52 protein-coding genes and 10 pseudogenes (1 of these 62 only partly in view) are annotated in these 56940 nt (G+C 61.9%); 23 read left to right on the top strand and 39 right to left on the bottom strand.

The features are described from left to right. Both F4827_RS31950 and F4827_RS31945 read right to left on the bottom strand, forming a co-directional pair. Positions 1-648: the 5' portion of a hypothetical protein gene (locus tag F4827_RS31950; RefSeq protein WP_183732283.1), read on the bottom strand. The gene continues 195 nt to the left of window position 1, outside the view; only the first 648 of its 843 coding nucleotides appear in the window; it begins with the start codon at positions 646-648; the stop codon falls past the left edge of the window. After that, on the bottom strand, positions 635-1804 hold the full coding sequence (locus F4827_RS31945; RefSeq protein WP_183732280.1) for a hypothetical protein: 1170 nt from the start codon (positions 1802-1804) through the stop codon (positions 635-637). The genes F4827_RS31950 and F4827_RS31945 overlap by 14 nt, the downstream gene beginning before the upstream one ends. 571 nt (positions 1805-2375) lie before the next feature. Here F4827_RS31945 and F4827_RS31940 point away from each other — a divergent pair. From F4827_RS31940 to F4827_RS31930, 3 genes and pseudogenes are all read left to right on the top strand, one after another. Continuing rightward, complete coding sequence (locus F4827_RS31940; protein WP_183732277.1) at positions 2376-3008, top strand: hypothetical protein; 633 nt, start codon at positions 2376-2378, stop codon at positions 3006-3008. Next, positions 3005-4039, top strand: a pseudogene (locus F4827_RS31935) (helix-turn-helix domain-containing protein); the annotation flags it as partial. The gene F4827_RS31940 and the pseudogene F4827_RS31935, both read left to right, overlap by 4 nt. Positions 4040-4047: 8 nt before the next feature. After that, entirely contained in the window at positions 4048-4524 is a 477-nt protein-coding gene (locus F4827_RS31930) for a hypothetical protein (protein ID WP_183732271.1), read from the top strand. A gap of 216 nt (positions 4525-4740) precedes the next feature. Here the strand turns inward: F4827_RS31930 and F4827_RS35670 are convergent, their stop codons facing one another. The 4 genes and pseudogenes from F4827_RS35670 to F4827_RS31910 form a co-directional block, all read right to left on the bottom strand. Further along, positions 4741-5667: an ATP-binding protein gene (locus F4827_RS35670; protein ID WP_409258880.1), complete on the bottom strand. Its 927-nt coding sequence runs from the start codon at positions 5665-5667 to the stop codon at positions 4741-4743. 15 nt (positions 5668-5682) lie between these two features. Continuing rightward, positions 5683-6897: pseudogene (locus F4827_RS36065) on the bottom strand (PAS domain S-box protein); the annotation flags it as partial. Positions 6898-7175: 278 nt separating this feature from the next. Further along, positions 7176-7682 (bottom strand): response regulator, encoded by a 507-nt coding sequence (locus F4827_RS31915; protein WP_183732262.1) that lies wholly within the window; start codon positions 7680-7682, stop codon positions 7176-7178. A gap of 476 nt (positions 7683-8158) precedes the next feature. Next, positions 8159-9985: an FUSC family protein gene (locus F4827_RS31910; protein WP_260175513.1), complete on the bottom strand. Its 1827-nt coding sequence runs from the start codon at positions 9983-9985 to the stop codon at positions 8159-8161. Positions 9986-10026: 41 nt separating this feature from the next. Here F4827_RS31910 and F4827_RS31905 point away from each other — a divergent pair. Both F4827_RS31905 and F4827_RS31900 read left to right on the top strand, forming a co-directional pair. After that, positions 10027-10812, top strand: a pseudogene (locus tag F4827_RS31905) (tyrosine-type recombinase/integrase); the annotation flags it as partial. 15 nt (positions 10813-10827) lie between these two features. After that, positions 10828-11349: pseudogene (locus tag F4827_RS31900) on the top strand (transposase zinc-binding domain-containing protein); the annotation flags it as partial. Here F4827_RS31900 and F4827_RS31895 read toward each other — a convergent pair. Then, positions 11289-11963: pseudogene (locus F4827_RS31895) on the bottom strand (transposase); the annotation flags it as partial. The pseudogenes F4827_RS31900 and F4827_RS31895 overlap by 61 nt on opposite strands. Positions 11964-12495: 532 nt before the next feature. Here F4827_RS31895 and F4827_RS31890 point away from each other — a divergent pair. Then, complete coding sequence (locus F4827_RS31890; protein ID WP_183732253.1) at positions 12496-13296, top strand: phosphodiesterase; 801 nt, start codon at positions 12496-12498, stop codon at positions 13294-13296. A 306-nt stretch (positions 13297-13602) separates the two neighbouring features. On the opposite strand, the gene arsN2 is transcribed toward F4827_RS31890, so the two are convergent. The 6 genes and pseudogenes from arsN2 to F4827_RS31860 form a co-directional block, all read right to left on the bottom strand. Further along, entirely contained in the window at positions 13603-14040 is a 438-nt protein-coding gene (gene arsN2 / locus F4827_RS31885) for an arsenic resistance N-acetyltransferase ArsN2 (RefSeq protein WP_183732250.1), read from the bottom strand. Between the two features lie 104 nt (positions 14041-14144). Next, positions 14145-14867 (bottom strand): arsenical resistance protein ArsH, encoded by a 723-nt coding sequence (gene arsH / locus F4827_RS31880; RefSeq protein WP_183732247.1) that lies wholly within the window; start codon positions 14865-14867, stop codon positions 14145-14147. Positions 14868-14897: 30 nt separating this feature from the next. Beyond that, complete coding sequence (gene arsB / locus F4827_RS31875; protein WP_183732244.1) at positions 14898-15968, bottom strand: ACR3 family arsenite efflux transporter; 1071 nt, start codon at positions 15966-15968, stop codon at positions 14898-14900. A gap of 22 nt (positions 15969-15990) precedes the next feature. Next, the gene (locus tag F4827_RS31870) at positions 15991-16485 is read right to left on the bottom strand and encodes an arsenate reductase ArsC (RefSeq protein ID WP_183732240.1); all 495 of its coding nucleotides are present in this window, start codon (positions 16483-16485) and stop codon (positions 15991-15993) included. Between the two features lie 82 nt (positions 16486-16567). Continuing rightward, on the bottom strand, positions 16568-16891 hold the full coding sequence (locus F4827_RS31865) for a helix-turn-helix transcriptional regulator (RefSeq protein ID WP_183732237.1): 324 nt from the start codon (positions 16889-16891) through the stop codon (positions 16568-16570). Positions 16892-17020: 129 nt separating this feature from the next. Then, positions 17021-17137 (bottom strand): annotated as a pseudogene (locus tag F4827_RS31860) (IS3 family transposase); the annotation flags it as partial. Positions 17138-17292: 155 nt separating this feature from the next. Between F4827_RS31860 and F4827_RS35660 the strand changes: the two are divergent. Continuing rightward, positions 17293-18217 (top strand): annotated as a pseudogene (locus F4827_RS35660) (tyrosine-type recombinase/integrase); the annotation flags it as partial. Between the two features lie 51 nt (positions 18218-18268). On the opposite strand, the gene F4827_RS31850 reads toward F4827_RS35660, so the two are convergent. After that, positions 18269-19339 carry a lactonase family protein gene (locus F4827_RS31850; RefSeq protein WP_409258879.1) on the bottom strand — a complete coding sequence of 357 codons (1071 nt, stop codon included), beginning with the start codon at positions 19337-19339 and terminating at the stop codon, positions 18269-18271. Between the two features lie 315 nt (positions 19340-19654). On the opposite strand from F4827_RS31850, the gene F4827_RS31845 reads away from it, so the two are divergent. Continuing rightward, positions 19655-21007, top strand: a complete 1353-nt coding sequence (locus F4827_RS31845) for an MFS transporter (RefSeq protein ID WP_183732232.1) — start codon at positions 19655-19657, stop codon at positions 21005-21007. Then, positions 20992-21129: pseudogene (locus tag F4827_RS31840) on the top strand (IS5/IS1182 family transposase); the annotation flags it as partial. The gene F4827_RS31845 and the pseudogene F4827_RS31840, both read left to right, overlap by 16 nt. A gap of 46 nt (positions 21130-21175) precedes the next feature. Here F4827_RS31840 and F4827_RS31835 read toward each other — a convergent pair. The 3 genes and pseudogenes from F4827_RS31835 to F4827_RS31825 all read right to left on the bottom strand — a co-directional run. Beyond that, positions 21176-21664 (bottom strand): annotated as a pseudogene (locus F4827_RS31835) (IS110 family transposase); the annotation flags it as partial. Between the two features lie 510 nt (positions 21665-22174). Beyond that, positions 22175-23527: a Na+/H+ antiporter NhaA gene (gene nhaA, locus F4827_RS31830; RefSeq protein ID WP_183732228.1), complete on the bottom strand. Its 1353-nt coding sequence runs from the start codon at positions 23525-23527 to the stop codon at positions 22175-22177. A gap of 171 nt (positions 23528-23698) precedes the next feature. After that, entirely contained in the window at positions 23699-24115 is a 417-nt protein-coding gene (locus F4827_RS31825; RefSeq protein WP_183732226.1) for a universal stress protein, read from the bottom strand. A gap of 320 nt (positions 24116-24435) precedes the next feature. Here F4827_RS31825 and F4827_RS31820 point away from each other — a divergent pair, with 320 nt between their 5' ends. Beyond that, complete coding sequence (locus F4827_RS31820; RefSeq protein ID WP_183732224.1) at positions 24436-24636, top strand: hypothetical protein; 201 nt, start codon at positions 24436-24438, stop codon at positions 24634-24636. 135 nt (positions 24637-24771) lie between these two features. Then, positions 24772-25320, top strand: coding sequence for a lipocalin family protein (locus F4827_RS31815; protein WP_183732222.1), 549 nt, complete (start codon positions 24772-24774; stop codon positions 25318-25320). A 139-nt stretch (positions 25321-25459) separates the two neighbouring features. Here the strand turns inward: F4827_RS31815 and F4827_RS31810 are convergent, their stop codons facing one another. Both F4827_RS31810 and F4827_RS31805 read right to left on the bottom strand, forming a co-directional pair. After that, positions 25460-25807: a hypothetical protein gene (locus F4827_RS31810; RefSeq protein ID WP_183732218.1), complete on the bottom strand. Its 348-nt coding sequence runs from the start codon at positions 25805-25807 to the stop codon at positions 25460-25462. A gap of 67 nt (positions 25808-25874) precedes the next feature. After that, the gene (locus F4827_RS31805; protein ID WP_183732306.1) at positions 25875-26189 is read right to left on the bottom strand and encodes an H-NS family nucleoid-associated regulatory protein; all 315 of its coding nucleotides are present in this window, start codon (positions 26187-26189) and stop codon (positions 25875-25877) included. A 777-nt stretch (positions 26190-26966) separates the two neighbouring features. Here F4827_RS31805 and F4827_RS31800 point away from each other — a divergent pair. After that, positions 26967-27821 carry an H-NS family nucleoid-associated regulatory protein gene (locus F4827_RS31800; protein ID WP_183732213.1) on the top strand — a complete coding sequence of 285 codons (855 nt, stop codon included), beginning with the start codon at positions 26967-26969 and terminating at the stop codon, positions 27819-27821. Positions 27822-28320: 499 nt separating this feature from the next. Here the strand turns inward: F4827_RS31800 and F4827_RS31795 are convergent, their stop codons facing one another. Both F4827_RS31795 and F4827_RS31790 read right to left on the bottom strand, forming a co-directional pair. After that, positions 28321-28602, bottom strand: a complete 282-nt coding sequence (locus F4827_RS31795; RefSeq protein ID WP_183732209.1) for a PAAR domain-containing protein — start codon at positions 28600-28602, stop codon at positions 28321-28323. A 166-nt stretch (positions 28603-28768) separates the two neighbouring features. Beyond that, positions 28769-29464, bottom strand: a complete 696-nt coding sequence (locus F4827_RS31790) for a DUF4123 domain-containing protein (protein WP_260175512.1) — start codon at positions 29462-29464, stop codon at positions 28769-28771. 75 nt (positions 29465-29539) lie between these two features. Here F4827_RS31790 and F4827_RS31785 point away from each other — a divergent pair, with 75 nt between their 5' ends. Further along, the gene (locus F4827_RS31785) at positions 29540-30241 is read left to right on the top strand and encodes an IS6 family transposase (protein ID WP_183732206.1); all 702 of its coding nucleotides are present in this window, start codon (positions 29540-29542) and stop codon (positions 30239-30241) included. 159 nt (positions 30242-30400) lie between these two features. On the opposite strand, the gene F4827_RS31780 is transcribed toward F4827_RS31785, so the two are convergent. Then, complete coding sequence (locus F4827_RS31780) at positions 30401-31483, bottom strand: tartrate dehydrogenase (RefSeq protein ID WP_183732203.1); 1083 nt, start codon at positions 31481-31483, stop codon at positions 30401-30403. 282 nt (positions 31484-31765) lie between these two features. Here F4827_RS31780 and F4827_RS31775 point away from each other — a divergent pair, with 282 nt between their 5' ends. Together F4827_RS31775 and F4827_RS31770 are read left to right on the top strand one after the other, a co-directional pair. Further along, positions 31766-33154, top strand: coding sequence for an aspartate aminotransferase family protein (locus F4827_RS31775; protein WP_183732200.1), 1389 nt, complete (start codon positions 31766-31768; stop codon positions 33152-33154). 130 nt (positions 33155-33284) lie between these two features. Then, positions 33285-33797: an Lrp/AsnC family transcriptional regulator gene (locus F4827_RS31770; RefSeq protein WP_183732303.1), complete on the top strand. Its 513-nt coding sequence runs from the start codon at positions 33285-33287 to the stop codon at positions 33795-33797. Here F4827_RS31770 and F4827_RS31765 read toward each other — a convergent pair. The 11 genes from F4827_RS31765 to F4827_RS31715 form a co-directional block, all read right to left on the bottom strand. Beyond that, positions 33786-34181 carry a helix-turn-helix domain-containing protein gene (locus tag F4827_RS31765; protein ID WP_260175515.1) on the bottom strand — a complete coding sequence of 132 codons (396 nt, stop codon included), beginning with the start codon at positions 34179-34181 and terminating at the stop codon, positions 33786-33788. The genes F4827_RS31770 and F4827_RS31765 overlap by 12 nt on opposite strands. 12 nt (positions 34182-34193) lie before the next feature. Continuing rightward, positions 34194-35375: an FAD-binding oxidoreductase gene (locus F4827_RS31760; protein WP_183732194.1), complete on the bottom strand. Its 1182-nt coding sequence runs from the start codon at positions 35373-35375 to the stop codon at positions 34194-34196. Then, entirely contained in the window at positions 35372-36748 is a 1377-nt protein-coding gene (locus tag F4827_RS31755) for an NAD(P)/FAD-dependent oxidoreductase (protein ID WP_183732191.1), read from the bottom strand. Before F4827_RS31755 ends, F4827_RS31760 begins: the two co-directional genes overlap by 4 nt. Then, complete coding sequence (locus F4827_RS31750; RefSeq protein ID WP_183732188.1) at positions 36727-37038, bottom strand: (2Fe-2S)-binding protein; 312 nt, start codon at positions 37036-37038, stop codon at positions 36727-36729. The genes F4827_RS31755 and F4827_RS31750 overlap by 22 nt, the downstream gene beginning before the upstream one ends. Next, positions 37035-37820, bottom strand: coding sequence for an amino acid ABC transporter ATP-binding protein (locus tag F4827_RS31745; protein ID WP_183732185.1), 786 nt, complete (start codon positions 37818-37820; stop codon positions 37035-37037). The genes F4827_RS31750 and F4827_RS31745 overlap by 4 nt, the downstream gene beginning before the upstream one ends. Positions 37821-37827: 7 nt before the next feature. After that, positions 37828-38487, bottom strand: a complete 660-nt coding sequence (locus F4827_RS31740) for an amino acid ABC transporter permease (RefSeq protein ID WP_183732182.1) — start codon at positions 38485-38487, stop codon at positions 37828-37830. Between the two features lie 142 nt (positions 38488-38629). Next, positions 38630-39403, bottom strand: a complete 774-nt coding sequence (locus F4827_RS31735) for a transporter substrate-binding domain-containing protein (protein ID WP_183732179.1) — start codon at positions 39401-39403, stop codon at positions 38630-38632. An 86-nt stretch (positions 39404-39489) separates the two neighbouring features. Beyond that, on the bottom strand, positions 39490-40767 hold the full coding sequence (locus tag F4827_RS31730; RefSeq protein ID WP_183732176.1) for an FAD-binding oxidoreductase: 1278 nt from the start codon (positions 40765-40767) through the stop codon (positions 39490-39492). A gap of 61 nt (positions 40768-40828) precedes the next feature. Further along, positions 40829-41497: a haloacid dehalogenase type II gene (locus F4827_RS31725; protein WP_183732172.1), complete on the bottom strand. Its 669-nt coding sequence runs from the start codon at positions 41495-41497 to the stop codon at positions 40829-40831. Positions 41498-41712: 215 nt separating this feature from the next. Further along, on the bottom strand, positions 41713-43212 hold the full coding sequence (locus tag F4827_RS31720) for an aldehyde dehydrogenase (protein ID WP_183732169.1): 1500 nt from the start codon (positions 43210-43212) through the stop codon (positions 41713-41715). A gap of 451 nt (positions 43213-43663) precedes the next feature. After that, positions 43664-44275, bottom strand: coding sequence for a helix-turn-helix domain-containing protein (locus F4827_RS31715; RefSeq protein WP_183732166.1), 612 nt, complete (start codon positions 44273-44275; stop codon positions 43664-43666). Positions 44276-44566: 291 nt separating this feature from the next. Here F4827_RS31715 and F4827_RS31710 point away from each other — a divergent pair, with 291 nt between their 5' ends. The 5 genes from F4827_RS31710 to F4827_RS31690 all read left to right on the top strand — a co-directional run bounded on the left by F4827_RS31710 (position 44567) and on the right by F4827_RS31690 (position 49279). After that, a complete protein-coding gene (locus tag F4827_RS31710; RefSeq protein WP_183732163.1) occupies positions 44567-45463 on the top strand; it encodes a GNAT family N-acetyltransferase in 897 nt (298 codons plus the stop codon). 6 nt (positions 45464-45469) lie between these two features. Beyond that, complete coding sequence (locus F4827_RS31705) at positions 45470-46393, top strand: glyoxylate/hydroxypyruvate reductase A (protein ID WP_183732160.1); 924 nt, start codon at positions 45470-45472, stop codon at positions 46391-46393. 71 nt (positions 46394-46464) lie between these two features. Next, positions 46465-47943, top strand: a complete 1479-nt coding sequence (locus F4827_RS31700) for an NAD-dependent succinate-semialdehyde dehydrogenase (RefSeq protein ID WP_183732157.1) — start codon at positions 46465-46467, stop codon at positions 47941-47943. 2 nt (positions 47944-47945) lie between these two features. Next, entirely contained in the window at positions 47946-48938 is a 993-nt protein-coding gene (locus F4827_RS31695) for a M14 family metallopeptidase (RefSeq protein WP_183732300.1), read from the top strand. Then, a complete protein-coding gene (locus tag F4827_RS31690) occupies positions 48935-49279 on the top strand; it encodes a cupin domain-containing protein (protein ID WP_183732154.1) in 345 nt (114 codons plus the stop codon). Before F4827_RS31695 ends, F4827_RS31690 begins: the two co-directional genes overlap by 4 nt. A gap of 174 nt (positions 49280-49453) precedes the next feature. Here the strand turns inward: F4827_RS31690 and F4827_RS31685 are convergent, their stop codons facing one another. From F4827_RS31685 to F4827_RS31670, 6 genes and pseudogenes are all read right to left on the bottom strand, one after another. Then, positions 49454-50044, bottom strand: a complete 591-nt coding sequence (locus F4827_RS31685; RefSeq protein ID WP_311675012.1) for a DUF3304 domain-containing protein — start codon at positions 50042-50044, stop codon at positions 49454-49456. 47 nt (positions 50045-50091) lie between these two features. Continuing rightward, positions 50092-50579 (bottom strand): annotated as a pseudogene (locus F4827_RS31680) (DUF2345 domain-containing protein). 162 nt (positions 50580-50741) lie between these two features. Continuing rightward, complete coding sequence (locus tag F4827_RS35655; protein WP_260175511.1) at positions 50742-50831, bottom strand: hypothetical protein; 90 nt, start codon at positions 50829-50831, stop codon at positions 50742-50744. A 257-nt stretch (positions 50832-51088) separates the two neighbouring features. Continuing rightward, positions 51089-51583 (bottom strand): ATP-binding protein, encoded by a 495-nt coding sequence (locus F4827_RS35000; protein ID WP_311675033.1) that lies wholly within the window; start codon positions 51581-51583, stop codon positions 51089-51091. Continuing rightward, positions 51541-52068: a hypothetical protein gene (locus F4827_RS34995; protein WP_221303891.1), complete on the bottom strand. Its 528-nt coding sequence runs from the start codon at positions 52066-52068 to the stop codon at positions 51541-51543. Before F4827_RS34995 ends, F4827_RS35000 begins: the two co-directional genes overlap by 43 nt. 511 nt (positions 52069-52579) lie before the next feature. Then, positions 52580-52999, bottom strand: coding sequence for a winged helix-turn-helix domain-containing protein (locus F4827_RS31670; protein WP_183732149.1), 420 nt, complete (start codon positions 52997-52999; stop codon positions 52580-52582). Between the two features lie 1661 nt (positions 53000-54660). Here F4827_RS31670 and F4827_RS35650 point away from each other — a divergent pair. From F4827_RS35650 to F4827_RS35640, 3 genes are all read left to right on the top strand, one after another. Further along, on the top strand, positions 54661-55068 hold the full coding sequence (locus F4827_RS35650; protein ID WP_260175510.1) for a hypothetical protein: 408 nt from the start codon (positions 54661-54663) through the stop codon (positions 55066-55068). Between the two features lie 446 nt (positions 55069-55514). Then, on the top strand, positions 55515-55682 hold the full coding sequence (locus tag F4827_RS35645; protein WP_260175509.1) for a hypothetical protein: 168 nt from the start codon (positions 55515-55517) through the stop codon (positions 55680-55682). A gap of 15 nt (positions 55683-55697) precedes the next feature. Further along, positions 55698-56246 (top strand): hypothetical protein, encoded by a 549-nt coding sequence (locus F4827_RS35640; protein ID WP_260175508.1) that lies wholly within the window; start codon positions 55698-55700, stop codon positions 56244-56246. The last annotated feature ends 694 nt before the right edge of the window (positions 56247-56940 follow it).

The raw sequence follows: 56940 nt of genomic DNA, 5'->3' as shown, positions 1-56940 counted from the left end.
GAATATCCCGGATAGTTGCGGCGTACGATCCCGCGAGTACTCGTTGCTGCATACAACGACACCGAATCCCTTTGCGGCAGCCCGTGCCAGCTGCTTCTTTTGCTGCGTCAGCTTCACTTCCTCATGATCAGTGAGGTGCAGGAGGAAAACTTCATCAGCGATTTCGAGTGGGAAGTGCGTGGAGTTTGCTTGAATCGGCAGGCACTTCACGATGTGGGTGATTGTTCCCTGCTGAAACTTTGGAAAGGGAATCTTTTCAGCCGTGGCCGGTGGCCCGGCACGAAGTGCTTTCTTGTTGACTTTTACCACCGGGTGCACCGCGGAGCAAACCGTCTCTGCGGGTGTCGGGGCATTCGTCACTGGCCTTGGGCTACCGACTGCGCGGTTCGCACCACCAAGTTCATCGAGCTTGCTGCGCATACGCGCGAGTATCGCTGTCCGGTCGGCCTTCAGTCTGGCGAGGGCTTCGGAACGTTCCGTCGGAATGTCAACGCGACTGCGCGCCCCGTCCACACGATCCAGCAGACTGGCTTGTGCCTGCAGATCTTTGAACTCCACATTGGCAAAGTGGGCACGGGTCAGCACTCGCGCACCGGGAACGCCGGGCGACAGCTGGATGATCTTGCTGATCAGTTCATTCCGGTCCATTTATCTCACCTGACAGCGTAGCGATAGTGTGCAGCAGGTTCTCGGCAAGCTGGTAGGCCACTTCAACCAAAGATGCGACCCCAATATCTGGGAAATCTGGCAAAGGACGACTAGCAGCGAAGCTGGCGAGCACGGAGCGATCCGTATCTTCTGGCATTCTATCAAGAAGTTTCGCGACTTCTGTGGCCCGGTACCCACAGATGATCTGCTGCGTCAACGCCTCATTCAGAAGGTCAACGACAAGCTCCCATTCTTCAGTGCAGTCAATGACAAGTAACAGGGACATGAGACGCTTGAGCGCCTTGAATATACAGCGGGCCCGTTCTTCGACACTGGCCGCCTCGGAGGCGGACACAAAATAGCTGATGGCCTCGCCACGCAGCCATGCGAGGTAGCGGCCAAGTTCACTAGGCAGGACGAGTGGACGCTTGGGGGTCGTATCGTTTTCGTGAATGACCGCTTCCTGAAACTGGAAACTCTGACTGAGTCTCGGATCGTCGTCCCCGTAAAAAGGGATTACTACGTTGGTAACCGCAAGCGGACCATAGTTCCGGGTTGTAGATATATAGTCAAACTTAATTCGACCAATTTTTCGATAGTATTCATCGCTCTCCAGATCTGAAGCGAACTGCTTCAAACACGGCTCGAACGGACGGTTATGATCAGACTTTTCAATCGCGAGCGTTACGAGCACGCAGGGCAATTGCAGCATTTCTTTTTTTTGCGCGCTATCGAGCAGGTCAGCTGCGCTGCCGCCAAAGTACTCACAGAAGTCAATGTCGCTGATGGCCTGGACACGGCCAAGTGCGGTCGAACTACCGCTCAGGCAGAAACTGTTGCCAGTGCCTAGGCGAACCTGGTCGACGAGTTCATCGAGGAAGCCGAGTTGTGCATCGTCAGGAAATACAGGAGTCAGGTAATACGGTATGTTGTAGATGCGCTTGCCAAGCGTTCGGGCCAGATAGCCGGGCGCGTCAATGCGGGCGCGGACGTCAGGGTCTGCAAGGAAGCGTTCGACATGAAGGCTTCGAGCGAGGATAAGGTCGTGCACCAGTGCGACGTCCGGCAAATTGGTGCCCAGTTCGTTCGACATCATGCAGCGGACCAGCAACTGCGAATCAGCCCCCCCCTTTTCGAATCCTGCTTCCCCGATCATCCAGTCAGTCCCGTGAAGTAATTGTCCGCGTGACCTGCAACACCCGGTCACCACAATCCACATCGGGCAGATTGCAGACAGCCTTCCATTTTAATCTGGAATCATCATGCGTGCGGGTGCAACCATGCGTCGTGGCATTCAAGCGTCGGATGTGGCTCGATAAGACCCACTCATATCGAGCCTGACTCGCCTACGTTTGCAACGCGAAGCGACATTACGCTCGGAATGTCAGTTCCTGAAGACGCGCGCCAGCGTGCCGATGCAACCGCTGCGATGAAGACCGGAACCGCTGATTAACGGTAGCCGCCAGGCGGACAACGTCGGCGCAGCGGGCACGAGCGTCAGCAGCGTGCGCCTGTGGATGGCGCTGCGCCGGTTCTTCTTGCTGACCACGCGTAGAACAAAGCAAAGATGTCAATTCGAAATCCCTGAAGCGTAAGGATTCCGCACATCGAATTGACGACTTTATTTGCGGTCTCAACGAAATAAAGTCGTCAATTCGCATAAGTCCGCATTAAATTCGTCAATTCGCGTTCTAGACTTCGAATCCCGCTCCTAAGGTCTTGATCTTATGGACGTTCCTGCACACCTGACGCAGCCGGTCGCGTTCGCGCGTGCGCGCGGCGCACACCGCTTCGAAGTCTTCAGCCCGAAACTCAAACGCCGGCTGACGCTCGACCGACGCTGCGCCGTCGATCAATGGTTCCTGCTCGAATCCGATCCGACCGTGCGCGTCTTTTGCGAGCGTCCAGGCTTTGCCCAGTTCGAGGGCCGGCGATATCTCATCGATTTCCACGTCCGCTACGCTGACCGTCAAGAACTGCTGCTCCTACCCGATCCGGTCATCGTGGAAGACGGCAATCCTCGTCCGGTCGTTGATGCCAGCGCGATGACTGTGCGCCACGTCGAGCACGCAGAGCTGGTGGCCTCGCGTATCTGGGTCGACAACTGGCAGCGCATGCTGCCGTGTCTGATCGCCACACGCGATCTCGTGCCGGCTTCGCTGCTCAACTCGATCGAGTGCTTCGTCGCAACGTCTCAGTCATTGCTCGACATCGAGCGAGAATTCTCAACGGGCGACCCCGTCGTCGTGCGCGCGGCCCTGTTCGGCCTGTTGCACACGGGCCGCGTGACAGCGCCCGAATTGCGCACCGAGCCACTCTCGTGGCTCACGCGCTTTGCTGCTGCCGAGGTTCGCTCATGAGTCGCCGCAAACCCGAACTGCAAGCACTTGACCTGACGATCTGGCCGACCGTGGCGTGGACCGAGTTCGATGCACCTGCGCGCACGCGCATCAAGCTTCGGATGCAGGCAATCGAACGTTACGCGCGCGGCGAGCCTGTCAAGGACATCGAACATGCGACCGGTGTGAATCGCCGGCAGCTCTATCGCTTGCTCGACCGGGCGCTCGAACTGCATCACGACGGGCGCATCTATGGGTTTCGCGCGCTGATTGCGCATGTCCGCGTAGCGGAGTACGTCCGTGTGCGCCCCGTCACCGTACAAGGCGAGCGGGGCAGCCGTGGCGCCGTAGGCGCCCTTTCACTACTGTTTGAGCGTTACCCTACCCTCGCCGGCTGGCTCCGGCTGCAGCTCAAGCAGCGCCGCGTCAAGCTTGATCAGCGCCATACAGACGGCGCTCTGCATACGCGCCTGCGCGGCCTGCAAGCATTGCACACTGAATTCCTGCAGCAGTGCCGGCAAGTGGGCGTGACTGCGGCGGACTATCCATTCAATACGGCAGGCCACGCGATTCGCTCCCTATCGGCGTGCGTGAAGGCGGAGCTGCTACGCAGCTTCGGTACTGCTGCGCGCGCGGCCGGCGCCTCGCACCTCAAAGGCTTGCCCCGCCCCGATGATGAGGCAGGCGCGCCAGCGGCAAGCCGCCCCTATCAGGTCGTCGAATTCGATGGCCACAAGCTCGACATCCGGCTCAAGGTAGTCGTGTCCGATCCGCTGGGCTTGAAGCACGAGTTCGAAATCGAGCGGGTTTGGCTGCTTGTCATCATCGACGTCTGCACGCGCGCGGTGCTCGGCTACCACCTTGTGCTCGCTCGCGAGTACAGCCGCTACGACGTCATCAAGACCATCGAGAAAGCGCTTGAACCCCACCCCGCGCGCATCTTCAGCATTCCCGGTCTCGCATACGGAACACACGACGGGTATCCCTCCCAGCGTCTGCCCGAGCTGGCCTACGTGGCGTGGGAGTGGATAAAGCTCGATAACGCGAAGGCGTAGCGCCGGTGCGCGACGACATCGACCTCATGCGCCTGCGCCGCATCCTCCGCCTGCCCGAGCACATCTTGCGCGTCTCGTTGCTCGATGCGGCACGCTCAGGTCGGTATCACGCGACGTTCCGGTATTGCCGACCGTGCGTGGCGCACGGTTACCACAGTGTGCTGCATCAGTTCGAGGATGAAGATCGCTGCCCGGCGCATCATCAATTTCTCGAAACGCGCTGTCCGCACTGCCGGCGCGAGACGCCCTACCTCGTCAACACCAGCGTGATCGATGCGCCGTTTCGATGCATCTGGCGCGGTTCACACTTCTGTTATGGGCACCTTTCGCTCCTCTCGACCACGCCTGCGATGCGCAGGCAGGACCGCCTCGCCCTGACTCGCCGATTGCGTCTGCGCTTGGGCAACGGCATGGGCACAGCGGTCGCTCAAGGGCCGATCGCTGCCCCCTTTGTTGACACCTGTACGACGCCAAGCCGGTGACAACTTTAATTCGCTTTCCGTAAATGCTTGAATTTACGGCGATTTTTCGACCGCCTTCGCGATGAATTCGCGAAGTGACATCTTTATTAGCGAAGTTGTGACATCTTTAATTTGGTCTACGTCAAGACATACCCGATCACAGCCCAGATGATTAGTTATCCGTATCAGATCAAGCCTGCGCTACGCATTACGGCACCGCAATGCCGCGGCACACAGTCAGCACGGCGCTTCGCCTGCTAACGCGTCGCGCACCGCCTTGGCCAGATCGATCCGCAGCACAGGTTTTTTCAGGACCGCATGCACGCCAAGCGTGCGCGACTGTGCCGCCACGACAGCATTGCCGTAACCGCTCATAAGCAGGACAGGCAAGTCGGGGCGCACGGCCCTGATCTGCCTGATCAGGTCGATGCCCGTCATTTCCGGCATGGTGTGATCGGTGAGGACGAGATCGAATCGCGATGGTTCGGCGAGGAACGCCTCCAGCGCCTCGCACGGCGAAGAGAATCCGAGCGGCTCGTATCCAAGCTCGGCCAGCAGGTCCTCGCAGAGTTCGACCAGCACGCGCTCGTCGTCCACCAGCAGGACTGTCTCGCCGTTTCCGCGCCATGTGTCGAGGACCGGCGGCGAGGCAGCGGCCGGGCGGCTGTCGGACAGCGGCAGGTAGATGTTGAACTGCGTGCCGCGCCCGACCTCGCTCTGTACTTCGATGCCGCCGCCATACTCCTTGATGATGCCGTCCACCAGCGAAAGGCCGAGACCTGTGCCGCCTGTCGTTTTTCGGGTCGTGAAGAACGGATCGAACATGCGCTCCTGAACTTCCGGACTGATACCCGCCCCGGTGTCCGCTACGCCGATGCGGACGTAGGCACCGGGCTGGAGGGTCCCCGAATGCAGCGCACGGGCTTCACCGCTCGCGACTTCCTGCGCCGACACGGTGATCGTGCCCTGCCCCTCCAGCGCGTGACGCGCGTTGCTGCACAGATTCATCACCACCTGATGAAGATGCGTGGGGTCGCCTAGCACATAAGCCTGCGGCGCGTCGAGCTGGAGAACGACCTCCATCGCGGGCGGCAGACTTGCCTTGAAAAGCTCCACGGTCTCGACCAGGACACTCTCCACATGCACCGGCAGACGCGCGGTCATGCCGCTGCGGCTGAACGCGAGAATCCGCTCGACCAGCAGGCTCGCTCGCATGCCCGCGTTGAGCACCTGCTGGGCGTCGCGTCGCAGCGGCGAGTCCGCGCCGAGCGCGCGGAACACGCGCTCGCCGTAGCCCAGGATCGCGCTGAGGATGTTGTTGAAATCGTGGGCGATCCCGCCCGCGAACGTGCCGAGCGCTTCGAGCTTCTGCGACTGGCGCAACTGGGCCTCAAGGCGCAGGCGTTCCGCCTCGGCCTCGCGCCGCGCGCTCACGTCGTCGATCACGGCGACCAGCATGCCGCCCAGCGCGCCGGTTTCGGAGAGCCGCGAGATGGTGATCTCCGTCCAGATGACCCGGCCGTCACGGTGAAGATAGCGCTTCTCGAACTTGACGGAGAAGCGCTCGCCGCGCTCCAGTTCCGCGACCTTGGCACGCGTGAGTTCGACGTCGTCGGGATGCGTGATGTCGGAGGCGGCCAATTAATGCAATTCGTCGAGAGAATATCCCACCATGCGCTTGAATGCGGGATTGGCGACCATGTAGGGCTGGTTGGGCTGCAACATCACGATGCCTACAGGCGCCTCGTCGAACACCGCGCGCCAGCGCTGCTCGCCTGCCCGCAGTTCACGGTTGGCCAGCGCCTGACGGCGCACCTGACGCACCATTGCGTACAACAAAAGGAGCACGAACGACGAGATCGCCAGGGTGCGCGCGAGTGTCGTCCACGTGTTGCGACGCCACTCGCGCAGGATGTCCGCGCGCGGACGGCCAACGTCGATGGTCAGCGGATAGCCCGGCACCGGTGATCGCGCGGGTTCGAGGTCGCTCAGCTTCTCTGGTCCGAGGGATGCACCCGCTGAGCAGTGAAAGCCGCTCGCGACGCCCTTGCCTGCCACCGTCAGGATCAGGCCTTCGTCACGCGCCATGGCCGCCAGCCGGGCGAGTAGCGCGGCGCAGTCAATATTGGCCACAACCGGGACGGCACCCCGCCCGTTCTGCGCGGCGAGACGAACGAGCAGCGGGAATATCGCCGCGTCGGCGGCCGGCGAAGCGACGGCGTGTGCAGACGACGGCCAGCAGGAATGCACCCAGACGCCGTCCGGACGCGCCTCGTCCACCACTTCACGCTCGTTTGCGCAGCCGCCGGCTGTGAGCGAGCGAAGCTGCGGGATGCGCGCGCGCGCCCCCTGCTCGAACGCCGCGAACGTGTCCTTGCTGGCCACGCCTGGCATCAGATCGGCTTCGTACTGGAGCGTCGCCGGAATCCGGTCGATGGTGCTGCCAATCTGCTCGGCCAGCACGCGCGCGACGAGTTCCATCGTGCGGTGGCCCGCGGCAAGCGTGGTTTGTCGGTCCTGCCGAACGCTATAGAAAGCAGCCACGCAGACGAGCGTAACAAGCAGAAGGCCGCCCACAACCGTCGTGCGGTAACGGCTGTGGATCGGCCAGCCGTCGTATGCACCGCCGGGGGCGCCGGGGTCCGACATGAACGGAGTTCGCGCAGCAGGTTTCACTGGCCGGGTTCGCCCATGAGTTGTCTTACGTTGGCAACGAGCGCGTCGCAGTCGAGCGGTTTCGCGAGGACCCGATCCGCGCCGAGTTGCACCGCGACCGACGCCGCCGTGGCCGCATTGAACCGGAAACGGCCCGAGATGGCAACGATTCGCGCGTCAGCATGAAGCGCGCGCAAGGCGCGCAAGTTATCCGCGCCGTCCGTCTTCGGCTCGCCGAGGTCGACCACCAGCACCCTCGCCGCCGTGCCCGCATGGGCCGCGGCGAGCGACGCTGACACCGCGAAGCCTGCATCGTGCAGAGTCGCGACAATCAGGTCGCGCATCGCCGGGTCGTCCTCGATAACAAGAATTTTGTCCGCACTCACAGTATTCCCTTGCCTCGCCGCCATGCGCAACCGGCGCAGGCTGATGGAACAATCGTAGGTGAGCGCGGTTACCCGCTGGTTTCGGGCCGCGGACCGCCAGATTACATCCGAAACATAGGCCTGCCGGTCATCGCGCAAAACGTACGCTCGTGGCGGCGCCGGGCGAACCGCAGCGCTGCGCCTTCTTTCGGGAATGGACGGCGTGGATGCGGGCCGCTCAGCTCCCGAAGTAGATGTTGCAGAACGAAACGGGACCAACACATTCATCCTTCTTCGCGGCCGGTTTTTGCGCCTCGGCGCGGCCTGCGGGCTGCGGGCTGCGCGCCGAAATGCGCGACGGACTGCGTGCCGTTGTTCGCGGCGGTCTGGCTGCTAGCGGCCTCAGCCTGAGGCGGGTTGCCCTGCGCGTGAGCGACAGCGGCGCAAAGGGAGAGGGAGAGAAGGAGGTATTTCAGGGATTTCACGGCTGGACTCCAGACAAACAGTAAAACGCGCTGCAACGGGTAAAACTATATGACGCCGTGACATCCACATTAAGCGGCTACTGCGGAAGGGATTCTTTCGCGGTAGCCCCATGCGCGACTGTCACCTGCGCAATGCGCGCGCGCCTGACGTCACGCGCTATTGCCGGTCTGGCAATGAAACGGGGCGTCCGGGTCGAGCAGCGCGCTGCGCATGAGGCAGAGGTCGCCGGACAGTTTCAATAGCGCAGCCTGACGGGCTCCTCGCCCGCTCTTCTGCGCCTCTTCTGCCACCCTCTCCAGCGCACGGTTGGCCGCGCACACAGCCAGCGCAGCAAGTGGCGCATCGGGTCGTTCAAAGAGGTCGGCTACGCGCCGGCCACCCTGTTCGACGCCGGGCAACCAGCGGGGCCGGTCCGACGTGCCCTTAGGAACAAGCGTCGCGATATCCCCGCGCAGGTCCAGCAACGCCTGCCCCAGTTCGAGCGTGGCGAGCAGCCTGTGCCACGCCTGGTCGTAGCGAGGCGAGCCCGGCGCAAGCAGCACGCGCAACTGCGAGGAAAGATCGTGCGTGCGGGAGCGAAAGCGCGCATCGGCGCCGTCCAGACGGGTTTCCCATGCGAACGCCACTTCGCGGCGCAGGTCGCGCTGGATGCAGGTCACCACCCACGGCGTCTGCAACGGAAATACGATCGTCGCCGTGATGACGGCAATGAGCAGCGCGACAACTGCGGCGAGCCCGTTGTTGAGGAACACGTCCGGGGCGTAAGCCATCATGTTGTCCGGTCCGGCCAGCACCACGAAGAACACACACAGACCTATACCGTAGCCCGACGTCGACGGCCGGCTCGCGAGGAAGGCGCTGCCTGCCACGATGGGCGCGAGCACGACACAGAGCAGGGGAAAGCCCGTGATGGCCGGGTAGACAAAGCCCAGGTAGACGTAACCGAGCGCCACGGCCGCCGCCGCACCTAACGCGATCTGCATTGCGAGCTTCTCCGGGCGCGGCGCCGCCGAGCTCAGCCCCGCTGCGATCGCGGCCGCGATCACCGCCATCCCGCCGCTCGGCCACGCCGTGAGCAGCCAGAACGCGCCAGTCGCTCCCACAGTCAGCGCATTGCGCACCAAAGTCAGCGCGACGACGTACGAGCTGGTCCGCGTGGGAGGGGCCGGTACGCGCGGCGATTGGCTCTGGGCCGTCCCCACGGCACCGCCGGCAACTACGGCACCCGCTGCGAGGAAGTCGAGCACGCTTTCCAGCAGCCGGCGTAGCGCTTCGCGCAGTGTGTGCGCCTCGATGGAGGAAGCGCTCGGCTGAAGGCTGCTCCCGGGCGCCGCCTCCTGCGCGCCGCGCGTGAGTGAGGCGGCGAGCCGCGCAAGCGCCGTGGTGGACTGCTGATCGGGTGTTTCTGGAGGATTGTCGCGCAAGCGCTCGACGAGCCCTGCCGCCTGCTGCAGCGACAAGCGCAGCTCCGCTATCAGGGCACCCGCGCCCGTGTTGTCAAGCCGCTCGATCTGCTGCCCCAGTATGTGCAGCCGCGAGCAGAGCGCTGCATATTCGCTGTCGATCCTGGCGAGCCGCTGGCTGCGCATGCGCAGGTTCGGATCTTCGTACGAGGCGAACGTGCGCGCGGCCTCGAACCCGGCGATGCTTCCCGCAAGGCGCGCGAAGCGCTGCTGGAACGCGGCATGCTCGCATCGACCGGCTAGCACGTCCGCGCACAGATCGAGAATCGCACTGCGGCGCTGGCGCTGGCCGTGCATCAGCGCCGTGCTCGCACGAACCGGGAAGACGAGCGCGCTGACCGCGGCCGAGCTGAGTATGCCGATGGTCACTTCCGCCGCGCGCGTGAGTGACGCGATGAACAACGCATCGGGATGCGTGCGACCACTGAAGACAATGACATTGAAGGGCTTTCGCAAGTACAGAAGTTGTGCGTCGACGCCGACGGCACGATAGCCTGGGGATTTTACGGCCATCGTCTAACGATGTATCGCGAGACGTCCCCGCACGAGGGATTTATCTGCGCGTCGTGCGCGAGTTCACCCGCTTTCTCGGGCGCTCGCCTGACACCGCCACCGTCGAGGACCTGCGGCGTTACCAGTTGCATCTGGTCGACCACGGCGTGTCGCCCGTGTCGCTCAATGCGGCGATCACCGGACTGAAGTTCTTCTTCGAGATCACGCTCCACGAGCCCGACCGGATGGCACGCATGCAGCCCGTGCGTGTGCCTCGCGTGCTGCCGGTCGTGCTCAGCCCGGACGAAGTGGGCCGCCTGATTGCCGCCACCGGCAATCTGAAGCACCAGACCGCACTATCGGTCGCTTACGGCGCTGGCCTGCGTGCCAGTGAAGTGGTGATGCTGAAGGTCGGCGACGTCGACGGCCAGCGCATGACCCTGCGTATTGAGCAGGGCAAGGGCCGCAAGGATCGTTACGCCATGCTCTCGCCGGTGCTGCTTGAACGCCTGCGTGTCTGGTGGCGCGTGGCGCACGCGCAGGGCCGGATGCTGGAGGGCGGCTGGCTGTTTCCGGGCCTCGATCCGGTCGATCCGCTCAGCACGCGTCAGCTCAATCGCGCCATCCATGCCGCCGCCGAGGCCGCCAACATCGACAAGCGTGTCTCGATGCACACGCTACGTCACAGCTTTGCGACCCACCTGCTGGAGCAGAAGGTCGACATCCGCGTGATCCAGGTCCTGCTGGGGCACAAGAAGCTGGAGACGACAGCACTCTATGCGCAGGTCGCCACCGACCTGCTGCGCGAGGTGATCCGTCCGCTGGAGAACCTGCAGAACAACGGCTGAACAAGGCATACGGCCGTGCCCGAAGTCGCAGACGTCTTCCGCGCGCATGGGCCCTTGTGGCGACAGACTGTACAACTGAGTCTGGGACAGCTGAAGGTCATGTCGGCGATCGAACAGTGCCGCAGCGCGGCGCTGGGTGGACACGTATTGCGCTGTTCCGGCTGCGAACAGATCGAGGTTGCCTACAACTCCTGCCGTAACCGCCATTGCCCCAAATGCCAGGCGAGCGCCGCACACCGGTGGCTCGAGGCACGCCAGGCCGATCTGCTGCCGGTCGAGTATTACCACGTGGTCTTCACGCTACCTGCTGCGATCAGCGCGATCGCCTGGTACAACAAGGCAGTGATCTACGGCCTGCTGTTCGATGTTGCAGCCGAAACCCTCCGAACCATCGCCGCCGACACAAAGCATCTGGGCGCTCAAATCGGCGCGACACTCGTGCTGCACACGTGGGGCTCGGCGCTCACGCACCATCCTCACGTACACGGCATCGTTCCCGGCGGAGGCCTCTCGCCAGACGGTGAGCGGTGGGTCGCCTGGCTGCGCAGGAGAATGTCGATGATGACCATCGGCGCGCCGCAGTGCCGGCAGACGAACTTCGGGACGGCAGCGCCCGGTGACGGACCTTCGCTGGCATTGATGGAAGCCGGCACGCCTAGCAGCGCCCGTATTGCAGCCAGATTCTGCCGGCGCACGGGATTGGCCAGCAGACCATAGTGGCGGATTCGATGGAAGCCGGCAGGCAGCACATGCAGCAGGAAGCGTCGCATGAATTCCTGTGGCTCAAGCGTCATCGTCTTCTGGCGCGTGCGCCCGCTGGCCCGGTAGTCCTTCCACCGGAAGGTCACGCCCCGGTCGTCGAGCGCGATGAGCCGCTGATTGGAGATGGCCACGCGATGCGTATAGCGCGACAGATACGCAAGGACCGCCTCCGATCCCGCGAACGGGCGCTTCGCATAAACCACCCATTCGCATGCTCGCAGCGGCGCGAGCCACTGTGCGAAGACAGTGGGTTCGGCAAGCCCGGCGTACTCACTAAAGAGGCGCAACTGGCCCCGGCGATGTGCATGGGTGAGCTCTTCCAGGAAGCGCCGCCGGAACAGCCGCGAGAGCACACGTACTGGCAGGAAGAAGCCGGGCCGGCACCCAATTCGCGCACCGCCCACGTGCCGAAGCGACATATGAAGACGAATCACTTTGCCTATTCAGGCCAACTGTCGGCTCGTCGGCAACAAGCGCCAGGAGAGGACGCTTGTGCCTGTCGTTACAAGCAGACCTTGCCGCGCTCGCGACGCCTCTACACACGTTTGACATGGAAGCTGCAGAATACTTACATGCCCACTGAACCCTCGCTTCGACCGAAGATCGCGAGACGCCGCAGTTCATGAGAGCACTTCAATCCCCATAGCTGCACAAGATTCCCGCCGCCCTGGTCCAATCCGCGGTTTCCTCCCTCGAGCGTTGTCCAACGTCTGCCCACATGCGTCGTCGTGTGCTCACTCGGCAGCAGACATGGGCAGGCGTCGAACAACGCTTAACAGTTTCGGACGTTCGTGTGGCGTCAACCAATGTCCGGTCTGAGCAGCAGATCGGCCGGCCAGTCGCGCAATGGATTTTGGCCACTTAATCTTGCTGTGATGTCGATGACTCGATAGACGAGCTGATCATCTACCAGGAGAATCCGTGACCATAATCGCGCAGGTTTCAGATATTCATGTTCGGCCTCGAGGCATGCTCTATCAGAATCTAGTCGACTCCAATGCGATGTTCACGAGGGCGGTCGAAACGCTCAATCGTCTGGACCCAAAGCCCCACCTTGTCCTGATAACCGGTGACCTTACTGACGAGGGATCGCCCGAAGAATATGAAATGCTACGTGAGTTGCTGGCGCCGTTAACGCATCCGTATGCGGTGATGCCTGGTAATCACGACGATCGTGTTCGTCTATGCGAAGCTTTTGGCGATCAGCCATGGCTACCTCTCGAAGGCGAACTCAACTTTGGCATCGACGTCGGTCCAGTGCGAGTACTTGCACTGGACACCACGGTTCCCGGCCTTCACCACGGGGAGCTGAGTCCGACGACGCTCTCGTGGCTCGAACGTGAGCTCATCGCAAACGCGAGAAGACGGGTTGTCATCGCAATGCATCATCCGCCGTTCAGCAGCGGGATACCCTATCTTGATTTATACGGGTTGCGGGAGATCGGTCCATTTAGCGATCTGCTGTCCCGATACTCCAACATCGACCGCATCATTGCCGGGCACGTTCACCGTTCGATGCAGACGCGTTTAGGCGCAGTGCCGGTATTGACATGTCCCAGTACGACGACACAGATTGCGCTACGTCTCAAACCTGACGCGGATGCAGCCTCATACCTCGAACCGCCCGCCTTCATGCTACATCGCTGGGAAAACAACATAGGTAACGCCGTGTCGCACCTCTGCTATATCGGCCAGTTCGACGGCCCGCTGCCGTTCGCGTAGGCATTCAGGATGCTCTGCTTCCTGCCGGCAATCGATTCGCCGGAACTCTATGGTGAATATATGACCGCTCCACGGTGGCGAACCCGGCATTCGCCTCACCGTCGTGGACGGCTGCCACGGGTCGGTTTATGCCTTCCGCATGAAAGGCTGCGGCTGCTGCGATTGTCGCGCGCTGTCATCGGGAGCTAGCCGGCCACTTTCGGTCATCGACCTTTTACTTTTCGCGGGCTCTTTGGATCTATTAGCGGTCGTTGAAAGCGGCCGATGAGCTTTGCGTCATGCGTCAACGACGCATAGCGTGATCGCTCACGCGAAGTGCTTCCTCATGCACACGGCGGTAGACGGGCAGAGTCGCACGAACTGCGCCGTTTCACGTACCTTATCCGGCACGTCGGTCCGCTCGACTGCGCTGTAGCCATGATTCGCAAAAAACTGTGACGCGCTCGCAGTGAGCAACCACAAGCTGCCATAGTTCATCGCCCTGGCTTCCCGTTCGATAGCCAGAAGCAGCGATGTGCCGAGGCCCGCTGCTCGAAGATGCAAGGCGACAGCTAGCGATCTGAGCAAAGCGTCAGCGCCCAAATGCTCCAGACAAACGCTTCCAACTGTCGCCGCGCCGTCGTCGACGGCAACTAGAAACCGCGGTATCAGCACGGTTGTGACGTCCTCTGTTGGCAAGTCGCATGTTGCCAGCAGGCTTTTGATCCCGACGAGGTCGTCATCTTTGGCGGCCCTTATTTTCATAGCGTGCTCCGTTCCCGTTTAGCTGCCTTCCTTGATGCGTCAGCCGTCGACCGCGCAACAAACATAGTTCTCGCCTGGCGATCCGAAGCGGGGGGCGCCATGGGTCAAATACTGGTCTGGTTGACGCGCTTCATCAATTCCTCGGAGCTCTCCTTGCGTTCGCTGTACCGGTCTACAAGGTACGGACCGATGTCGCGAGTCAGCAGCGTGAACTTCACCAGCTCTTCCATGACGTCAACAACGCGGTCGAAATACGCTGAAGGCTTCATGCGACCGGCTTCGTCGAACTCCATGAAGCCCTTGGCCACCGACGACTGGTTGGGGATAGTCAGCATGCGCATCCAGCGTCCGAGCACGCGCATCTGGTTGACGGCGTTGAACGACTGTGAGCCGCCGCTGACCTGCATCACGGCGAGCGTCTTGCCTTGGGTCGGCCGCACCGCCCCGACCGAAAGCGGAATCCAGTCGATCTGCGCCTTCATGATGCCGGTCATCGCGCCGTGCCGCTCCGGCGAGCACCAGACCATGCCTTCCGACCACAGCACCAGCTCGCGTAGCTCGGCAACCTTGGGATGGCTGTCCGGCGCATCGTCTGGCAGCGGCAGGCCGCTTGGATTGAATGTGCGCACTTCGGCACCCATCGCCGTAAGCAGGCGTGAGGCTTCTTCACTCAGCAGGCGGCTGAACGAGCGCTCGCGCAGCGAACCATAGAGCAGCAGGATACGCGGCGGATGCGGCGACGCCTTTGCAGGCTGCAGGCGATTTATATCGGGCACGTGAAACAGCGCCGGGTCCACCTGCGGAAGGTCAGTCTTGAAATCGGACACGTTTGCCCTCTGTGACCATTTCTGTATTCGTCAGGCGCACTCGTACCAGTCCTTTGAGCGGTTGACGATGCGCACCACGAGCAGCATGACCGGCACCTCGATCAGTACGCCCACGACCGTCGCGAGCGCGGCCCCTGAGTTGAATCCGAACAGGCCGATTGCCGTAGCGACAGCCAGTTCGAAGAAGTTCGACGCGCCAATCAGCGCTGACGGACAGGCAATGTTGTGCTTCTCGCCGACCGCGCGATTGAGCCCATATGCAAGGGCCGAGTTGAAGAACACCTGGATCAGGATCGGCGCCGCGAGCAGCACGATGACAAGCGGCTGCTTCAGGATGGCCTCGCCCTGGAACGCAAAGAGCAGTACCAGCGTCGCCAGCAACGCGGTGATGGACCATGGGCCGATCTTTGCCATCGCGGCATCGAACGCCGCCTGTCCCGTCGCAAGGAGCACTCGGCGCAGGATCTGCGCAAGGATGACCGGAATCACGATGTAGAGCACGACGGACGTGAGCAGCGTCGCCCACGGCACCGTGATCGCGGAAATGCCGAGCAGCAGGCCGACCAGCGGCGCAAAGGCGACCACCATGATGCTGTCGTTAAGCGCGACCTGGGAAAGCGTGAACAGCGGATCGCCACCGGTGAGCCGGCTCCAGACAAAGACCATCGCCGTGCAGGGCGCGGCAGCAAGCAGGATCAGGCCCGCGACGTAACTGTCGAGTTGCTCTGCAGGCAGCATCGGCGCAAACAAGTGCTTGATGAAGAGCCATGCGAGCAATGCCATCGAGAACGGTTTGATCAGCCAATTCACGACGAGCGTCACGCCGATGCCCTTAACGTGCTGGCGCACCTCATGCAGCGAACCGAAGTCGACCTTGACGAGCATGGGGATAATCATCACCCAGATCAGCAAGCCGACCGGCAGATTGACGTGCGCATATTCCATCCGGCCGATCGCCTGGAAGACCCCAGGCAGGACTTGCCCAAGCAGAATGCCGGCGACGATGCACAGCGCGACCCAGACGGTCAGGTATCGCTCAAAGAAGCTGATGGCCGGTTTCGAGGCCGACTTCCCCGAAGCGGCAACATTGGGTGTGTTCATGGGGGGACTTGATGGAGAGGATTCAGCTATGAAGGATGTCGTTTAGCGCCTGCTGCAGCTCAGTGTTGTCCAGACTTTCGAGTGGGAGCGTGAGCAGTTGCAGCATGCGGTAGCCGATTGCTTCGCGCGTGAGTTCGAATGCGTGCCGCTTGCCTTCATCGCCGCCCGGCGCGCTTGACGGATCGGCGTAGCCCCAGTGAACCTTGACAGGGCTGCCCGGCCAGAACGGGCACTGTTCGGCCGCAGCGCTGTCGCAGACTGTGATGACGATGCGCATCTTGGGTGCACCGCCCTGCGCGAATTCATCCCAGCTTTTGCTGCGATAGCCTTCCGTATCAATACCGGCGTTAGTCAGCGCTTCGAGCGCGAACGGATTGATGCGTCCGCTTGGGGCGCTGCCCGCGCTGTACGCGCGGACATCCTTGCCGAGCTTCTTCGCCCAGTGGTTCAGCATGCCTTCGGAAAGAACACTGCGCGCGGAATTGTGCGTGCAGAGGATGAGTACGTTTGTGGTCATGGTGTTGTCTGTGCGCAGCGTGATCAGCAGCATGCCGAACCGGCAGGCTTAACAGGGATGCCAATGGGTTTGCCACTCTCCCTCAGCATTTGCATGCGGCCGCGCCAGGTTCAAGGCAAGGCTGCCCCTGACAGCAGTTTTCGGTCAAGAAACCAAGGACCGCGTTCATCTGGTCATAGGCGGCCCGATAGATCAGGCTGCGCCCGTCGCGCTCCTGCGTGACGAGCCCCGCGTGCATCAGCTCCTTCAGGTGAAAGGAGAGCGTCGCATTGGGAACGTCGAGCTGTTCCGCCATGGTGCCCGGCGTCAAGCCGGTCGGGCCAGCGACAACCAGCATGCGAAACACCCGCAGGCGCAGTTCGTGGGCGAGCGCTGCGAGGGCGCGGATAACGTCTTTATTTTCCATAATTCCAATATATTCGAAATGTGTAATAAGAGCAAGTTACTACGGCAGTTCACCGGGTACATGCTCACTGACTGTTGATTTGCACGGAATCCTGACCCACGGGGGATGCGGACATTTTCCTGGACTGATTTACGTCGTTAGCCCCAGGCTTTCACGGTACTCGATGGGACTGAGATAGCCAAGCGAGCCCTTGATCCGTTTCTCGTTGTACCAGAGAACGTAGGCGTTCAGTACCTCAACGAACTCCTGCGAGGTCGATCTCACGCGCGGCGGGGGGGGGCAAACCACAACTGCGCGCTATTGCCGTTTCCGCAATTCCCGGAGGTGCCGTCCCGGATTGCGTATTATGCGAAATGATATAACATTGCATTATAAAACGAAAACTATTGTTACAGCGGCGAGATCATTGGGCTGTGCAGACCTGGCTTACCTTGCACCAGTCACCTGCGACGCAACGCACCTAACGCAAGGAAGCCGAGCGGCTGATCCTCTGGGCCATCGTCGAACGCGGGCGCGCGCTGTCCTCGCTCACCACCGAGGATGCCATCGCCTATCGCGCGTTCCTGCGCCACCCCTCGCCGCATGGACGCTGGGTCGGCCCGGTTCGGCCGCGCACCTCGCCGGACTGGCGGCTGTTCAATGGCAGACTTTCCGCTCGATCGGTCGCGCATGCGCTGTCGATCCTCGGTGCGCTGTTCCGCTGGCTGATCGAGCAGCGCTACGTGCTGGCCAATCCGTTTGCAGGGATGAAGGTGCGGGATGCGACCGGATAGAACGTGCTTAAGACTTCGCACGCCTTCAGCGAAGGCGATTGGGCGCTCGTGCGGACGATCGCGGACGGCCTGGAATGGTCGTACGGCTGGTCAGCGGCCGCTGCGCAGTGGCTGCGGTTCCTGCTGGACTTCGGGTACGCGACTGGCCAGCGTGCCAGTGAGTTCGTCGGCGCCACCCTCGGCCACGTCGAGACCGATCCACGCGGAGATTACTGGTTGCGCGTGACCGGCAAGGGCAAGAAGCTGGCGCGTGTGGCGCTCCCGCCCCTTGCGTGGGACGCGCTGGCGCGCTATCTGGCCGACCGCGGACTGCCGCCCACGCAGTTGCACTGGCGGCCGGAAACGCCGGTCGTCGGCAATCTCGAAACGGATAGCAGTAGCGCGATTAGCAGCGTGCGCCGATGGATGGTGATGCTCCGCTTCTTCCACCAAGGCGATCGAGGCGGATCACGCGCCGCTCGCCGAAAAGCTGCGTCGGGCGAGTCCGCACTGGATGCAGCACACGCACGCCATCCACGCGCTCGGCCGTGGTGCTGAACTGACCACCTGTAAACGGCAGGCGATACAGCGCGCGTAAAAATTCCGCGCGGTATCGCACTCCAGCTTACTCGTTCGACCCCGCGTAACTCACCACCTCGACCCAGTTCGCGCCCTTGCCCACCGGATACTGTCCCGTCTCATGCAACGCGCCCGTCTCCGCATCGATGCGATAGACGCTCATGGTCGGCGACAACTGCCCAACTGCGAACAGGTAACGCCCCGAAGGATCGATATTGAAACCGCGCGGCTGTTTCTGCGTCGCATAGGTGCCGATGCGTTCGAGCCTGCCCGTTGTCCCGTTCACGCGATACGCCGCCAGCGTGCTCGACGTGCGCTCGGACGCATACAGAAAGCGTCCATCGGGCGTCAGATGCAGATCCGCGCCCCACGGTTTGTCACCGCGAAAATCGGCCGGCAGGATCGAAATCGTCTGGATCGGCTTGACCGTGTCGCGCGTGCGATCGAATGCGAGCACATGCAGCTTGCCGTCGAGTTCGTCGATCAGATAAACGAAACGCCCGTCAGCCGAGAAAACAAAATGGCGCGGCCCCGACTTCCACGGTAGCGCATAGGCGGGCGCAGCGTCCTCGGTCAACTGCCCCGTGGCGGCGTCGAAACGCAGGCGCAGCCACACATCCGAACCCAGCACCGAAGCGAATGCATAGCGATTATCCGCCGATACGCGGATCGCATGCGCCATTGGCCCCGTCTTGATAGTCTGCTGCACCTCGCCCGCCACGCCATCGGCACCGATGCGGTTCACCGCCAATTGATTGCCGCCATACGAAGCCGACAGCAGATAGCGGCCCGTCGCATCGGTCGACAGATAGGCCATGCTTTCGGCCAGCGGCGCGCGGCCCAGTTCGGCCAGACGACCGTCAAGCGGATTGACGGCGAAGCTCACCACTCTGTACGGCTGCGAGCGCAGGCTCGCGTAGAGCCGTCGGTGATCGGGCGAGAATGTCATCGGCATCACCATGCCACCCACCGCGACGGTTTCGACTGCCGCCAGTGCGCCGTTGGACTCGTCCATGCGGAACACCGAAATATCCTGGCTATCTGCGTTCGACACGTAAATGTACGTAGCCGCCTGCGCCGTGTTGGCGCAAAGCGCCGCCCCCGCCAGTCCGATCATCGTCCTCACGATCCCCTGCACCACCTTCCTGTTCATGTTTTCCTTTTTTGCGCACGCGGCATATGCCCTGAGTGGTGCCCGGAGCGCCGACCAATCCGCCATGTTGTCAGACAATTTTTACAACGATCCCACAAGCGCACCGCATCGAAAAATCCACGTTTACCCTCAATGACACCAAAATCGGGTATTACCAGGTTGATGCAGCCCGGAAAGACGCGCTACGATTGGCTCTAACAAGTTACAAAGACGTATTACAACTACAGCCACACCGAGACAGGAAAGCAAGTCCTTCCGCGCACCCGAGGGTCCAACAACATGCCGTTGAGCCGTACCGCCAGCCCCGCCGCCACAGACGCCGCAACTCGAACCAAAGTCCGCTACGTCATCCTCGCGCTGATCTTCATCATTACAACGCTCAACTACGCGGATCGCGCGACGCTTTCGGTGACCGGCTCGGCCATGCGCGCAGAATTCGGCTTCGACGCCGTACGCATGGGCTATATCTTCTCGGCGTTCAGTTGGGCGTATGTGCTCTCGCAACTTCCGGCGGGCTGGATCCTCGACCGTTTCGGTGCACGTCGCGTCTACGCGGCCAGCATCTTCCTGTGGTCGCTGTTCACGCTGCTGCAAAGCGCGATTGGCGTGCTCGGCAGCACCGCGGCCGCCGTCACCGCGCTTTTCGCACTGCGTTTCGTCATGGGTGCGGCCGAAGCGCCAGCCTTCCCCGCCAACGCCAAAGTGGTCGCCAGTTGGTTCCCGACCAAAGAGCGCGGCACGGCATCGGCCATTTTCAATTCGGCGCAATACTTCGCGGCGGTCGTGTTCACGCCGTTAATGGCGTGGGTCACGCACGCCTACGGCTGGCATCACGTGTATCTGATGATGGGCCTCGGCGGCCTCGTGCTCGCGCTCGTCTGGCTCAAGGTGATGAAAAATCCGGCGAGTCATCCGCACATCAATCGCAAGGAACTCGATTACATCGAGCAAGGCGGCGGCCTCGTGAACGGGCATCAGCGCAAGACACTTACAGATAAGGCGCAAAGCAGCCATGGCTGGCAATTGATGCGCCAGTTGCTCACCAACCGCATGCTGCTGGGCGTCTACCTCGCGCAGTACTGCATCAACGTCATCACGTATTTCTTCCTGACGTGGTTCCCGATCTACCTCGTGCAGGCACGCGGCATGACGATCCTGCAGGCGGGACTGGTGGCTTCGCTGCCGGCGGTCTGCGGTTTTCTGGGCGGAGTGCTGGGCGGCGTACTGTCCGATGCGCTGATTCGCGGCGGCGCATCGCTCACCATGGCGCGCAAGGGGCCGATCGTGGGCGGGATGGCGCTGTCCGCGTGCATCGTCGGCTGCAACTACGTGCATAGCGACTGGCTGGTGGTCGCGCTGATGTCGCTGGCGTTCTTCGGCAAGGGCCTGGGCGCGCTCGGCTGGGCCGTGGTCGCCGATACCGCGCCGAAGCAAGCCATCGGCCTGTCCGGCTCGATCTTCAATATGTTCGGCAACGTGGCCGGCATCGTCACGCCCATCGTGATCGGCTATCTGGTCGCGAAAACCGGCTCGTTCGACAGCGCGCTGGCATTCGTCGGCGTGAACGCTGCGGTCACGGTCTTCAGCTATCTCGTCATCGTGAAGGAAATCAAGCGGGTCGAACTGGCGTGAAGCGGATGTGCGAGAGCGGTCCACGCGCGGGCTACGACGGATACAAACGCGAGAAAGGCAGCGAATTACATATGGCGGTGGACACATTGGGACACCTGCTTGCGGTGCATGTGACGCCATCATTGAGCGACTCAACGCCGTTAGCTCGTTGTGTTCGTCCTCAATAATCTCCGGAAGCTGCTGCCGCACTTTCAACGCTGTTTGTGCAATGACCACACCGTATTCGGCCAGCAGACCACGTATCTGGTTGATTTGCGCGATACGATCACGCATGAGCAGGCTGCGGATTCGGTGCATGGACTGGATATCCTGCTGCTGAACGCTATTGACCGCAACGTAATGCATGGTCGGACGGGAGCCAGCTTCGACGATCGCCTCCGCATCGTTGCGATTGTTCTTCTGGGATTTGACGAACGGTTTGACGAATCGGGGGGCAATGATCTGCACATGGTGTCCCATCGCCGAGAACCGCCGCGCCCAGTAATGCGCTCCGCCACAAGCCTCCATCACGATACGGCAACAGGGCAGACTGACAATGGATTCCAGGAGTTTGTTGCGGCTGACTCGCCGACTCAACACCGGATGACCGCGTTCGTCCACGCCGTACAGCTGGAAGACATTTTTGGCAAGATCAATGCTCAGCAACGCGACTTTCATGACGGCCTCCGTTCAGTCGCGGCCCAGGAATCGCTCCACGCCCATACCGCCCATATCATGAGTCGCCGCAAGCCCGAGTTACGAGAGCACCGGCGCCACCGTGGCTGCCGCGCTCGCCTCGCACTTGTACATCACGCGCTCGGGCATATTCTGCGATGCGCGCGTAGTAGATGAGTGCCCGGAAGCCGAAGGGGCGTCCGTCTGGGTGAGTTGTCTGGGCACGCTCAAGTCAGCGGTAAAACTGCCGGCGTTTGAAGCGTGTCGATTCCTCGATGGCCCTGATTGGCTCACCAGCAACATAGAGCAATATGGCCTGCCGCCGCGCCTCGAACTTACGGCGGACTGCTCCGTCGAGTTCAGAATGGGCGAGAGTGGGCCATGCGTTGACATTGATCGGCAGGCTATGGCTTGAGCAGGTCCATACTGATGGGCAACTGCGCACGCGTCTGCGAGGCCTGCAGGCTCTACACATGGTACGTGACAAAGGACCGCTTTGGTTTGCGAAGCGCTTCACTCTGCGGATTTTGGCCGCGAGCAACACAGCCCCCAACCCAGTCCCGCACATCCGGCAACGAACGAGCCGAGCAGCACGCCGAGTTTGGCGGCATCCATCGTGCCCTGATGTGGAAACGCGAGCGTCGCGATAAAGATGGACATAGTGAAGCCAATCCCTGCAAGCAGCGCAACCAGACCGACTCCGCCCCAGGACATCCCCGTCGGCAACCGGCAAAGCCCAAGCCTGACCAGTATCCAACTCGTCACGAACACGCCCACAGGTTTGCCGACGACCAGGGCCAATGCGACACCCAGTACGATCCGCACGGTCTCGTCGCTCGCGAAGTCCACGCCGCTGAGCGGCACTCCGGCATTGGCCAGCGCAAAGAGCGGCATGATACCGTAAGCGACCCACGGGTGCAGCGCCCATTGCACTCGCACGACGGGCGGCAGCAGATCGCGCTGGGCGACGCGAAGCGTATGCATCGGCTTTTCCAAACGATCAAATTCACGCGTGTTTCCGACGTCAGCTTCCCTCACGTGATGTGCAGCCGCCGACAGCTCGACCAGCACCCGCTCATGCCCGCGCGACGGCACGACCGGCGTCATCAGCCCAAGGATGACGCCCGCAAGCGTCGGGTGCATGCCGCTGATGAAGAGGCCTGCCCAGATGACGGCACCGGGCACGATATAGGCCGTTGCCCGGTTGATGTCGAGTCGCTGCATGATGATGACGGCCACAATGCCGGCGCAGACGAGCGCGAAACCGCTGTAGTCGAGTCCCGCCGAGTAGAACACCGCGATAATCAGCACGGCGATGATGTCGTCGACGATCGCGAGCGTCAGCAGAAAGACGCGCACGGTGCCGGGGATCGAACGCCCAAGCAGCGCGAGCACGCCGACCGCGAAAGCGATGTCGGTCGCCGTTGGCACCGCCCAGCCGTGGGCTGCACCCGAACCGTGGTTCACCGCCAGATAGACGAGAGCCGGTACAGCCACACCGCCCACCGCCGCGGCCAGGGGCAGCGTCGCCTGCCGGAAATCGCTCAGCGATCCGGCGTGGATCTCGCGACGTATCTCCATGCCCACAATGAGGAAGAACACGGTCATCAGGCCGTCATTGATCCAGAAATGCACCGGCCTGGAGAACACCGATTGGCCCAGCCCGATCGTCAGCGGTGACTCAAGCAATTCGTGGTAGCGCCCGGCGAATGGCGAATTCGCCCAGGCCAGCGCTATCACGGCTGCGATGAGCAGGATGACGCCGCTCGCGGCTTCGACATACAGGAAGTATTCGAGCGCCGTAAAGGCTTTCTTTGCGATGTGGCGGGGGCGGGCAAGCGAGCGTGAGAAGTCGTTCTGTCGCATGGGCGTGTCGGGTCCCGCGTGGCGGCCCGACCAGCGCGTTGAACCTGTCCCGCTGCAAGATGCAGCTAACACCCTGCCTCTATTTTACAGGTTCATTCGCCAGCTCACTGAAAGCCGCCAGCCCCACGCGACGAGACCGCGGACTGACATCGCAAGTTGTCTGCGCAATCGTCAGTGAAGCATCGTGACGGGTGTCGATGACAGGCGCCATAGTCCGATGGCGACCGCCCAACGGCGAATGAAGCCGAGCCGGCTACCATCAAGCAGAACGATGTCAGCCCGATGCTTCGCTGCATACTGCGCGATGGTCTGCGCCGTCGGCCCATAGACCCGGCTCCAGGTGTAGGGAACACCGGCGTCTTCGAGGATCGCCCGCGTTTGCATGAGCGCATTTCGCGCTGCCTGTTTCCCCTGTCTGCGCAGCGTTCCTAGCGAATGAAATGCGACAGCGCGGCCCTGCGCCAAATCGTCGAGGACCTCGACGATTTCAACCTCTGCCGCGCATCGCTCCGCGAACAGGAGCGCGCCATGTCGCGCCGCCTCGGTCGCTGCCTTGTCGCCCAGCACAGGAATCAGCACTTTAAGCACGTTACCCCCTTTGTTCTAAGATGCTTCATTGAAGCGCAGACGTCATCAAGACGGGGTAAAGGTTCGGCGTCAGCGTATAAAGATACCGTCAAGATGGCACAACGCGCCGGTCGCGCTGAAGAGACAGCACGTTGATCATTTGCTCGCCTGGGATCGTGAAAGCGGGGTTACCGAAATCCACGGCCAGCACGATATCCACGACTGCCTGCTGCGGGATATCCCGGAGCAATCGCGCCCGCACGAATTGCACGACGGGATGTAGGCCTGTTGTTTGCTAGTGTCTGCAACACCCCCCTGTTTTTCTGAACTGGAGAATCGATATGCGAGTCAGTATCTATAACGACGGAGACAATTCCATCCGCGTGACTGCAGACCGCAAGGCGGCAAACGAGACCATGATTGATCCCGGCGAAGAGGTCGTCGTCGAGGCTGAAGGCGTTGTCCATCTCCTTGAGATCGACGGCGGGAACATTGAAAAATCCGTCGAAGACGACAACCACGACGAAGACCTTGAACCCTGACGCGCTCTGAGCACGGCCGTAAACGCCGGCCATCTGATTGCCGTCGGCTTTAATTCGCCACATAGCGCGTGTGAGCTCATCGGCGAGGGTCTCAATGTCCCAAAAAGCCGTTGACCAGAAGGAAAAAACAAGCTTATGCAAAAGAGAACGCTCGTAATGACGCTCGCCGGAGCAGTTATGTTGATGGGCGCGTGTGCATACATACCCCGTCCCGGCCCGGTAGGCAATCGCGCCGTGCCACAGCCCGCGAGTCCCGTCGATCTGGCGAGATATATGGGTCGCTGGTACGAACAGTTCCGTTACGAAGCCTCGTTTGAGCGGGGAATGGACGAAGTCACTGCGGAGTATTCCCTCAACGCGGACGGTACCGTGAAGGTCATCAATTCGGGCCGTAAGGGCGCCAATGCCGACCGGTTCAGACAATCGGTTGGCAAGGCAAAAGTGGCGGATCCATCAACCAAAGCCAAGTTGAAAGTATCATTCTTCGGACCGTTTTATGGCGATTACTGGATTCTGGATCACGGAGAGAATTACGAATGGTCGATTGTTGGCGAACCTTCGGGTCGTTACCTGTGGGTGCTGACCCGCGACGCGCACCCGTCGAGGGAGAGACTGGATGATCTGGAGGCACGCGTAAAGGCCCTTGGATACGACTGTTCGCTTGTCAGGCAAACGAAGCAGTAAATAGCGGTAGCGGCGTGCCAAAGCAGGAGCTATCACTGCCTGCCGGGCAACGCGATCAGTCGATTTCCAGGAGGAAATCAGGATCTGGTAGCGACGTCACCCCGCTGCAAAGCGATCAATCAGGCGCATTCACTGCGCTTCACTGGTCGTCAACGAGCCCCAGGTGTGCCGAGCACAAACCATGGATCTCCTGGACGACGGGAGACCGGTAATCGAGAAACCAGCCTGCGTTGAGATTAAAGAGTTTCAGGAGGCCTGCTTCGTCACGCGGAAATGGCAAGGCCAGCGCCTGTTCGGCAAGTGGCCTTGAGGCTTCGACCAGCTTCGCCCGATCAAGCCAGTCACAGCGGGCTGCATTCGATGACAGCCAGATCTGGCACGATTCGATCAGGTGATCAGTCCGCAGCCACTCGCCGCTGCGCGCCCGCGCCAGTAATTGGCCCACGACGAGGAACGTCAGTAATTCCGCCTTCGTCTCGCTGTCCATGCCGCCGGTCCCTCAACTGATGTCCGCATCGCCCGTCTCGGGTCACGACGCATGTGAGCGATATGCATCACTTTTCACCCGGCCACCATGGCTTCGGTTGCGGGGCTTTCGGTTGCGGGGCGTCGATCGCATAATCCTCGAGGCGCTTGCCTGCGAGCCAATTCGGACGCGTTCCTCTGCCTGACCATGTATTCCCGGTCGAGGGATCGTAGTATTTTGCTGCCGTCCCTGCAGGCCGGTCATAACCCAGCGCCCTGCGCACTTCCTGCTCAGTAATGCCAAGCAGCGTGACCTCATCTCTGAGGCTTGCGAAGACAGCTGCAACTTCACGCGCGCGAGCGTCGGCCAGCAGATCATTCACACAGCCGAGCTCAGCGCGCATGGTTTTCAGATCTGGGATCACTCATTCGTCAGATCGAATGTGGCCGTGGATCTCCACGGCCACGCGATCAACGTCGGCTCAATGGCAACGCTTTTCCCAATGATGATGCACGCGCACCTTGTGGCATACGGGGTGATGATGGTGGTCATAGGCGTATGCCGGCGCGACGGCTGAAAGCAGTCCAACGCAAGCCATGGTAGCAAGAACGATCTTTTTCATATCTGTGAGGTCCAGTTTGTTGATGAGGACAGCGCATGTGCCCTGCCTTCACTGCGATAACGCCTGAACCCAGTACTGCGATGACAGCATAGGGATTAACCACAGGTCACGCTTACGGCTGAACGGAAAAGGGAATGAGATCTGGCAAATGTATCGTCGCAATCCTTGCTCCTGAATCTGGCGGATTGACCGATAGAAACAATTCCCGCCGCGCCGCCGTGCACCCTCCCACCTCGGGCGCATGATTCCCGCAGCGCCAGGCGACATGAAACTGTCGGCTCCAGTTTCCGTCTGAAAGAAGGTGGCCGACTCGACTCGTATGACATGCAGACGAACTGTTGGCATTTTGCTGCCGTATCGACGCAATGCCGCCGCGCGCAAAGGATTGCCACCCGGAATTGCCAGATTCGTCTCACGTTCACGGACAGCGAATCCGCAGACTAGAAACAGTTGGAAATCTATAAGTGAATCATTTCATTCGTCGAATGACTGCACTTCAACAATTCGAGTCTGCGTTATGGCATAGTTCGCTAAACCAACTTCAGGGAAACAAAAACAATGGCAACGCTCGATTCCATTCAGGCAAAGATTGCAAAGCTTCAGGCTCAGGCAGAGGCAATTGTCGTGAGCAAGTCCACGGTCGTTCTGAACAAGATCCGTGACCTGATGGACAAGCACGGCATCAGCGTTGCCGACGTCGACGCTCACGTCGGCAAGCGTCGCGGCCGCAAAGCCGCAGGCACAACCAGCGCCGCATCGGCTGCGAAGTATCGCGACCCGAAGAGCGGTGCAACGTGGACGGGCCATGGCCGTGCTCCGCAGTGGATTGCCAACGCGAAAGACCGTAACAAATTTCTGGTCGAAGGTGCTGCTCAAGCCGCTGCCCCCCAAAAAGCTGAGGCGAAGCGTGCCGGAAACTACAAGCGCGGTCCGCAACCGGCGCTCTATCGCGACCCGAAGTCCGGTGCTACCTGGAGCGGTCGCGGCCGTGCTCCAGCATGGATTGCGAATGCGAAAGACCGCACGCGCTTCCTGATCGCAGACGCTGATAGCAAGACTGTCGAGACACCGGCCGCGAAGAAGCCCGCAACCGCGAAGAAGGGTGCGGCAGCGAAGAAAGCGGCGTCTGCCAAGCAGGCAACCGCAGCAGAGAAGGCGGCTCCCGCCAAAAAGGCGTCCACCGCAAAGAAGGCAGAACCGATCAAGGCGTTGAGGACCGCGAAAGAAACAACTACGGCAAAGAAAGCGACCGTGACCAAGAAGACCAGCCCGGCGAAGAAGGCTACGACTGCCCGCAAGGCACCGACGAAAAAGGCGGCCGCTGCGAATGCCCAGGTGCAGGACACTGCGATTGTGTCTGCGCCCACTGAAAATTCCGTACAGGCAACTGACCAGCCGACGGCAACCGCATAAGGCACTCCGCGCCGCGCAGTTGCGCGACGCTTTTCCGGGTCGTTTGTACGGGATTCAAAACGAGGGCGGCCCCAAGTCCGTCAGCCAGTTTTGAATCAGTTCCTGCTTTACGCAGATCCGGTCCAAAGATTGCCAGCGACACGCCCAGTGCCCCCGCGCCGCCGCCCCCTTCAACGGGCTCGGCGGTTTAGTTTTTTTAGAGCGCAGCTATGGGCGAACGTGGGCATGCTGAACACGCCCCTGATGGCGCAGTGACTGCTCCATTTTCCGCACGTACGTAGAAGTCACTACATCAACCGCGCAGCCGATATCTTTCCCGGCCTTGCAGGAAGTTTACTGATGTCAGTGCGCCCACCGTCTAAAGCCGACTTTCATACTATCGCGCAAGTTGTAATCTGCTTGGCGGCTGCATCGATTTCGACTCCATACACCGTCGCCCGTGATGCACATTACCGTCGGCCGGTGCTCATGCAATCGTGGGCTTGACGTGGCGTTTCGCTCAGTCGCCCACACTCGCGGTCATACTGCCAATTAGTGTGCAACCGCACTCAGTATGGTGGCCGTGCAACGCGACACGCTGACCATCGATCGTGACAGTCGGGTGCGCCTCAATAATCTTGGTCACACCGTGTGGTCGCCCGTCGGGATATTTTTCTGGGCAGTCTACAAGGTCGTTCAAACGCGCAATATTCTTGCCGTCGATACTGTGAGTCTCCGAACCAGTGATCACCCGCCCACCATGTGAAGTCGCATCACCGACAACGATCATCTGCAGTCCCATTCCGTCCTCCCGTCACGTCATCGACTGCCGCGCGATCGTGGTTTAGCGGGCACTCATCTGTTTTATGTCTTGCGATACGTCAACCGGAACCCGTGTGATCGCTATACCAAATGGCTCGTCTGATTGCTGGAGCTCGCTCAGCAGCTCGTTGACAACCGGATGCTGATCAAAATTCTCCGCATACAGATAGGAATGCAGACAGAAGAGCAGGCGATCTCCCGGTTCCCTTATGCCCCCCTTCCACCGCGCGGATATATCGGGGAATGAAATCATCGAACCGCTCGAGATAGGGACGCTCACCGTCGACATTGCCGCCCTCGATAAGGGAGGCCAGAATCTGGTCGGGTTCGGTGTGTGCGGTAAGAGCATCAACATCTGCCTGCGCTAACTGGACCACGACCGAACGACAGATCCGTGGGCTTATCGCCGACTCGTTCTGGATATGCTGCCATTCCCTGTTGCGCCCCCTGTATGCCCACTGCTCGAAGGGGCCCATAAACATCGCGCACAACTGTTCGCCCCAGATATCGAAAACGGCACCGGTGTTGCGCGGATTAAAGAACCGCACCATCGCGGTCATGTTGTCGCCGATGTCGGCGAACAGGAACGCCTGAAGGTGCATGACAATCGCATCCATCTCGGCCTGGCTCCAGATCAACGAGAGACACGGGCTTTGAAGATCAAGCCGCTCAAGCTCCGCAATCCAGTCTGCTTCCGTGTCGCTGACGGACACCAGAAAAAGTGACGCCGGGCCCAGCTCTTCTTCGGGCAGGCCAGCGAAAACGCTGAGGTATGGTACTCCGGCACGCTCCAGCAAAGGCACCGCCTTCGGTGGGCAGACTGCCGCATCGATCAACCCCATCAGGCGTGCCTATTTGTCAACGCCGACTAGAAACTGACCCACCGGGGATTCCGCACAAATCAACAGAGAGAATCGATGAAGACGCTAAACCCGGCGCTGGCCAAGGTATTGAAACGCTTGCACTATCCGCTGGAGGTGATTCTGACGTGCGTGCGTTGGTACGTCGCCTATCCGCTGGGTCTGCGTCATCTTGAAGAAATGATGGCCGAACGTGGGACGTCGGTCGATCATTCGACCGTCCATCGCTGGGCGCTCAAGCTGTTGCCGGTACTGGAGAAAGCGTTTCGCCGTAGCAAGCTGCCAGTTGGAAAGAGCTGGCGAATGGATGAGACATACATCCGCGTCACGGGCGACTGGAAATATCTCTACCGGGCCGTCGACAAGGACGGCAACACCATCGACTTCCTGCTGCGCGCCCATCGGGACCAGACTGCAGCCCGGCGTTACTTTGAGAAATCGATCGGCCAGAACGGCGTCCCCGAGACGGTGACCATCGACAAAAGCGGTGCCAATCTCGCCGCGCTCGAAGCTATCAATGCTGATCGTGAGACGCCTATCAAGATCCGCCAGTCCAAATATCTCAACAACCGCGTTGAGCAAGGCCATCGGGCAATCAAGCGGCGCACCCGACCCATGCTGGGGTTCAAGACTTTTCGCTGCGCCCGGATTCTTCTTGGCGGCATAGAAATCATGCATATGATAGCCAAAGGACAGATGAAGTGCGCTCGCGGAATCCATTCGTTCGCCGCCGATCAATTCTACGGATTGGCAACGTAAACAGTACTTCATATCGATCATCTTTCGTCCGCGAGCCTTACTGCGACAAAACCCGGCCCAGTCCGTCGAGGTTGCCGGGATTGTGCCGGGAGGCGCGCCCCTCCCTTGCGGATCGCGCGTGCAATCCCACGTACGTATCCGGACGACCGTGCGCCTCGATCAACCCAATGCAGCCACGATCGCTGCCCCCACATCGGGCGTACTGGCGGCGCCGCTCATATCCGGCGTGCGCGGGCCCTCCACCAGCACCTTCTCGATGGCCTGCATGATCGCGTCGTGGGCGGCCTTGAACTGCGCGTCGCCGTTGCCGAGGAAGTCAAGCATCATCGCGCCCGACCAGATCATCGCGATGGGGTTAGCAATCGCCTTGCCGAAAATATCGGGTGCCGAGCCGTGTACCGGCTCGAACAGTGACGGGAACGTACGCTCAGGATTCAGGTTCGCCGATGCCGCGAGGCCAATCGTGCCCGTACACGCCGGGCCCAGGTCGGAAAGAATATCGCCGAAGAGGTTCGACGCGACCACCACGTCAAAGCGGTCCGGCTGCAGCACGAAGCGCGCGCACAGAATGTCGATGTGCTGCTTGTCCCACTTCACGTCCGGGTAGGCCTCGGCCATCGCCGCGACGCGCTCGTCCCAGTACGGCATGCTGATCGAGATGCCGTTCGATTTGGTCGCCGCCGTGAGTTTCTTGCGGCCACGCTGGTTCGCCAGTTCGAATGCGTACTTGAGGATGCGGTCAACGCCCTGGCGCGTGAACACAGACTCCTGCAGTACGAACTCGCGATCCGTGCCTTCGAACATCTTGCCGCCCACCGAGCTGTACTCGCCTTCGGTGTTTTCGCGCACCACGAAGAAGTCGATGTCGCCGGGCTTGCGGTTGGCGAGCGGGCACGGCACGCCCGGCAGCAGACGTACCGGGCGCAGGTTCACGTACTGGTCGAATTCGCGACGGAACTTGAGCAGCGAACCCCACAGCGAGATGTGATCGGGCACCTTGTCAGGCCAGCCCACCGCGCCGAAGTAGATCGCATCGAAACCCTTGAGCGTGGCGAACCAGTCGTCGGGCATCATCTTGCCGTGCTCGAGGTAGTAGTCGCAGCTGGCCCAGTCGAAGTGCGTGAATTCAATCGACAGGCCGAATTTCGCGGCCGCCGCCTCCACCACGCGCACGCCCTCGGGCATCACTTCCTGACCGATGCCGTCGCCTGCGATTGCCGCAATCCTGAAAGTCTTGTTCATCGTCTTGAGTACCTGTACGTAATGATCCGTTTATTCAGCAGGATTCTTGATCATTCGACCTGTGATGCCGAGAATCCATTCGCTATCTCGCGGCATTGTAGACGTGAAAGCGCGCACGACGAAGCCTTCCAGAACGCACAATACAGCACGGCACAACATGCCGACGACACCCTTAAAAACAGCACAACGCAGCTGTTTTGAAGCCGTTTTCCGCGCGCGCCAATAATGCGTCGGCGCTAGTATCAAGCGGTCGCCAATCTCACTCAATGGGGCCGTTTCGCTATGTCCACCTCGCCACTCTCAGCACTCATCGAAGCCGATCGCAAGCACCTGATCCACCCCGTCATCAATTACCGCGCGCATGAAGCACGCGGCGTGACCGTACTTGAGTCGGGCCATGGCGCGTATCTACGCGATAGCGACGGCAACGAACTGCTCGATGCGTTTTCCGGCCTCTGGTGCGTGAACGTGGGCTACGGCCAGCAAAGCATCGTCGAAGCCGCCACACGTCAGATGTCGCGTCTGCCTTACGCCACGACGTATTTTCATTTCTCGTCGGAACCGGCCATCGAGCTGGCGCAAAAGCTGGTTGAATTGACGCCCGCCTCGCTCGAGCATGTCTATTTCACGCTTGGCGGATCGGATGCGGTCGATGCGGCGATCCGCTTTATCACGCACTATTTCAACGCCACCGGACGCCCCATGAAGAAACAGATGATCGCGCTCGAACGCGGCTATCACGGCTCGTCGTCGGTGGGCGCGGGGCTGACTGCACTACCCGCGTTTCATCGTCATTTCGATCTGCCGCTGCCGAACCAGCATCATCTGCCCTCGCCGTATGCGTATCGTCGTGAAGACGGCGCGAACGACGCAGCACTGATCGCCGCCTCGGTTGCCGCGCTCGAAGCGAAGGTCGCACAACTCGGCGCCGAAAACGTCGCTGCGTTCTTCTGCGAGCCTATTCAAGGCTCCGGCGGCGTGATCGTGCCGCCGCGCGGCTGGCTCAAGGCCATGCGCGAGGCCTGCCGCCGTCTCGATATCCTGTTCGTCGCCGACGAGGTCATCACCGGCTTCGGCCGCACCGGCCCGCTGTTCGCCTGCGAAGCCGAAGCGGTCGAACCAGACCTGATGACGGTCGCCAAGGGTCTCACCTCGGGCTATGCGCCCATGGGCGCGGTCCTGATGTCCGACGCCGTCTATCAAGGCATCGCAGGCGACAGCAACGATACGGCCATCGTGGGCCACGGCCAGACTTATTCGGCGCATCCTGTGAGCGCCGCGATCGGCCTCGAAGTGCTGCGGCTCTATCAGGAAGGCGGCCTGCTTGCGAATGGCCAAGCGCAGGCGCCGCGCTTCGCCGCCGGGCTCGACGCCTTGCTCGATCACCCGCTGGTGGGCGATGCCCGTCATCGCGGCCTGCTGGGCGCGCTCGAACTGGTGGCCAGCAAATCGACGCGTGCGCGCTTCGACGCCTCGCTCAAGCTTTCAGAGCGCATTGCCGCGGCGGCCTATCGCAACCGTCTGGTGTTCCGTGCTTTCGGCGACAATATCCTTGGCTTTGCGCCGGCGCTCTGCTATTGCGAGACGGAATTCGAGCAACTGTTCGCGCGCCTGAAGCGCACGCTGGACGAGGTGCTCGAAGAGCGTGAAGTGCGCGCGGCGCTTGCGTAAATCCGACCCATCGTGCGACTGTTTTCGTGATTCTGGCGCGCGTTCAAAAAAGCGCGCGTGCTAACATCGGTTTGCCTTCTGCCGCGAGATTCGCCCCGGATCTTGCGGTTTTTTTATGAGCGAACCCATCATGATGCTTCACGGCGACAGCAAACTCGACCGCATCGATTTGCGCATTCTTTCGCAACTGCAGAAGAAAGGCCGGATGACGAATGTCGAGCTGGCCGAAGCCGTGGGACTGTCGCCCAGCCCCTGCCTCACGCGCGTCAAGAGGCTGGAAAAAGCGGGCTATATCGCGGGCTACGGCGCGCAGATCCAGATCGAAAAACTCGGCGACGTGCAGATTGTCTTTACCGAAGTCACACTGGCCGATCATCGGCGCGAGGATTTTGCGAAATTCGAGGCGGCGATTCGCCCGGTCGATGAAATTGTCGAATGCCATCTCGCCAGCGGCGGATACGACTATCTGCTCAAGTTCGTCACACGCAGCGTGCATCACTATCAGAGCGTGATCGAAGGCCTGCTTGAACGCGATATCGGCATCGAGCGTTATTTCAGCTACGTCATCATGCGCACGCCATTCGTGAAGAACGGCTGGCCGCTCGAAGCACTGTTCAATTCAAAAGCGGATTCAGGCGTTTGAGGCAGCAGGTGCGCCCGCATTGAGCCATTCCACTGGCGTGCGACCCAGTACGCGCTTGAAATGGCGGCACAAATGACTTTGATCGAAGAAGCCCACTTCGGCCGCCACCAGCGAGGGCGACACGCCATGCCGCAAGAGACGCTGCGCATGACGCACGCGCACGATCCGCACATATTGCTGCGGCGACACGCCAACCTCACCGCTAAAACGCGCCGTAAAGCGCGAAATACTCAGGCCCGCAGCATCGGCGAGATCGGCCAGGGTGATCGGCTCGGCAAAACAGGTGTCGATAAAATCGAGCGCCCGTTGCACGGCGTGCGTCGTGCGGCACGTTCGCGCTTCGTCGGCGCGCCGTGTGGCCGGGCGCAGCGCTTCGGATAGCATGGCATGCATGAGTCAGGCCGCCGGCACGGATTGCGGCGCAGCTTGTTGGCCGCCTTCGGGCGCCTGAAACGCCGCAAAACGGCGAATGTCGAACGGATCTATGGGCGTGGAAGTCGTCCCGGTATCGATCAATTCGGCCATCGTATCGCCCACGCCAGGCCCGAGCTGGAAGCCATGTCCACAGAAGCCGAAAGCGTAGAACAGGCCGTTGGTGGTGCCGCTCGCGCCCATGATCGGCCGATCGTCGGGCATATAGCCTTCCACGCCGCTCCAGACGCGAATGATATTGAGCCGCTTGAGCGCGGGCGCGACGCGTTGCGCCTGACGAAATTGCAGCAGCGTGCTTTGCGGCAGCACTTTCGCGCGACGCGCATCGAGAAATGCGGGACCGCGCGCGCAGCCGCCGATCACAATATTGCCGCGCGCGACCTGACGGAAATACACTACTTCCGCAATCTGCGGCGACGACACGCCCACCGCCGGCGCGATACTGTACGGCACCGGCTCGGTCACCGCCATCTGCGGGCCATGCACGGCAATCGGGACCGGCTCGCCGAATTGCTCGCTCAAGGTGCTGCCCCATGCGCCTGCCGTAATGAGCAACACGGGCGAGTGAAACGTGCGGCCATCGGCACTCGTCGCGCGAAATTCATTGCCCTCTTTTTCGACCGCGACAATATCGGTATTTTCAAAAATCTGCGCTCCGAGTTTTGCGGCTGCACGCCCGAATGCGGGCGCGGCCAGACGCGGATTCGCGTGCCCGTCTATGGGCGCATAGGAACCGGCCAGCACTTCGGGGCCGATAAACGGAAAGCGCTTGCGCAAGGCATCGCCGTGCAGCATCTCCAGATCGAGGCCGTACTGCTTCGCGTCGCGAGCATAGGTTTCGAACATGTCGGCCTGCTCGGCGCGATAGCACACGCGCAAATGGCCCGACATCAGAAACTCGGCATCGTGACCGATCAATTCGGGCATCCGCAACCAGATTTCGCGCGAGCGATTGGCAAGCGGCAATTGCGCGAGCAGACGACCTTGCCGGCGCACATTGCCGAAATTGGTCCCGCTCGCCTGCTGGCCGACCAACTGGCGTTCGAGCAGGATCACCGACTTGCCGCGGCGACGCAGGAAAAACGCGGTGGCGGCGCCCATGAAGCCGCCCCCCACGATCAGTACATCGGCTTGCGCGCGTTTCACTCCGTTTCCTCCACAGTCGCAATGGCCAGCGGCTTGACGGGCGCTTGCCCGCGCAGACGGCCTACCTGATCGAGCGGTATGCACGCAGCGGCCGCGATGATCTCGGCCGCCGCGTGAGCACAATAACGCCCCTGGCAGCGCCCCATGCCGACACGGCTTAGCGCCTTCGCACGGTTCGCTTCCTGCGCGCCCTCGTCGCGGATCACCCGGCGCAACTCGCCTGCCGTGATGCCTTCGCATCGGCATACGATGGTTTCGTCCGGCAGCTTCGCGGCCTGTTGCGCAGGCCAGACGAAGGCCTGAGCGAGCCCCTCGCGAAAACGGTCCATGCGGCGTTGCTCGCGCTTGAGCGCTTCGAGCACGCCCGCCTGAGGTTCGCGGCCCTGGTCGATCAATGCGGCGTACGCGGCAAGACGCCCGGCGTTTTCCGCGCCATCTGCGCCTAGCACACGCACACCGTCGCCTGCCAGATACACGCCCGGTTCGCTGCTGCGTCCCAGTTCGTCGATCTGCGGCAGCCACTGACGCGTGGCAGCATCGAAGCGAAACGCGCAGCGCGCCAGGTCGGCCAGTTGCGTTTCGGGCCGCAGGTGATAGCCCATGCCGATGGCGTCGCAGTCGATCTGTTCGATCGCGCCGCTCGCCAGACGAAAGCGCACCGACTTCACGCCTTCATCGGGTGTGCCGACGATCTCGACGGGCTCGATGCCATTGAACATTTTCACGCCCGCGCGCTTGAGGGACGCAACCAGCGCGGTGCCCTTCCGCAGCACGTCGAAGCGCGCGAGCAATTTAGGCAATGCGCGAACGCGTGCGCTCGCAACGGACGTGTCGAGCACGGCGGCGACCTGCGCGCCGGCCTGCACATACTGGCTGGCTACCAGATACAGTAGCGGCCCCGTCCCCATGAACACCACGCGCCGCCCGATCGAACAGGCCTGAGATTTCAGGGCAATTTGTGCCGCGCCCAGGCTGTACGTGCCAGCGAACTGCCAGCCCTTCACGGGCATCAGTCGATCGGTCGCGCCCGGACACAAAATCAGCGCGTCATAATCCAGCGCGCTTGCATGACCGTCGCGCACGATGTGCAGCTTGCGATCCCACACATTCCACGCCAGCGTTTGCGGCCGATAGTCGATCTGCGCCCGCACCTGCGCGAAGCTCTCGTGCAGATCCTGAGCGCGCGCCGCCTCGCTGCCGTAGAGCTTGGCATAGGGGCGCGTGAAGCCTTCCGGCTGGCGTCGGTAGATCTGGCCGCCATCGCGGCGGCCTTCATCGACCAGCGTAGGTCGAATCCCGGCGGCCAGCAGCGTCTGCGCACAGCGCACGCCCGCCGGCCCCGCGCCGACGATCACAATGCGAGGTTGGCCCATTGCGCCTCCGGTTGAGTGGTGAGAACGCACATGCCCGGCTCGACGACGGTGGTGCAGGCCCGCAGGCGCTCGCCGTCGTCGGTCCAGACCCAGCAGTCCTGGCAGGCGCCCATCAGGCAGTAGCCGGCGCGCTTTTCCTCGCCGAATTCCGACTGGCGCACATGGCGCACGCTGCACAGCATGGCGGTGAGCAGCGTGTCGCCTTCGAGCGCTTCGACAGGCTGGCCGTCGATCAGGAGCGTCAGCCTGACGCGCCCGGTTTCGCCGAGTCGCACGAATCGTCCATTCATGCTGCGGCTCCCGTCATGTCGCCGGCTGCGCCCTGCGCACTGACGTGCGTGCCCGGATTGCCCAGCACGTGCCGCAGGAATTCACGCGTACGGGCCTCGCGCGGCGTGCACAAGACCTCCTGCGCGCTGCCTTGCTCGATGATGTGACCGCCGTGCAGGAAGCACACGCGGTCGGCCACCTCGCGAGCAAAGCCCATTTCGTGCGTGACCACCAGCATCGTCATGCCTTCTTTCGCAAGCGTACGCATCACATTGAGCACTTCGCCGACGAGTTCCGGATCGAGCGCCGATGTGGGTTCGTCGAACAGAATCGCCTTTGGCTTCATGGCGAGCGAGCGCGCAATCGCCACGCGTTGCTGCTGGCCGCCCGAAAGCTGGTGCGGATAGTAGTGAAGCTTGTGGCCGAGTCCGACCTTGTTGAGCAACTCCTCGGCGTCACGTTTCGCCACGTGCAGCGGCTCCTTCTTCACATGGACTGGCCCTTCCATAACGTTTTCCAGCGCCGTGCGATGCGGAAACAGATTGAAACGCTGGAACACCATGCCAACCTGCGTGCGCAGATGATTGATGTTGCGCGAGCGCTGTTCGACGCGCTGGTCGAGCAGCTTGATCTCGCCCGCATCGTACGATTCGAGCGCGTTGATACAGCGCAGCAGCGTCGATTTGCCGGAGCCGGACGCACCGATCAGGCACACCACCTCGCCCTGCTCGATCTTGAGCGAGATACCGTTAAGGACGGGTGTCGCGCCAAAGGCCTTGTGAACATCGGTAATTTCGATCATCGCAACCTCATTTCTTCGCCTTGTGCTTGCCGAAACGGCGCTCGAGATGCCGCGTCATGCTCATGAGCGGCAAGCTCATCAGCAGATAACCGATCGCCACGAGCGTGTAGACGGTGATGTTCTGGAACGTCGACGCCGCAATCAACTGACCTTGCCGCGTCATTTCCGCCACCGTGATGGTCGAGGCGAGCGACGAGTCCTTGAGCATCATCACCAGCGTATTGCTGTACGGCGGCAACGCGACCTTCACGGCCTGCGGCAGGATCACGCGCATCATCGTTTTCACACGGCCCATGCCGATCGACTGCGCCGCTTCGTACTGGCCGGGATCGACCGCCTCGATGCCCGAGCGGATGATTTCCGCCACGTAAGTCGAATAACCAAAGCTCAGCCCGATGATGCTCGCCTGCAGCGCCGACACTTCGATATGAAAGTCCGGCAGCACGAAATAAATATAAAACAGCAGAACGATCATCGGCAGGCCGCGCACGACGTTGATCATCGCGCTCACCGCCGTCACCACCGCGGGATAGCGCGACATCTTGAGCAGCGCCCACGCGAGACCCAGGGCCGTGCTCAGCAGCAGGCAGCCAATCGTGATGACGATGCTCATCACGGCGCCTTGCAGCAGGATCGGGACAAAATCGACTATGTCGTGCCAACGCATGGTGTGCCTTATGCTTTTATTCGCGGGCGGGGGAAACGCCCGCGGGTCATACGCCGCGCCGCAAGGGCGGGCTGACCCGGAACGCGGCAGCAGGAACATCAATGGGGAATAGTCTTGCCGCGTCCGGTGCTTCATTCGCGAATCAGCCCGCGAGATGCCACTTCTTCAGGATCTTGTCGAGCGTGCCGTCCGACTTCATCTTCGTGAGCGCATCGTTCACTTTGGCGAGCAGCGCCGTGTTGCCCTTCTTCACGCCCACCGCGATATCGAACTTCTCCATCGGCACATAAGCGTCGTCCACACGCGTGCCGGCCATCGCACCCGCGGCTTCCTGCGCCTTGAGAATCGGGTAGTCGTTGAAGCCCGCGACGATGCGGCCGATTGCAACGTCGCGCGTCATGTCGGCGGGGCTATCGTACATCTTCACTTCCTTGAAGATGCCGAGCTTGACGAGCTGGTCGCCGTAATCGGTGCCCGTGGGCGCGCCGACCGACATGCCCTTCATGTCCTGCACCGACTTGTAGTTGGTCTTGTTCGATTCCTTCACGATAATGCCTTCGCCGAACGCTGTGACGGGCTGCGAGAAGTCCACCACCTCGGCACGTTTGGGCGTGGGCGTCATGCCGGCCACGATGATGTCGATCTTTCCCGAGACCACCGCCGGAATCAGCGCCGAAAACGGCACCGCCTGGTAGGAAACGTCAAAGCCTTCGCGCTTGCCGATCTCGCGCACGACGTCGGGCATGATGCCTTCGATCTTCTGCGTCTTGACGTCGAGGAAGGTGGTGGGCGCGCTCGACGGCGGCGAACCGGCGGTCACCGTGGCGGTATCGGCGTGGGCCGCGCCGCACAGCAGCGAGAACGTGGCGGCGGCGGTGAAAGCGGCGGATGCGAATGCAATGTTGGTACGCGACATGGTCTGGTTTCCTTGGGGGGCTAGCGGGGGACTATCGGGACTATCTCTGCGATTGCGCCGTGAAAGCCACGGCGCATGGCATCGGCTCAATGAAGCACATCCTGCAACCGGTAATACGCGCCGACGAGCGGCAGAAACCAAGCGCGCCCGAAATGTCCGGGAATCGCAGGCCATTCGAGCGTACGCCACGGGTTGCGCGTGGCGGCGCCGAACATCACTTCGGCCATCACGCGGCCCATGTGCACCGACATCTGCACACCATGGCCGCTGTAGCCCATCGAATAGAACAATCCTTCGTGCTCGCCCGCGCGCGGCAGGCGGTCGGCCGTCATGTCGACGAGACCGCCCCAGCAATAATCGAGGCGCACGTCGGCGAGCTGCGGGAAATACTGGAGCATGCCGTCACGCAGGATGCGACCGCTCTTCTCGTCGGAGCGCGGATTCGACATCGCAAAGCGCGCGCGGCCTCCAAACAGCAAACGATCGTCATGAGTCGGCCGGAAGTAATTGCCGATCTGGCGCGTCGTCACATACGAGCGGCGCGTGGGCAGCAGCGCGTCGAGCCGGTCCTTGCCAAGCGGCTCCGTCGCGACGATGAAGCTGCCCACCGGCGCGATGCGACGACGAAACCATTGCAACGGGCCGGTCTGCGAAGCGCCGGTGGCCAGCAGCACGCGATCCGCGCGCAGCGTGCCCCGTGCGCTCTGCACTTCGTAGGCATGGCCGCCAAGCGGCTTGAGGCCGACCACCGGCGTTGCCTCGAAGATCTGCGCACCGTGGCGCGCCGCCGCTTCGGCCAGACCCACGCCGAACTTGCCCATGTGCAGTTGCATGCCGTTGTGCTGCACCAGGCCGCCATAAAAGCCGTCCGAGGCGATCTCGTCGCGAATACGTTGGCGCGAAATCAGCTCGACATCCTCGTCGACATCGCGCTTCAAGGCTTCGAACGTCTTCGCGAGCGATTCGTAGTGATGCGGCTTGGCGGCGAGCTTGATCTTGCCGCTCTTGCGCAGATCGCAGGCGATCTGCTCCTGCTCAACGATCTGCGCGACCGACTGCACCGCTTCGGCATAGGCGCGATAGAACTGCGACGCGCGCTCCTTGCCAAGCTTCGCGCACAGCGCCGCATAATCCTGCGCGACGCCCGTGTTGCAATGGCCGCCGTTGCGCCCCGATGCCTGGCCTGCGATGCGCTCCGCTTCCAGCACGGTCACCGACAAGCCGCGTTTCGCGAGCGCCAGCGCCGCCGAGAGCCCGGTAAAGCCGCCGCCCACCACGGCCACGTCCACGCGACCGGCGAGCGGCCCCTGGGCGGGTTTCGTAAAGCGCGGCGCGGTATCGAGCCAGTACGAATCGAGCTTCATCGTGTTGCGTTCCTGATGACGGCGGTGCGAATGAGGCAATGAGAGATCTATGCGATCCGTTTTACAGACCGAGCTGTTCCGCGAGATGCGGCAGGCTCTTCACTTCGTTGACCTGGTAATACGGCGTGAGCGGCTCGTGCGCGCGATTCACGAAAGCCTTGTGCTTGATGCCCATGTCGTAGGCCGTCATGAGGTCGTAACGGAAGCTGGACGACACGTGCAGCACGTCTTCCGGATTGCAGTCGAGCTGATCGAACATGTATTCGAAGGCCTTGCGCAGCGGCTTGTAAGCCTGCGCCTGCTGGGCCGTATAGACCTTGTGAAAAGGCGCGCCCAGCTTCGCCACGTTGCTGTCGATCTGCTCGTCGGCGGCGTTCGAGAGAATCACCAGCTTGTACTTCGATGCCAGACGCGCAAGGCCTTCCGGCACGTCGGCATGCGGGCCCCACGTCGGCACGGCGTCGTAAATCTTCAGCGCGGTGGCCTCATCGAACGGCACGCCGGTGCGCTCACAGGTACGGCGAATCGAATTCACCACCACGTCGCGGTACGGCTTCCACGCACCGAGCACTTCGTCCAGACGATAACCACGGAAAAACTCGACGAATTCGGCCATCTTCGCGGCATCGAGCTTGTCGCCGTAAAGCTGGCGCGCGGTCTCGCCCATCTGGAAATTGGTCAGCGTGCCGTAGCAGTCGAAGGTGATGTACTTCGGCTCGAAATCGATCATGATCTGCATCCTGTCGTCGTGGCGAACCCGTATCGAGGTTCTATCAAGTGAGAGCGGCGAGCTGCGCGTGAATGCCAGCATTCAGTCATGCTGATGAATTCGGCGCGGCCCGTGGTTTCCGGGGGTGTTGACTGCGAAGCGCTACGCGAAATCCGTGTTCACCGGAATGAACCGTGGCGGGATCGTGCGTCAGTACAGCAAAGTTGAAACAGCGCTCAGGCGATATCGAAATCGAAATCGATCAGCACACTCTTGTGACGCATGCTGGCTTCGAGCGCCTGGCGTCCGAGATCCTTGCCGATACCCGACTGCTTGAAGCCGCCGGTCGGGATGATCATGTCGCCGCTGCGGCCATAGCGGTTGATCCATACCGTGCCCGCCGCGATGCGCCGCATGGCGCGCATGGCCTGGCCGATATCGCGGGTATGCACACCTGCCGCGAGACCGTAGGTGGGATGCGCGGCCAGCGCGATGCCCTCCTCTTCGTCATCGAAGGTCTGCACGGTGAGCACCGGGCCGAACAGTTCCTCGCGCACCGCGGGCGTGTCGTCGGTCACTTTGGCGAGCAATGTCGGGCGATAAAACCAGCCGCCTTCGGTCCCTTCGAAAAAGCCGCCGCCGCACAGCACTTCCGCACCCTGCGCCCGGCTTTCCTCGACCAGTGTTTCAATGCGCTTCGCCTGCGCGCCGCTGATGATCGGCGAGTAACGCGTCTGGCTCGACCACATCGCGCCGGGCGCGATATCCACCAGTTCGCGTTGCACGGCGTCGATCAGCGCTTCGGCGATCCGCTTGTGGACGATGAGGCGCGTGCCGGCCACACAGGCCTGGCCACCGTTCGCCGTAAAGCCGCGCGCCACGCAGCGCGCCGTATGCGCGAGATCGGGCACCTGGGCGAACACGAGCTGCGGACTCTTGCCGCCGAGTTCGAGCGTGACCGGCTTGGTGCCGTGAAACGCCGCCTCGCTCATGATCGCCGCGCCGGTGCGGGTCGATCCCGTGAAGCTGACCTTCGAAATATCGGGGTGCCGCGTGATGGCAGACCCCGTGGTCGCGCCGCGACCGTTCACGACATTGAAAATGCCGGGCGGCATACCCGCCTCGATCGCGAGTTCGGCAAGACGCAGCGTAGAAAACGGCGTCATTTCCGAGGCCTTCAGCACGACAGCGTTACCGGCTGCAAGCGCCGGACCACATTTCCACGAACACATCGAGAGCGGGAAATTCCACGGCGTGATTGCGCCAATCACTCCATAGGGCTCCGAAGCAACGAAACCCAGGCTGCCGTGACGCGTCGCTGCGATATCACCGCCCAGCTTGTCGGCGAGTTCGGCGAAAAAGCGGATGGCTTCGGCCGTGAACGGCACGTCCGATGCGTAAGCCTCCGCAACCGGACGCGTGGAGCTGACTGCTTCGAGCTGCGCCAGCCCGACGACATGCTCATCAATCAGCTGCGCCCAGCGGTTCAGCACCCGTGCGCGTTCACGCGGCGAACGCGTGCCCCAGCCGCTCGTCTTCCACGCCTGCAATGCGTTGGAGACCGCGTAATCCACGGTCTGCGCCGAGCCGTCAGGCACATAACCGAGTAGACGGCCGTCCGAGGGACGGTGCACGGCGATCGGCGCTTCATCGATCTGATAGTACGCACCGCCAATAAAATGACCTTGCGGCAGCTTGATTGCGGACGGATCGAAATCCAGAGACGGAGTAGTCATGCTCAGCCTGTTCGAAAACCCGGTTACATCGGCACAGCAGCGCGCGTGATGCATGGCGCGCGCAGCGTGGCCGCTTCAACTCGTGGTGTTTCGCCGCCGCAGCGGCAAAATGAACAACCACGCGATGAATTTCATTATAGTGAACAGGAAATGCCTGGCTAGTGATCAAAAATAAATCTGCGAAAAGCTTTTAATGGTGATGGCTTACGCGAGAATCGGGCCAAGGCGAACCGGTAAGCTATGAAAAATGGCGCCGATACGGCGGCGTGTCGGCACTGCGTCCCCGTTGAAAGGCAATACAGGCAAGGGAAAAGGCGCAGCTAGCGGCGAAGTGCCGCGCTAGCTCTCACGCAAAGGCGGGGCTTACTGCAAGGGGATCAGAACGCGAGACAGCGAGGAGCAAAGCGTGAAGCGGCGCCGATGGTGTTCATTCCAGGCGCCGCCGGAAGACTCAAAGATGAATGACGGGCGGCCTTGTGTTCATAATCCACAGCAGCCGCGCCGTCTTGCTGCTTTCATTTTTCACGCTATGCGGAACGGTACTTTTGAACTGGAAGCTGTCGCCCGCGCGCAATTCGGCACGCTGGGCGCCCACGTTCAGAATCACCGTACCCTCCATCACGACACCGCATTTTTCACCCACACCCACCAGCACTTCTTCCGACCCTGAGCCGGCCGGCAGCATGATGACCATCATCTGCAGATCGTGCTCGCCGTGCGGCGAAAGCAGTTCCTTCTGCATGCCGTTCCTGCCCACCTCGAATAGCGGCCGTTCAGCCGAGCGGCGCACGAAATCGCCGGTCAGTGGATCGGATGGCGCGTCGTCCTCTTCCAGCAGCGCACTCAATGGCACGTCGAGCGCCTGGCGCAGCCGCTCCAGAATGCGCACGGAAGGATTGGCCTTGTTGCGCTCGACCTGGCTCACGGTGCCGACCGACACCCCCGCGCGCAACGCGAGTTCATTGACGGACAGACCGCGCGCATTGCGCAGCGCGCGCAGGCGAGCGCCGACATCGGCATGGCTCGGCAGCGCGGCGACTTTCTTGCTGGACTGGGTTCGCATGTGTTTCCTGTTGTATTCGGTGCCGGACGCGCGAAACCGGTTCGGGCCCCGTCGCATGCGCACGATTTCGGTGCATGGCGATAGCGCAGCGCGTCCCGTGCGCGACATCGCATGGGCGCACAATGACAATCATTATATTGAAACTTGCTGGATTGCGATGAACAATAAAAAGTCGTGCGCTCGCCGCTTGTGCTGGCGCAAGACAGGAAGATCGTCCTATGAAGCCCGCACGGCTCATGCGACAGTCGAATCTGAACATGCCGTCCATAAGCCGTCTTACAGGAGTCCGTTGTGTCCGAATCCGCCGTCACGCCCGAGCTTCACGACCTTCACTATCGCCGTTTCAGCACCGATGATATCGACGCCGCGCATGGCCTGTCCGCTGCGGTGCGCTGGCCGCATCGCCCGGACGACTGGCGCTTCGCCTTCGATGCCGGCGCGGGTTTCGTTGCCGAGGAGAACGGCGTCGTGATCGGCACCGCGCTGTGCTGGAAATTCGGCGTGGACCGCGCGACGCTAGGTATGGTGATCGTATCGCCCGATCAGCAGGGACGCGGCATCGGTCGCAAGCTGATGGAGCTCGTGCTCGAAGAACTCGGCGATCGTGTCACCTTTCTGCACGCCACCCCCGCCGGCCAGCCCCTGTACGAAAAGCTCGGCTTCGCGGCCTGCGGCGCGCTCACGCAGCACCAGGGCAATGTCGAGCAGGCGCCCGCCGTGACGCTGCCGCAAGGCGAAACGCTGCGCGAGATCACGCCTGCCGATCTGCCCGTGCTGATCGAGCTGGCATCGCGCGGCTGCGGTCTCGATCGCAGCATCACGCTGCCCGCCCTGCTCGAGGTCGCACAAGGCGGCGTCGTGCTCGAATGCGATGGCGAGATCACCGGCTTCGCGCTCGCGCGGCGCTTCGGCCGCGGCTATGCCATCGGGCCGCTGGTTGCCGCGCCGTCGCCGGATCACGTGCGCGCGAAAGCGCTGGTCTCACACTGGCTCGCCCAGCACGTGGGCGACTTTGTCCGGCTCGACTTGCCTGGCGACGCTGGCATCGAAACGTGGTTGCCCACGGTCGGCCTGCTACCCGTCGATTCAGTCGTCAAGATGGTGCGCAACGCCAGCGCCGCGGAACACAGCGGCACGCCCGACGCGGCCTGGCGCGCGTACGGCATCATCAACCAGGCGATGGCCTGACGCACCATGACCGTGCTCTACAAGGCCGATCCGGTGCGCGGCGCGCAATGGTCCGCGCTGTTTGCGCAGCGTGCGCCCGATGTGCCGTTTCGCGTGTGGCCCGACATCGGCGATCCGGCGCTGATCCGCTATCTGGTCGCGTGGCATCCCGGCGATCTCGTGCAAACGCTGCCCAATCTGGAAGCCGTGTTCTCGGTGGGCGCAGGCGTGGATCAGCTCGATCTGGCGAGCGTGCCCGCGCATCTGCCGGTCGTGCGCATGATCGAGCCTGGCATCGTCGAAGGCATGCTCGAATACGTGAGCGAAGCCGTGCTGGCGATTCACCGCGATCTGTTCGATTACGCGCTAGCGCAGCAGGCGCGCGCATGGAAGCCGTTGCCGCTTACGCCGGCGAGCGCGCGCCGCGTGGGCGTGCTCGGACTGGGTATGCTCGGCGTCGCGGTGCTGGAGCGTCTGCGGATTTTCGGTTTCGATTGTGCGGGCTGGAGCCGCTCCGCGCATACGTTGGAAGGCGTGCGCTGCTACGCGGGCGCGGACGAATTCGAGACCTTTCTCGCACGCACCGACGTGCTGATCTGCCTGCTGCCGCTCACCGACGCCACCCGTGGACTGCTCGCGCGTCGCGTGTTCGACGCCCTGCCCACCGGCGCGTCGCTCGTGCACGTTGGACGCGGTCCGCAACTGGTGGCCGACGATCTGCTCGATGCGCTGGCACGCGGCCAGCTTCGCAGTGCCGTGCTGGACGTGACCGACCCCGAGCCATTGCCGCCCGATCATCCGCTATGGACCCAGCCGCGCGTGCGCATCACGCCGCATATTGCCAGTGCGACGCGCCCCGACACGGCGGTCGACAGCCTGCTCGATAACCTGCGGCGCCATTGCGCAGGCGAGCCAATGATCGGCCTCATCGATCGCCAACTAGGTTACTAGTCATCCTCAGCATCCTGTTCAACCCGATTTACACGGGTCATCCCTCGGATATTCTCCCGGAAGCACGTCGCATGAGTCTCGACCTCGAAGCCTCGGCCCGCGCGTTGATTCGCACGGACAATTTCATCGGCGGCCAATGGCTCGCCTCGCAGAGCGGCGAGCGCTTCGCCGTCACCGACCCCGCCACGGGCCGCACCCTTGCCGAAGTCGCACAAAGCGGCGCGGCCGATGCGCGCGCGGCCGCCGACGCCGCCTCGCGGGCCTTCCCCGCCTGGCGCGCGACGCTGCCGAAGGAACGCGCCGCGATCCTGCGCCGCTGGCATGCGGCCATCGTCGCGAACGAGGCGGCGCTAGGCGCCTTGATCTCGCTCGAACAGGGCAAGCCGCTCGCGGAAGCGCGCGGCGAAGTCGCCTATGGCGCATCCTATGTCGCCTGGTTCGCCGACGAAGCCACCCGGATCTACGGCGATGTGATCCCCACGCAGCAACGCGGCAAGCGCATGAGCACCGTGAAGGAACCGGTGGGCGTGGTTGCCGCGATCACGCCGTGGAATTTCCCGCTCGCCATGATCGCCCGCAAGATTGCGCCCGCGCTTGCGGCAGGCTGCACGGTCGTCGCCAAGCCGGCTGAAGACACGCCGCTCACCGCCCTCGCACTCGTGCAACTCGCGCATGATGCGGGTGTGCCGCCCGGCGTGCTCAATCTGGTGACCGCCTCGCGCGAAGCCACGCCGCACACGGTCGATGCGTGGCTGGCCGATTCACGCGTGCGCAAGATCACCTTCACGGGATCGACGCAGGTGGGCAAGCATCTCGCGCGCGAATCGGCGGGCACGCTCAAAAAGCTCTCGCTCGAACTCGGCGGCAATGCGCCCTTCATCGTGTTCGACGACGCCGATCTGGACGCGGCCGTCGAAGGCCTGCTCGCCGCCAAGTTTCGCAACGGCGGCCAGACCTGCGTGTGCCCGAACCGCGTTTATGTGCAGCGCGACGTCTACGAGACCTTCGCCGCGCGACTGTGCGCACGCGTGGCGGAACTGCGCGTGGGCCCCGCGAGCGATCCCGTCTCGCAAATTGGGCCGATGATCAACGCGCGCGCCGTCGACAAGATCGCGCGTCACGTCGACGATGCCGTCGAACATGGCGCAACCGTGCTGGTGGGCGGCAAGCGTCTCGAAGCGCTTGGCCCGCACTATTACGCGCCTACCGTGCTCGGCCACGCATCGCGCGAGATGGCGCTGTGCGGCGAGGAAACCTTCGGCCCGGTCGTGCCGCTTTTCGCATTCGATCAGGAAGACGAAGCCGTCACAATGGCCAACGACACACCATTTGGTCTGGCCGCCTATTTCTACAGCCAGGATCTGCGCCGCATCGAGCGCGTGAGTGCGGCGCTGGAAGCCGGCATCGTCGGCATCAACGAGGGTGCGCTCGCGTCCGAGGCCGCGCCGTTTGGCGGCGTCAAGGAATCCGGCTACGGCCGTGAAGGTTCCCGATACGGTCTCGACGATTATCTGTCGATTAAATATCTGTGCCAGGGAGGTCTCGCATGAGCATGGACGCCTATCCGATTGAAGTCGCATTCCCCGATATCTCCGCTCACGCCGAAGGCACTGGCGGCGTCGCCTATGTGCATACGTTCGACTCGGGGCTGCCGGGACCGCACGTGATGGTCAATGCGCTCACGCATGGCAACGAAGTGTGTGGTGCGATCGTCGTCGATCAATTGTTGCGCGCACAACTGCGCCCGCGACACGGCCGCCTCACGCTGGCTTTCGCCAATGTCGACGCTTACGCACGCTTCGATGCCGCACAGCCAGACAAGGCGCGCTTCGTCGATCAGGATTTCAACCGTGTCTGGACTGCGGCGACGCTCGACGATACCGCAAAGCGTTCAGCCGAACTCGACCGCGCGCGTGCAATGCGAGCCGTGATCGATAGCGTCGATCTGCTGCTCGATCTGCATTCGATGCATGAGAAGAGCGCGCCGCTGATCGTCGCCGGACCGCTCGACAAGGGCATCGCGCTTGCCGCGCAGCTTGGCTCGCCCGCCACCGTGATCTGCGACGCGGGTCATCCCGAAGGCCGCCGCATGCGCGACTATGAAGGCTTCGGCGACCCGCTCAGCGCAAAGAACGCGCTGCTGATCGAGTGCGGACAACATTGGGAAAAGCGCTCCGTGGACGTCGCGCGCGACAGCACCGCGCGCTTTCTGCTGCATGCCGGCGTGGTCGACGCGAGCGATCTGCCCGCCGGCTGGCTCACGCCCTTGCCTGCGCAGATGACGGTGGTGCGCGTGACGGAGCCGGTGGTGGCAAGCAGCATGGATTTTCGTTTCGCAGACCACTATACGGGCCTGGAAACCTTCGACACGGCGGGCGCTGTGATCGGCTGGTCGAACGGCGAACCGGTGCGCACGCCGTATGACGACTGCATGCTCGTCATGCCGTCGCTGCGTCAGTTGCGGCCCGGCGTCACCGTGGTGCGGCTCGGTCGCATCGAACAACGCCTTGATCACACCCCACGTCAACAGGAATTCATGCAATGAAAGTGCAGCAGATCCAGCAATCCGTACAACTCGCGGGGCTCGAAGATTGGGGCACGGCGGGCCTGCCCGGCACCGAACCGGCGCGCGTAACCGGCCGTCAGGTGGTGATTGCCGGCGCGGAAGCCATCGACACGGGCGTTTTCGAATGTTCGCCCGGCACCTACCGGCGTTCAGTGAAGGAAGCGGAAGTCATGCATTTTCTCGCAGGCTCGGGCAGTTTCACGCCCGACGGCGAAGCGACGCTCCGCTTCAAAGGCGGCGACACGATGTTCTTCGAAGCCAATACCGAAGGACTTTGGCAGATCGATGAAACGCTACGCAAGATCTATGTGATTTTCTGATTCGACAGCGTCGTCACGTCGCGATAAGAATGACGGGCCGAGCACGACTCCAGATGCACATCGGGGTCGCTGCTCGTCGGCGCCGTCGACCGGTTGAGTACGAAACAGTAGCAAAGGAAACAACATGAATCGCACTTCGCACGTAACGGGAAAATCGGTCTGTCAAACGGAGGCTCATTGCGTACTTGCTCCGTCCCGGTATAGCCGGTTCCACTCCTGATCCACCTTGCCCTGAACGACATAGGGATCGTTATCCGCGGGGCGGATGTCCGGGTCGTTTGCGTCTCCCTTCTGGCCATCGGCCACCATGATCCGAATGCGGTCACCCGGCAAGAAGACTGCCCATAATCCCCCCATGTCTCGACCATACTTTGGAATGCGAACGTTTTCCGCTTTGTACCAGTATCCCGGGGTCTTGCCGTTCTGTTTCTTGTCAACCAGCCAGCGCACCGTCAGCGTCAGGTCTGGCTGCCACACAGGCGGGATGTCGCTGCAGCAGGTTTGAGCTCCGCCACCAGATGGCTTGCCGTCCGCGTCTGCTGGCATGACGTTGGGGCCACCGCCCTGCAACCCTGATCCATCCGGGCCTTGAAAACCCCATTCGTGGATGTACCATGGCGAATAGTTCAAGGTCTGGGTACTCGCACCGATCGTATCGACGTGCCTCGGCAGATCCGACAGATGAAGCGGTTGCGCCGTCGGCCCCGGATGCTTATCGCACGCTCCGAGGCCAAGGACGGCAGCGACGGCGACGATGTGGATCACGCTTAGCCTAGAACGGAAGAGTCGGTCGCCCATGATGACGCTACCGCTCAACGCGGCACCAGGGCTGCGCCGCTACGCGCTGCCTTGAGAATGCATTCGATACAGACTTTCTTCGGCGAGAGATCCACCATCTGGTCTTTCGGTCCAGGCAACTCATGCGCTGCCGCATACGCGGTAAATTTGCCCGTCGTACCGCTCACCACCCCACTTGCATCGAGATTCAGGAAGCTCCCGTTGACTTCGACGCGGAATTTGCGGGCGCGCAGCAGGATCTCCTCGCTTTCCAGCGGGATCTGTTTCTGCGCCCGCGCGACAATGGACTTCGTCATCGCATTCACGACGATATCGCCCGCAGCCGATACCAGATGCATCGGACCGGTCTGCGCGAAAAGGCGAAGCGTGCACGCACCGTCGCAAAGAAGCTGCGTCCGCTTGCAATGCCGATATGACCTTCCGTCGTAATCGCCGCCTGCTGGGACGCGACGTGAATGGTCGCGGGTGTCGTGATTTCACCCCCCGCCTTGACGTCGATCACCAGATGAGGCTCCGACAACTCCGGAAACGTATTGTTGCTGCTCGCGCTCGCGCCCTTGATCTGTTCGTTCTGCGCTGCGATGGTGTTGACGATGTCGGTCTGATGACCGTCTGCGTCCTGTGCCTCGCTCTGCTGCGCAATCTTTTTCAATGCGTCATGCAGTTACTGCGCCTTCCCGAGGCGATCGACCGTTTCGGACATATCCCGCGCGGCAGCCGCCGCGCCGGAGCGAGCTTCGGTTGTCACCAACATTCCGCGGTTTGCACGCAGCACGCCCCATGAATTCAGCCGGCGGCGATACGGTCATCTTGATGTTCCACAAACGCGAGTGATGGGCGCAGGCGTTGGTGCTGGTCGGAGCCGAGGGTTGCTCGCACAATATTCGAATCACGCCACCTGGTGAGTGACTACGGTGCGTGTCGCAATACACGATTAGACCCCAAATAGCGATGGGATGCCAATACGGTATCGCAGAATGCTGTAACGCCATTTTGCGTTTAGATTGGAAATCATTGATTTGTAAAGATAATTTCCGCACGATCCGAGCGATATCGCTTTGCGTTTAGATAAACAGACCGCCTCACCCACAAATAGGGGACATATCGCGCATACCGCCGGGAAGTGGACTCGGAATCGTCGAGCTTGATCTTTCCGGCCTCGATTGTCTGGTTGATGATCACTGAAACAACCTCGACTTTCGACGAAGGCAGGCCGAAGCGTTCACGCAGACTCTGATTGGACATACGCCGGTTGTTCACATATTCGAGCACGCAGTGCTGATAGCATGCCCGGATACGGTCAGACTTACTCATGTCCTTGAAGTCTTTGTGCGCAAACATCACCGACGTTGTGCGCACGTCACCTACGCGAAAATCGGGTGCCGGCAGTTGGTAAAGCTCAGATGCCGAGATCACCTTGTCGATGCCGCTTCCCTTTTCCTCACAGATCCGCATGCGGCGCATCAAATCTGCGAGTCTCTCGTTGCGTGAACGATACTCGTCAATGAACCGCTCAGGAGGAATAGGCGGGACGCCCGGATTCGAGATCTCGACACGGTCGCTAACATCTCAATCATGACCGACATACCGGTCAACGAGTAATCCTGATGCACAAGAGCGTTCGCAATCAGCTCTCGAAGCGCCTGCTTCGGGAACATTCGGACTTCTTCCCGTAGCGCCTGCTCGACGATATGATTTTTCGGCGCCAGACCGTGCAGCATGGACAGTAGCCCTTCAAAGCCCAATGCATACCCTTTCTTTCCGATCTGATCCAGCTTGGTCTCAACCTTGCCGGTTCCTTCGTACACGACCAGCCGGAACGCTTTTCTGGAGACAGACAAGGGAAAGGAGTCAAGCTGTTTGGCAAGAAGAATTGCCCCGAGGTTGAAGATGGTCCACGTTGCTCCTGTACGCCGAATCAGCTGCTCGCTCTCGAGCCTTTCAAGTACTCCGCTCTGGCTGGTCGGATAAGGCAGCCTGATCTCGAACACGCACAGTACAATCTAAGCACTACGCAGCACTTCCCTCCTGGCCTGTTGACTTCACCGAAACGGGCGTTCAACTTCCCCGAAATACGCACCGAGCGGGATAGGTATGGGCATTTGATGCGGCCGTCATCAATCAGTCGCACTACGAAATATCTAGGCACAAAGTCCTGGGTCCCCGCTATTGCGTCGTGGGCGTTGCGTGCAACGTCGCCTGGAATCAACGTCCGGCCAAACTGTTCCAGACAAGAATACGCCTCAACAAAGTCTGACAGGATCGCGCGGCAAGCTTCCGCCGTCACAGGAAACGACGCGACGGGAAAACACAGACGGTGATGAAAAGGCTCAAGCATGAAGCGCTGCACACACCCTCCTGAGAATTCCTTCGCAAGAAACACGCTGGACCGCTTTCGTCAGGCCCGCCGCATCGTCGGTCATGATGCGACACCCGTCAGGGAGACAGGTCGTGGTTTGGTCACTGCGCTACCCGTCGCCCGGCATGCCCTACTGTTGCATGCTAGAGAGCTGGTTTACGGGACGGACCTATCCAGTGCTGGAGACCATGATCGCGAATCAGGCGATTGATATGCGATGCAGAGTACGTGATCTGGAATTCCCGCTCGATGAAGAGCCGAACCAGCGCACCGGTCCAGCACTCGTCGGCAAAACCCACCGCGGCCGGCGGGCGCCTCACGGCTTGAATCAATGTTGCGAGCGCCCCGGCGCTCAGCCGCGAGCGGCGCCCGACATCGCCCAGCCCCGTCAGTGCGTCGGTACCACCCATGGCGAAAGCACGCTCATAGCGCCGCGCGGTGACCGGACTCAGTCCCAGTGCGGACGCAACGCGTGCGATGCCCATCCCGGCAGCGAGCATCCGGACAGCACGCGCACGGCGGCCCGACCATCGCGGGCCGATCCCTGTTTTCTTGGCACTCATGGTCACTCTCTCCCTGAACTTTCCGGATGATCCCGCTTTCCCGTTGCAGGGTATATTCGCACTGAAGCGGATCCGTTCGAGATTCAACAACGGCCGCACTTTGGTGTGGCCCCGCGTGAGGCCAGCAACACTTTCGCCCGCGGGATCCACGCCGATGCATGGCCCTGGCGGTATTGCCGAGACTGTGCGTTCGAAGCGACCGGCGATCGTCCCTGCCGCACTCTCTGCATAGGCAGCGGCGAAGTCGGTAGTCGGATCCGGGAAATGGTCCGCCTGGCTGGAAAGCTGGCTCAGTAGGAACCCTTCGACATGCGAGGGGGCGCGCGCAATTTCTCTCACCTTCGATTCAGGACCTGAAATCCCTGCCCCGTCGGCCGGGTCCCATGGCTGCAGCGGCAGCCGTTCGATCGCAGCATGCTAGAGGCGTTCGCCCGCGAGCGACCTCAGGCACGGACTGTCTCGCGACCATTTCTCGCCAGTCGCGGGATCATCGAATTTCAGGGCACGCGTCGCGCCTACCTCCCTGTCGAACGCCGGTTTCGGGACGGCCGCCACCGCCACTTGATCCTGCAGCAGGCAAGCACTGCGACTTCACGGGCACGGGCGTTGGCCGGCCGATCGTCGATGTCACCTCGCTCGGCGCGCCGGGGTCCTCTGGGCGGACATGAAACATCCATATTCAGGCGTCCGTTGTCCGGAAGTTGCCGTCCCGCACTGCGGTAGCCCTCGCCGCCAAGGCAAAGGAGCCGAAAAGACTAACCATGACCCTTAGAGCACGCGATTCTGACTTGATCGAGCTCATTACAAAATACGTATAGAACGGTACATCGAAGGCTTTTGCGCGACGTCCGGGCGCCGGGATAGCAATCTAGGTGAGTGTGGCAACGTGCGTGAGGGGTCGGGCCGTGAAACATTCCCCGCAAAACATACGGTTATCGTTAAAAATCCGTGGCTTAGGTGTGTCCGCCACGCGACCCCTATTGTTTCACGGACCGCTGCCGATATGCTGTGACTGAGCCACCCTCGCGGCAACCGTCCCGAGCGCCCATACGATCCGACTTGGCATAGCGAAATCAATGGGCCGCTCCGCCTGGGTTTCCCGATACCGTCGGGAGCGCCGTGCGCCACTCGCGCCGAAGCACTGGAAGCCAGGCCCCCCGTTTCTGCGACGCAATGCTGTTCTTTGGTATGTCAAGCTGCCGTATCCTGCGCCGCGTCTTTCTATCCGCCGCCGACACGCTAGACTCCGATCGCTCCACTCAGGCTAACGAGTTGCACTGCGCAGGCTGGAGGGGCGGAGCTGAAGACTGTACGTGCCACCCTGCGGGATGCGTCGATTGAGACGACCTTGATGAAGCGCAGCGTGCGCGGCATGACGGCGGGCGGACGCCCGTCAGATGATTTTCGTCCTTGCTTGCGTGGGCGGTTCACGCAGGTTTCAGAAGGTTTGCGAACATCCCCAGGCAGGATAATCGCTATTATTATGCTTGCGTTTGATCTTCACTCCCCCGGCCATTCTGGTCCTGCGTGCGCGCCCGGCGCCCCTACGTCCCCCTTCCTGCCAGCCTTGGCGCCGTCAGGCGCCCGCCTGTTGCCGACTTCGCAGAGTGTTAGTTGCAGCAATTGACCGAGGTCGTGATGCCTGAAAAGCTGGATCTCCAGTGCAGGTACTCCCCAAAGGACTTCGCCGCCCTGCGCGCCGCCGTGCAGCGGCTGCCCCGGCGATGATCGACCGCACCTACTTCAGCCAGAACGACGATCCGCATGCCGCGACGCCCGGTGCGATGGAGCGCTGCCTGCGCGACATGCTGGCGACGCTCGTGGGGCTGGCGATCGCACACGGCTCGCCCGTGCTCGCCGACCGTCTGAAGGCATCGATCCGCAGGCACGGCAGCGCGCGGCTGACCGCCGCGTGGCTGAAGATGGTGGAGGACGCCGCGTCTGGCGGTCTCCCGGCCCGGGGCCGGCCACGGGATCGGCATGTGGTTCCGGCCGATGGTGCGCGCTATCTCAGGCGGCGCGGCGTGGCGACCGTCGGCGAACTCGTGGCGTACTGGGCTGGTAGATGACGATGCCGCAATCGTCGCGGTAGGTGGACCGGTCAGGTTGCTCGCGCCGCTGAGCGCATCGCACTTCGCGAGGTCCTCGACGGCTGCGGTGGCCTGAACCGCTCCCCGGCTTTGCCCTACATCCACGCGCACAACGACTAGGGCGCCGTGCGGGCCTGGCTGCATCTTTACCGCGACCGCCCGAGTACGCTGCGGGCATCCACCAGGGAGATCGAGCGGTTCCTGCTCTGGACCGTGACGGTACGGGGCACAGCGCTCAGTTCGCTGCTGGTCAACGAGTGTGAGGCCTAGACGGATTTCCTGGAACAGACCTCGCCGTCGTTCGTGGGTGCGTGCGCGCCACGCCGCGCACCTCGCGCCTGTGCCGCCCGTTCCCCGGCGAAGACCTGAGCCCCGAATCGCGTCTCTACGCCGTTCGCGTTCTGCGCGCGGCTTTCGCCTAGCCCGTGGACACGCGCTATCTCGCGGGGAATCTCTGGAAAGGCGGGCGAGACCCCGGAACGATCCGGCGCGAGGGCGAAATCCAGATCGAGCGCGCCCTCACCGGGCAGCTCTGGGCCGATGGGCGCACCCACGTCCAGCGACGGGGCGCGGTGGCCGGCAACCAGCGCTGACGCATCGTACAGGCGTTGATGCTGCTGATGGGGGACTCAGGGCTGCGGCGCGAGGAGGCGGCCGGTGCCCGCCGGGAGTGTCTGCAGCCGTACCCGGCCGACGACGGACTGGAGGTCTGGGCAATGACGGTGTTGGGAAAGCGTAGCCGCGAGCGGACGGTGCCGGTCAGCGCGGAAACCGTCCGTGCGCTTCGCGTGCACTGGCTCGACCGCGGCGACGACTTCGATGCGCCGTCCGTCACCGGCCCGCTCATCGCCCCGCTGGTGATCCCTAATACGGCCGCGGCGCGATGCAAGCACGATGTCGCGATACGCATGCCCTACGAATCCAATCATCTCTACCGGCTCGTCGAATGGCTACGAACGCGCCTGCTCGCCGAGCTCGATGCCCTCTCGCCCGCGACGCACGCGCAGCTAGCGCAGATTACGTCGCAGGCCCTTCGGCACACGTTCGGCACGTGGCCGCCGCCAATGACGAACCGATCGATGTCGTCCAGCGGCTGCTGGGCCATCGCTCAATACAGACCACGTCGATCTACCTTCAGACCGAGAAGCGGCGGATGATGGACGAGGTTAGCGCGATGTTTGTCCGTAGTTCAAAGTAAAACTCACAGCGACGAGGCAAATGTGTCCGAGAAAAACTCTAGTGAATCGAAAGCGCGACATCTAGTGGCATACGATCCCGTAACTCCGGGATTTACCCCGACTGAGCTTGTGAACTCCGGGATTGTCCCGGGCTTAGTCACGAAACTCCGGGATTTGCCCGGACTTGGGAACTCGGTAGCCGCGATTTCCGGGCGGACCGATTGGGACCGCGCAGCGTGCCCCACGTCGGCATCTCAGAAATCGGGGCTCCGATAGAGACACTCCCTTTTCCCAAACGGATCGTCGCTGGCGTGCTCCCACCTACCAGAAGTGCCGGTGTCTCCAGTGGAGGCACACACCGGCTTACCTAGAACTACTCGCAGCCGCCTCGGTGCTTCCAAGTCGAGCAAACCTTGTGCTCACTCACGTCTCCGAGATCTCGGCTACCGGCCGTGCCAGTGTCTCCAATGGAGACACTGCATGCTAGCGCCCGAACTCGCGCGCCTATCTCTGTGTCTCCAGTGGAGACAGGCTTACCCAGAACTACTCGGGCTGCCGCGGTGGCTCCAAGTGGGGCAAACCTTGTGCTCACTCACATCTCCGAGATCTCGGCTACCGGCCGTGCCAGTGTCTCCAATCGAGACACTCGGCATGCTAGCGCCCGAACTCCCGC

This window comes from Paraburkholderia bannensis (genome assembly GCF_014200455.1).
Lineage (GTDB): Bacteria > Pseudomonadota > Gammaproteobacteria > Burkholderiales > Burkholderiaceae > Paraburkholderia > Paraburkholderia bannensis_A.
This window is presented reverse-complemented; position numbering and strand designations above follow the sequence as displayed.

Bases quoted from the DNA above. Each gene is read 5' to 3' on its own strand.
- F4827_RS31945 (WP_183732280.1), bottom strand. From the start codon at position 1,804: ATGATCGGGGAAGCAGGATTCGAAAAGGGGGGGGCTGATTCGCAGTTG.
- F4827_RS31940 (WP_183732277.1), top strand. From the start codon at position 2,376: ATGGACGTTCCTGCACACCTGACGCAGCCGGTCGCGTTCGCGCGTGCG.
- F4827_RS35670 (WP_409258880.1), bottom strand. From the start codon at position 5,667: ATGACCGCGCGTCTGCCGGTGCATGTGGAGAGTGTCCTGGTCGAGACC.
- F4827_RS31910 (WP_260175513.1), bottom strand. From the start codon at position 9,985: ATGGCCGTAAAATCCCCAGGCTATCGTGCCGTCGGCGTCGACGCACAA.
- arsN2 (WP_183732250.1), bottom strand. From the start codon at position 14,040: ATGAAAATAAGGGCCGCCAAAGATGACGACCTCGTCGGGATCAAAAGC.
- arsB (WP_183732244.1), bottom strand. From the start codon at position 15,968: ATGAACACACCCAATGTTGCCGCTTCGGGGAAGTCGGCCTCGAAACCG.
- F4827_RS31870 (WP_183732240.1), bottom strand. From the start codon at position 16,485: ATGACCACAAACGTACTCATCCTCTGCACGCACAATTCCGCGCGCAGT.
- F4827_RS31865 (WP_183732237.1), bottom strand. From the start codon at position 16,891: ATGGAAAATAAAGACGTTATCCGCGCCCTCGCAGCGCTCGCCCACGAA.
- F4827_RS31850 (WP_409258879.1), bottom strand. From the start codon at position 19,339: ATGATCGGACTGGCGGGGGCGGCGCTTTGCGCCAACACGGCGCAGGCG.
- F4827_RS31845 (WP_183732232.1), top strand. From the start codon at position 19,655: ATGCCGTTGAGCCGTACCGCCAGCCCCGCCGCCACAGACGCCGCAACT.
- nhaA (WP_183732228.1), bottom strand. From the start codon at position 23,527: ATGCGACAGAACGACTTCTCACGCTCGCTTGCCCGCCCCCGCCACATC.
- F4827_RS31820 (WP_183732224.1), top strand. From the start codon at position 24,436: ATGCGAGTCAGTATCTATAACGACGGAGACAATTCCATCCGCGTGACT.
- F4827_RS31815 (WP_183732222.1), top strand. From the start codon at position 24,772: ATGCAAAAGAGAACGCTCGTAATGACGCTCGCCGGAGCAGTTATGTTG.
- F4827_RS31810 (WP_183732218.1), bottom strand. From the start codon at position 25,807: ATGGACAGCGAGACGAAGGCGGAATTACTGACGTTCCTCGTCGTGGGC.
- F4827_RS31805 (WP_183732306.1), bottom strand. From the start codon at position 26,189: ATGCGCGCTGAGCTCGGCTGTGTGAATGATCTGCTGGCCGACGCTCGC.
- F4827_RS31800 (WP_183732213.1), top strand. From the start codon at position 26,967: ATGGCAACGCTCGATTCCATTCAGGCAAAGATTGCAAAGCTTCAGGCT.
- F4827_RS31795 (WP_183732209.1), bottom strand. From the start codon at position 28,602: ATGGGACTGCAGATGATCGTTGTCGGTGATGCGACTTCACATGGTGGG.
- F4827_RS31790 (WP_260175512.1), bottom strand. From the start codon at position 29,464: ATGGGGTTGATCGATGCGGCAGTCTGCCCACCGAAGGCGGTGCCTTTG.
- F4827_RS31785 (WP_183732206.1), top strand. From the start codon at position 29,540: ATGAAGACGCTAAACCCGGCGCTGGCCAAGGTATTGAAACGCTTGCAC.
- F4827_RS31780 (WP_183732203.1), bottom strand. From the start codon at position 31,483: ATGAACAAGACTTTCAGGATTGCGGCAATCGCAGGCGACGGCATCGGT.
- F4827_RS31775 (WP_183732200.1), top strand. From the start codon at position 31,766: ATGTCCACCTCGCCACTCTCAGCACTCATCGAAGCCGATCGCAAGCAC.
- F4827_RS31770 (WP_183732303.1), top strand. From the start codon at position 33,285: ATGATGCTTCACGGCGACAGCAAACTCGACCGCATCGATTTGCGCATT.
- F4827_RS31765 (WP_260175515.1), bottom strand. From the start codon at position 34,181: ATGCTATCCGAAGCGCTGCGCCCGGCCACACGGCGCGCCGACGAAGCG.
- F4827_RS31755 (WP_183732191.1), bottom strand. From the start codon at position 36,748: ATGGGCCAACCTCGCATTGTGATCGTCGGCGCGGGGCCGGCGGGCGTG.
- F4827_RS31750 (WP_183732188.1), bottom strand. From the start codon at position 37,038: ATGAATGGACGATTCGTGCGACTCGGCGAAACCGGGCGCGTCAGGCTG.
- F4827_RS31745 (WP_183732185.1), bottom strand. From the start codon at position 37,820: ATGATCGAAATTACCGATGTTCACAAGGCCTTTGGCGCGACACCCGTC.
- F4827_RS31740 (WP_183732182.1), bottom strand. From the start codon at position 38,487: ATGCGTTGGCACGACATAGTCGATTTTGTCCCGATCCTGCTGCAAGGC.
- F4827_RS31735 (WP_183732179.1), bottom strand. From the start codon at position 39,403: ATGTCGCGTACCAACATTGCATTCGCATCCGCCGCTTTCACCGCCGCC.
- F4827_RS31730 (WP_183732176.1), bottom strand. From the start codon at position 40,767: ATGAAGCTCGATTCGTACTGGCTCGATACCGCGCCGCGCTTTACGAAA.
- F4827_RS31725 (WP_183732172.1), bottom strand. From the start codon at position 41,497: ATGATCGATTTCGAGCCGAAGTACATCACCTTCGACTGCTACGGCACG.
- F4827_RS31720 (WP_183732169.1), bottom strand. From the start codon at position 43,212: ATGACTACTCCGTCTCTGGATTTCGATCCGTCCGCAATCAAGCTGCCG.
- F4827_RS31715 (WP_183732166.1), bottom strand. From the start codon at position 44,275: ATGCGAACCCAGTCCAGCAAGAAAGTCGCCGCGCTGCCGAGCCATGCC.
- F4827_RS31705 (WP_183732160.1), top strand. From the start codon at position 45,470: ATGACCGTGCTCTACAAGGCCGATCCGGTGCGCGGCGCGCAATGGTCC.
- F4827_RS31700 (WP_183732157.1), top strand. From the start codon at position 46,465: ATGAGTCTCGACCTCGAAGCCTCGGCCCGCGCGTTGATTCGCACGGAC.
- F4827_RS31695 (WP_183732300.1), top strand. From the start codon at position 47,946: ATGGACGCCTATCCGATTGAAGTCGCATTCCCCGATATCTCCGCTCAC.
- F4827_RS31690 (WP_183732154.1), top strand. From the start codon at position 48,935: ATGAAAGTGCAGCAGATCCAGCAATCCGTACAACTCGCGGGGCTCGAA.
- F4827_RS35655 (WP_260175511.1), bottom strand. From the start codon at position 50,831: ATGTTGGTGACAACCGAAGCTCGCTCCGGCGCGGCGGCTGCCGCGCGG.
- F4827_RS31670 (WP_183732149.1), bottom strand. From the start codon at position 52,999: ATGAGTGCCAAGAAAACAGGGATCGGCCCGCGATGGTCGGGCCGCCGT.